The sequence below is a fragment of the Xanthomonas arboricola genome (assembly GCF_003353015.1).
Taxonomy (GTDB): domain Bacteria; phylum Pseudomonadota; class Gammaproteobacteria; order Xanthomonadales; family Xanthomonadaceae; genus Xanthomonas; species Xanthomonas arboricola_E.
The window spans coordinates 446,964-504,162 of sequence record NZ_QREM01000007.1 but is presented as its reverse complement, the minus strand read 5'-3'; the positions used below and the strand labels follow the sequence as shown (position 1 = coordinate 504,162).

Sequence of the window (57,199 nt, the reverse complement as noted above, 5' to 3'; positions counted from 1 at the left end):
CTGGTCATCGGTGCGGTCAATTCCCAGGACGTCACGCTCGACTTCCTTTTCTCCAGTGTGCAGACCACCTCCGGAATCGCGATCATCGTCGCGCTGCTGGTCGGTGTGCTGATCGGTGCCGGCATGGTGCTGGTCAGTGTGGTGATTCCCCTCTATTCCAAGCTGCGCCAGGCCAACAAGGCCGTTGCAGTCAGTCGCACCGACGCCAGGCCCATTGCGCCTGCCGCAGTCGAGCCGCGCCCCTTTGATGGACTGTAAGCGCGTATGGACTTTCTGACCGAGTGGATCTGGTTCTTCCTGTTCGTGCCGCTGGCAGCGCTGGGGGGCTGGATCGTTGGCCGCCGCGGCGGACAACGCCACGGCGACACTCAGGTCAGTCGCCTGTCCAGTACCTATTTTCGCGGTCTGAACTATCTGCTCAACGAGCAGCCGGACAAGGCTATCGAGTTGTTTCTGCACATCGCCGAACTGGACAAGGAAACCTTCGAGACCCAGGTTGCGCTGGGACATCTGTTCCGCCGTCGCGGCGAGGTCGACCGCGCGATCCGGCTGCATCAGGGCCTGGTGCAACGCGCCGACCTGACCGACCAGCAGCGCGTGCAGGCCTTGCTGGCCCTGGGCGAGGACTACATGAAGTCCGGCCTGCTGGATCGTGCCGAGACGGTGTTCACCGAGCTGGCGCAACTGGATCAGCGTGCGCCGCAGGCGCTGCGCCATCTGATCGGCATCTACCAGGCCGAGCGCGACTGGGAAAAGGCGATCGACAACGCCACCCGTTACGAAGAAGTCACCGGCGAGCCGATGGGCAAGCTGATTTCGCAGTTCGAGTGCGAGCTGGCCGATCGCTACCGCGGCCTGGGCAAGCCCGACGAAGCGCTGCAGGCAATCACGCGTGCCTATCAGGCCGACGGCACCTCGGTGCGTGCGGGCATCCTGGAGGGGCGCATCGAAGCCGAGCGCGGACACGACGAAGCGGCCGTCCGCGCGTTCGAACGGGCAGCGCGGCACGACCCGGAGTACCTGCCTGAAATCATCCCTGCGCTGATGGCGGCCTATCGCCGGGTCGGTGATATCGCAGGTGCGCGCAATTTCCTGTCGGAGATGACCGAGCACTACCGCGGCATCGCCCCGGTGCTGGCGTTGACGCAGCTGATGGAAGCGCAGGATGGGGTGGCACCGGCGCTGGCCTATCTGGGCCGCCAGCTCAAGGACCGGCCATCGGTGCGCGGCGAATCGGCGTTGATCGACCTGACCCTGGCCGAAGGCAGCGACCCGGTCGGCACCTTGCAGGATCTCAAGCACATCACCGACCAGTTGCTGGTGCGCAACCCGAGCTACCGCTGCACCCGCTGCGGCTTCGGCGCCAAGACGCACCATTGGCAATGCCCGAGCTGCAAGGAATGGGGCACGGTCAAGCCGCTGTTGAACTACGCGGTGGTCTGATGCCGCAGGCCTGGCTGTGGTGGTGTCTGTTGCACCTGGCGGTCGCGGCACTGGGAACCTGGGTGTTGCGGCGCTACGCCCTGCATCGGCGGCTGCTCGATCATCCGGGTGAACGCCGTAGCCATGTAGTCGCCACCCCGCGTGGCGGTGGCATGGCGATCGTGGCGGCGCTGCTATGCGGATGCGTGGCCGCAGGCGTGTTGTGGCCTGCCGCAGGCCCGCGCATCGCCTGGTTTGCTGCCGGGCTGATGCTGGTGGCCGGGGTGGGGTGGTGGGACGATCATCGTCCGCTGTCGGCCCGACTGCGTTTTGCCATCCATCTGTTGGCGTCGGTGATGCTGGGCTGGCTGGTCAGCCGGTACACCGGCAAGCTCTGGGACGGCGTGCTCACCGCCATGGCGTCGGTGGTGTTGATCAACGTCTGGAACTTCATGGACGGCATCAACGGCCTGGCCAGCAGCCAGGCCGCGCTGGCCGCGCTGGCGTTTGCTGCGGCCGTGCCGGGCGCCTGGGCCTGGGCCGGTCTTGCCGTGGCCGCATCCTGCCTGGGATTTTTGCCGTTCAACTTTCCGCGTGCGCGCATCTTTCTGGGCGACGGCGGCAGCGGGGCATTGGGATATGTGCTGGCCGCGTTGCTGGCGCTGACGGTGGCGTGCGCGCAGGTGAGTTGGTGGATCGGCTGGCTGCCGCTGACCGCATTTCTTGTTGACGCCGGCTTCACGCTGCTGTCTCGCATGCTCGACCGACAACGCTGGTGGGAGCCGCATGCCCAGCACCTCTATCAGCGGCTGGCGCGCAGGCTTGCGACGCACGTTCCGGTAACCGGTATTTATTTCGCTTTCAGCGTGGCTGCCGTCTGCTTGTATGTGTTAATTCGTCATGATGCAAATTGGCTGCAGGTGTTCGAAGCCCTGGTATGGGGCCTGGGTGCCACCGCGATCTGGCTTCTTCTGCGCGATGGACTGCGCAATTCCTGAGTAATGGACTCCTATGATTTCCTGGCGTGACCGTTTGACCAAAGCCCTGCCGCAAGCAGCGGTGGTGCTGCATGACCTGTTGATGGTGTGGGTATGCTGGCAGCTGTTGCACGCCGGCCGCTACTCCATGCTGCGCGACGCGCCGGATCTGCCGTTGTGGGATTGGCGCACCGGTGTCGTCCTGGTCGCGCAAGGGCTGGTGTTCTGGAAGATGGGCCTGTACCGCGGGCTGTGGCGGTTCGCCTCGGTGCCGGACCTGTGGAACATCTTCAAGTCGAGTTTTCTCGGCCTGGTCGCGATCGTGCTTGCGTTGTCCTACGACCGCCTGGATGGGGTGCCGCTGTCGGTACTGGTCGTCTATCCGTTCGCGCTGTCGGCATTGCTGGGCACGCCACGGCTGCTGTACCGGGCCTGGAAGGATTACCAGATCGCGCACTCCGGCGACGCCGCGCAGCGCGTGCTGATCCTGGGCGCAGGCCGTGCCGCCGAAGGCCTTGTCCGTGACCTGCGCCGTACCGGTGCCTTCGTGCCGGTCGGGTATCTGGACGATGCCAACAACCTGCATGGCGCCAAGATCCAGGGTCTGAACGTGCTGGGCAACCTGGACCAGGCTGCCGCCATCGCCAAGGAAACGGCGGCCAAGCTGCTGGTCATCGCGATTCCGTCGCTGGATGCGTCCGGCATGCAGCGCGTGGTGGCCATCTGCGAAAGCACCGGGCTGCCGTTCCGCATGGTGCCCAAGCTGATCAACGTGCTGGAAGGGCGTTCGCTGCCTGGCGAATTGAAGGAGGTCGCGATCGAGGACCTACTCAACCGCAAGCCGGTCACCCCGGACTGGCGCCTGATTCGCGACTGGTTGACCAACAAGACGGTGATGGTGACCGGCGCGGGCGGGTCGATCGGTTCGGAAGTCTGCCGCCAGTGCGCACGCCATGGTGCACGCCGCATCGTGCTGCTGGAGATCGACGAGCTGGCCTTGCTGACCGTCGATTCGGACCTGCGCCGTTTGTTCCCCGATATCGAAGTGGTGCGCGTGCTGGGCGATTGTGGCGACCCGGCGGTGGTCGCGCATGCATTGAACACCGCGCCGCCGGATGCGGTGTTCCATGCCGCCGCCTACAAGCAGGTGCCGTTGCTGGAAGAACAGTTGCGCGAGGCGGTACGCAACAACGTGCTGGCCACCGAAAACGTGGCGCGCGCCTGCCAGCGCGCACGCATCGAGACCTTCGTGTTCATCTCCACCGACAAGGCGGTCGAGCCGGTCAACGTGCTGGGCGCGAGCAAGCGCTACGCCGAGATGATCTGCCAGAGTCTTGATGCGCGCGATGCGCCGACGCGCTTCATCACCGTGCGCTTCGGCAACGTGCTGGATTCGGCCGGCAGCGTGGTGCCGTTGTTCCGCGAGCAGATCCGCCAGGGTGGCCCGGTCACGGTGACGCATCCGGACGTGACGCGCTACTTCATGACCATCCCGGAGGCCTGCCAGCTGGTGGTGCAGGCCGCCGCCTCCGCCTCGCATGGCGCGATCTATACGTTGGACATGGGCGAGCCGGTGCCGATCCGCCTGCTCGCCGAGCAGATGATCCGTCTTGCCGGCAAGCAGCCCGGCAAGGATGTGGCGATCCTTTACACCGGCCTGCGTCCGGGCGAGAAGCTGCACGAAACCCTGTTCTATTCCGACGAAGACTATCGCCCCACCGCGCATCCCAAGATTCTGGAAGCCGGCGTGCGCGAGTTCTCGCACGAGCAGGTGCTGCAGCTGGTGACGCGCCTGCGCGAGGCGGTTAACCGCTATGACATCAAGGCGATGGAGACGTTGCTGGGCAGCCTGATGCCGGATTTTGCGGCGGCTCGACGGAAAGTCGACGCGCGATCTGATACGGTCGTTCCATTCCCCGCACGTGAGGTCAGAAGACTTTAATGAGCAAGCGTATTCGCAAGGCCGTATTCCCCGTCGCAGGTCTTGGGACCCGCTTTCTTCCGGCAACCAAAACGGTTCCGAAAGAAATGCTGCCAATCATCGACAAACCGCTGATCCAGTACGCGGTCGACGAAGCCATCCAGGCCGGTTGCGACACGCTGATCTTCGTGACCAATCGCTACAAGCATTCGATCGCCGACTACTTCGACAAGGCTTACGAGCTGGAACAAAAGCTCGAGCGCGCCGGCAAGCTGGAGCAGCTGGAGCTGGTGCGGCACGCCTTGCCGGAAGGCGTGCGCGCCATTTTCGTGACGCAGGCCGAAGCGCTTGGCCTGGGCCATGCCGTGCTGTGTGCCAAGGCCGTGGTCGGCGATGAGCCCTTCGCGGTGTTGCTGCCGGACGACCTGATCTGGAATCGCGGCGCCGGTGCGCTGACCCAGATGGCCGATGTGGCCGAGGCCTCCGGTGGCAGCGTCATCGCCGTCGAGGACGTGCCGCATGACAAGACCGCCAGCTACGGCATCGTGGCCACCGATGCCTTCGATGGCCGCAAGGGCCGCATCAACGCCATCGTCGAAAAGCCCAAGCCGGAAGTGGCACCGAGCAATCTGGCCGTGGTCGGCCGTTATGTACTCAACCCGAAGATCTTCGAACTGCTCGAAGAGACCGGCGCCGGCGCTGGCGGCGAAATCCAGTTGACCGATGCGATTGCAGGATTGCTGCAGCAGGAAACCGTCGACGCCTATCGCTTCGAAGGCCGTCGTTTCGATTGCGGTGCGCATATCGGCCTGATCGAAGCCACCGTGCATTTCGCGCTCGAGCACGAGAAGCATGGCGGGCCGGCCAGGGAAATCCTGCGCAGCGCATTGGCCGAGGCCGACGCGCGCGGCTGATCGTCTGGCCATCGCCCGCATCCACGAACGACGCCAGCTGGCGTCGTTCGTCGTTTGGGCGCTTGCTGGGCCAGACCGCGGTGCCGTCGGTGATCGACGCGCAGTCCGAGCTGCTGGTGCTGCCTTACGACCGTGGGCGCGCATTGCAGTTGATCGCTGCCGGGGAGCCACCACAGTCGCCAAACCTTCGCGTCGGTGGTGGCATTCGGGCAGGCGCCCCCGCTCGAGTGGGGCGTGGACCAGGTCGCCGCCGTCGCCCGAGAGATCCGGCATCGCGATGCAGGTGTCGTGGCTGGTCGAGAAAACCCGGTCATGGAATGGCCGGCGCCAAGGTGCCGGCCTGAAGGGATGGAACGATCGACTCAGCCGTGCCGGCGTTGAGCGGCGGCGAAGGCTTCCAGCTGCTCGGGCGTGGCGTCTTTCTGGTGCTGCTGTTTCCAGTCGGCAAACGGCATGCCGTACACCGCTTCGCGCGCCTGCTCCTTGCTCATCGGCTGGCCCTGCGCTTCGGCGGCTTCGCGGTACCAGTCGCCCAGGCAATTGCGGCAGAAGCCGGCCAGGATCATCAGGTCGATGTTCTGCACATCCGGGCGCTGCTGGTTGAGATGCTGCAACAACCGGCGAAATGCGGCCGCTTCGATGGACGTGGTGGTGGAATCGGGTGTCGAGGTGGTGTCGGTCATGACGGAATCGGGGACAATGGACGGCCTTCGACTCTACACCTGACGCCCCATGACCGTTTCCGCGCCAGCTGCCTCTGCTCCGGCCCGCCTTCTCGATGGTCGCCGCATCGCCGAGGAACTGCTCGACGGCTTGAAGCTGCGCGTGGATGCGCGCCTGGCCGCCGGCAAGACGCGCCCCGGGCTGGCGGTGGTACTGGTCGGTGGCGATCCGGCCTCGTCGGTGTATGTGCGCAACAAGCGGCGTGCGGCGGAAAAGGTCGGCATCGAAGCCTTCGACTACGACTTGCCGCAAGGCACCAGCGAGGCCGAGCTGGCGCGGCTGATCGACCAGCTCAATGCCGATCCCAGGATCCACGGCATCCTGATCCAGTTGCCGTTGCCGGGCATCCCCGATGCCAACCGCCTGATCCAGCGCATCGATCCGCGCAAGGACGTCGATGGCTTCCATCCGCAGAATGTCGGGCACCTGGCGCTGCGCGAGTTCGGCCTGCGCCCATGCACGCCGCGCGGCATCGTGACCTTGCTGGGGCACACCGACCAACCGGTGCGCGGCCGCAATGCGACCATCGTGGGCGTGAGCAATCACGTCGGCCGGCCGATGGGGCTGGAACTGCTGATCGCCGGTTGCACGGTCACCAGCTGCCACAAGTTCACCCCGCCCGAGGTGCTGGAAGCCAGCGTGCGCAATGCCGACATCCTGGTGGTGGCGGTGGGGCGGCCGGGCCTGATTCCGGGCGAATGGGTCAAGCCGGGCGCGGTGGTGATCGATGTCGGCATCAATCGACTGGACGATGGCCGCCTGGTCGGCGATGTGGGGTTCGAGGCGGCGGTGCAACGTGCGGCCTGGATCACGCCGGTGCCGGGTGGGGTGGGGCCGATGACGGTCGCCACGCTGATGCAGAACACCATCGAGGCCGCTGATGCGGCCGGGATTCAGGATGCGGGAATCGGGATTCGCTAGAGGCGGCGGCGAAGCGCATGCATCGCTCCATCCGGATTGCATGCGGGATCGGCTGGCCATCGGCATCCTGACAGGCAGGCGAACTGTGGGGCGGTGCGAGGCGGCGCCTTTGCCAATCCCGACTCCCCAATCCCGGCCTCAATGCGTTAAAATGCCGCGCTTCCCCAAACTCGGGTCCGCCGATGCTCCGCATCCAGGCTGAAGCTCTCACCTACGACGACGTTTCCCTCGTCCCCGCTCATTCGATCGTCCTGCCCAAGGACGTCAGCCTGGAAACCCGGCTGACGCGCGATCTGCGCCTGAAACTGCCGATTCTCTCGGCCGCGATGGACACAGTGACCGAACACCGCCTGGCGGTGGCCATGGCCCAGCTGGGCGGCATCGGCATCATCCACAAGAACCTGACTCCTGCGCAGCAGGCCGGCGAAGTCGCCCGGGTCAAGAAGTTCGAATCCGGCGTGATCACCGAGCCGTTCACGGTGAGCCCGGACACCACCATCGGCGAGGTGCTCAAGCTGACCCGCGCGCGCAACATCTCCGGCGTGCCGGTGGTGGATGGCAGCGAACTGGTCGGCATCGTCACCAGCCGCGACATGCGCTTCGAGAAGAAGCTCGACGATCCGGTCCGCCACATCATGACCAAGAAGGATCGCCTGATCACCGTGCGCGAAGGCGCCAGTGACGAGGAAGTGCTGGAGCTGCTGCACCGCAACCGTATCGAAAAGATCCTGGTGGTCAACGACAGCTTCGAGCTGCGCGGCCTGATCACGGTCAAGGACATCCAGAAGAAGACCGACAACCCCAACGCGGCCAAGGACGGGTCCACGCGCCTGCTGGTCGGCGCGGCGGTCGGGGTGGGCGGCGATACCGAGCAGCGCATCGAACTGCTGGCTGCAGCGGGCGTGGACGTGGTGATCGTCGATACCGCACACGGCCATTCGCAGGGCGTGATCGATCGCGTGGCCTGGGTCAAGAAGGCGTATCCGCAGCTGCAGGTGATCGGCGGCAACATCGTCACCGGCGATGCCGCGCTGGCGCTGATGGACGCCGGCGCCGATGCAGTCAAGGTCGGCGTGGGTCCGGGCTCGATCTGCACCACGCGCGTGGTCGCCGGTGTCGGCGTGCCGCAGATCACCGCGGTGGACATGGTTGCCGAGGCGCTGCAGGACCGCATTCCGTTGATCGCCGATGGCGGCATCCGCTATTCCGGCGACATCGGCAAGGCACTGGTCGCCGGCGCCTCCACGGTGATGGTCGGCGGTCTGTTCGCCGGCACCGAGGAAGCCCCGGGCGAGGTCGAACTGTTCCAGGGCCGCAGCTACAAGAGCTATCGCGGCATGGGCAGCCTGGGCGCGATGGAGAAGGGGTCCAAGGACCGCTATTTCCAGGATTCCAGCGATGCCGACAAGCTGGTGCCGGAAGGCATCGAAGGGCGCGTGCCGTACCGCGGCCCGGTCGGTGGCATCGTCCATCAGCTGATCGGTGGCCTGCGCGCCACGATGGGCTACGTGGGCTGCGCGACCATCGAGGAAATGCGCACCAAGCCGAAGTTCGTCACCATCACCGGTGCCGGCCAGCGCGAGAGCCATGTCCACGACGTGCAGATCACCAAGGAACCGCCGAATTACCGCATGGGCTGATGCCCATCCGCGGGATTGGGGATTCGGGATTGGGGATTCGTAACAGCCCGCCGCATCTCCTTCGGCAGGGTGCATCGCTGCCATTCCGCTGTTGCAAATCCCCAATCCCGAATTCCCAATCCCGGCCCCAATGACCAACATCCATAGCGACAAGATCCTCATCCTCGATTTCGGCGCGCAGTACACCCAGCTGATTGCGCGGCGCATCCGCGAGATCGGGGTGTATTGCGAGATCTGGGCCTGGGATCACGACCCGTCGGAGATTGCCGGTTTCGGTGCCAAGGGCATCATCCTGTCCGGTGGTCCCGAGTCGACCACCTTGCCGGGTGCGCCGGCCGCGCCGCAGGAAGTATTCGACAGCGGCCTGCCGGTGTTCGGCATCTGCTATGGCATGCAGACGCTGGCGGCGCAGCTGGGCGGTGCCACCGAGGCGGCGGACCAGCGCGAGTTCGGCCATGCCGAAGTGGATGTGGTGGCGGCCGATGCCTTGTTCGCAGGGCTGACCGATCATGCCGGCGCCTCGCGTCTCAATGTGTGGATGAGCCACGGCGACCATGTGTCGCAGGTGCCGCCGGGCTTCACCGTCACGGCGGTAACCGACCGCATTCCGGTGGCGGCGATGTCAAACGAGGACAAGCGCTGGTACGGCGTGCAGTTCCACCCGGAAGTGACGCACACGCTGCAGGGCCAGACCTTGCTGCGCCGCTTCGTGGTCGATGTCTGCGGCTGCCAGACGCTGTGGACGGCGGCCAACATCATCGACGACCAGATCGCGCGCGTGCGTGAGCAGGTGGGCGACGACGAAGTCATTCTTGGCCTGTCCGGCGGCGTGGATTCGTCGGTGGTCGCCGCGCTGTTGCACAAGGCGATCGGCGACAAGCTGACCTGCGTGTTCGTCGATACCGGCCTGCTGCGTTGGCAGGAAGGCGACCAGGTGATGGCGATGTTCGCCGAGCACATGGGCGTCAAGGTGATCCGCGTCAATGCGGCCGACCGCTATTTCGCCAGGCTCGAAGGCGTCAGCGACCCGGAAGCCAAGCGCAAGATCATCGGCAACCTGTTCGTGGATATCTTCGACGAGGAATCCAGCAAGCTGGCCAATGCCAAGTGGCTGGCGCAGGGCACGATCTATCCGGACGTGATCGAGTCGGCCGGCAGCAAGACCGGCAAGGCGCACGTGATCAAGAGTCACCACAACGTCGGTGGCTTGCCGGAGCACATGAAGCTGGGCCTGGTCGAACCGCTGCGCGAGTTGTTCAAGGACGAAGTGCGCCGTCTTGGCGTCGAACTCGGCCTGCCGCGCACGATGGTGTATCGCCATCCGTTCCCGGGCCCCGGCCTGGGCGTGCGCATCCTGGGCGAAGTGAAGCGCGAATACGCCGAGCTGCTGGCCAAGGCCGATGCGATCTTCATCGACGAACTGCGCAAGGCCGACCTGTACGACACCACCAGCCAGGCGTTCGCGGTGTTCCTGCCGGTGAAATCGGTTGGCGTGGTCGGCGATGCACGCGCCTACGAATGGGTGATCGCGCTGCGCGCGGTGGAAACCATCGACTTCATGACCGCGCACTGGGCACACCTGCCGTACGACTTTCTCGGCACGGTGAGCAACCGCATCATCAATGAACTACGCGGCGTCTCGCGCGTGGTCTACGACATCTCCGGCAAGCCGCCTGCGACGATCGAGTGGGAGTGATTTAAGGCCCTTCGAGGACCGTCGCCAGCCATCGAAAAACCTGCGCTGCGCGCCCGGCGATCGCCGATTGCAGGTACGTGCCCCGGGGTTCGGGGCCCGAGAGAGCTGAGCTTCGGCGGCGACGTGAAGCAGGCCGTGCGGCAACGCGCCGGCTTGCTGGAAGAACGGGGCTGGCATAGCGGCACACGCAGCGCCTCGTTCTGGCCCGCAGACGCCGGGGAACGCGGCGCCATCTGGAACTTGAGCAGGTCGGCCAGGCATATGGGGCCCAAGCCGGCCTGCTGGGGCAGCGTCCGGTGTCCGGTTGTGTCCGATATCCGGTGGCAGTGCGTGGCCCGCAGCTGCCGTCGTTGCGTCGTGCCCGCCAGCGTGCAGGACGATGGCCGGCAGGCAATGGCAGTCGACGCACGCACCACATCCACGCCAGCGTGGTGAGGGGAGCGCAGCTCCCTGGACAACCGCGGCTATCGAACGTGAAAAGCTCGCTTGCGCTGTCGATAACCGTTTTTTTCAGGCATACGGTTGTCCAGGCGCCCGGTTGTCCAGACGCCGCGTTGGCGGGCCGGTCGCGGCGCAGCTGCTTTCCACCCAGTAGAACTTGGTACTTGACAGTATCCTAATTCCAGGATTAGGATACTTATCAGTATCGTAAGCGTGGGAGTCCAATGTATACGGGGCTCGTCGCATGACGAAGAGGCACTGGCCTGCGACACCTGGAGATGTCCATGAAACGACGATCCCTACTGAAGCTGGCCGCGCTTTCCACCGCTAGCCTAGCTTCGACGCTTTCCACTACCGGCTTCGCCCACGCACGGTCCGCCGCCAAACCCGGCCCCTTCATCGACAAAACGGAATCCATGACCATGAATGACGTCATCATCATCGGCGGCAGCTTCGCCGGCCTCGCGGCCGCGCTGCAGCTCGGTCGCGCCCGCCGCAAGGTCACCGTGCTCGATACCGGCCTGCGACGAAATCGCTTCGCCAGCCATTCGCATGGTGTGCTCGGCCACGATCACAAGCCGCCGCACGACATCATGGCCGAGGCCATGCAGCAACTTGCGCGCTATCCCTCGATCACGTTGGTGAGTGCCCGGGCCGACAGCATCTCCGGTGCCATCGACAACTTCTCCGTGCTGACGGCCGAGGGCGACACCCTTGGCGCGCGCCGCCTGATCCTGAGCTATGGCGTTGTCGACCAGATGCCTGACATCCCGGGCTTTGCCGAGAATTGGGGTTCCTCCATCGTGCCTTGTCCTTACTGCGATGGCTTCGAGGTCGCCGATCAGCGTTGGGGGCTGGTCTGGTCCGGCCCGCAGTCGATGAATCAGGTCAGGCTGTTCCACGATTGGACCGACAGGTTGACGGTGTTCGCCGACGGCCACGACATCGCCGCCGAGACCCGGGCCGAGCTGGCGCGCCGGCATGTCCCGCTCGTTGATGGCCGGATAACCGAAATCGCGCGTCGCGGAGGTGCCAATGCCACGATCAAGCTCGATAGCGCCCCCGATGTCGCGCTCGATATCCTGTTCGTGCATCCGCGCACCAGGCCGTCCGCAAGCCTGCATGAAGCGCTTGGCCTGGCCACGGTTGATACGCCAACCGGCATCGCCCTCAAGGTGGACGAGCGCCGCGAAACCAGTCTGCCAGGCATCTACGCCGCGGGCGATCTGGCGAACCCCGGCATGGCTTCCGTCACCACCGCGATATGGCAGGGCGCAACGGCCGGCATCTCCGCCCAGCAGTCCATGCTGGCTTGACTGCAAACCGCATGCGTTCGTCCGGGCTGGGTCGGGACGCCTTAGGCTCATCCGTCATCCGTCATCCGTCATCCGTCATCGGTCCTGGTCGGCCAGCGCCTGTGCAGAAGGTCGCGTTCTCCGGCACCGGCACCGGCTGACCCCGCACACATGGCCAGACTCGCGGGCGGGGAGCCCCGCCCAGCAGGCGACGCTGGCGTCGGGGCGCAGTGTGGAGGATGAGCATGGCGGTTGAAGCGGACAGTGCGAGCGTGCGATTGCCTCCGCCACTCGTCTATCTGGGAGCGCTGCTGTTGGGGCTGGCGGCGGAGCGGTTCATGCCCCCACGCACGTTCGGCATCGGCTGGCGGTTGCTGGTCGCGACGGGCGCGCCGCTGTGCGTGGCTGGCGCGGCAGTCATGCTGGCGGCAGCGGGGCTGTTCTGGCGGCTCGGCACCAATATTCCGCCGTCGCGGCCGACGACCCTCATCGCAACGACCGGCCTCTATCGGTGGACGCGCAATCCCATGTACCTCGGCATGGCGCTCAGCTATGCCGGCCTTGCGATCGGCTTTGACGGACCGATCGCCTTGGCCTTGCTCCCGCTGGTGCTGGTCGCGATCCAGGCGCAGGTGATCGCGCGCGAGGAGCGCTACCTCGAGGCGAAGTTCGGCGAGGAATATCGTCGCTACAAGGCAAGGGTTCGCCGCTGGCTGTGACGACACTGCGCGGCTGCCTGCGACGCTTTCCGAGGCACGCATCGGGTGCATCGCAAGGGTCGGGCGGTGATGCCCCGAAACAGACCGTGCACCGTGCTGCCTTGCAAGCTGTTTTCCGTCAGCGCAGCCTGGCCAGCGCAACACGGGCGTCGGCGATGAACTTCTGGGTTTCCTGCGGGGTGGAAAGGTTGGCGCCCAACTGGGCGAGCACCTGCTCGATGTCGCTGGAGGCATCCCAGGCTTCGTCGCAGAGCATGCCGGCGATCGGGCCGAGATAGTTCAGGGCGACCTTCTCCAACGCATCGCGGACGCGCTCGTCGGGTGCGGAGCCGCTGCCCGAGGATGCAGGTGCTGCGCTCGGTGCGGCGACTGGTATTGCAGCGGTCGGCGCCTGCGGCGGCGTAACTGGTGCGCGTGGCGGTGGCGGCGCACCACCCAGGTCCTGCTCGAAGCCGCCCATCAACCACTGCCGCGCGTCGTCGCTCAGCAGCGAGGGCTTGCCCATGCCAGCGCCGGGATCGACCTGGAAGCGGGCCTTGGCCGCATTGACCATGGTGAGGCGCTGCACCGCCTCGTCATTGCGCAACATGCGGAACACCACTTCTTCGATCTGCCCGGCGTTGAGGCGGACGATGCAGGAGTGGTTCTCCTCGGTGACGACGAACAGAAAGCCGGACGCCTTCTTCAATGCCAGCGCCTTGAGCTCGCGCAGCACGTCGATCAGCGGACGGAATTCAGTGGACATGGCGTCTTCCTTGCATCATCTGGTACGGGGTAGGTGCGCGCAGTTCAGCGCTTGCTGAGCCGCTCCATGGCCAGCCGCACGCTGTTGGACAGGCGGGAGATGGCGCGCGCCAGGGTACCAATTTCATCCTTGAGGCTGACCTCGTCGATGGTGTGGTTCCACTTGCCCAGGCTCAGCTCTTCGGCCACGGTGGTCAGGTGCTGGATCGGGCGCAGCACGCGGCTCCAGATCAACGCCCATTGCAGGCCGAGCAGCAAGATGCAGACCAGCAGGCCGATGCCGGCAATCCACAGCGACTGGCGCACGATCACGTCATTGACGTCGCTCCTGGGGTAGGCCGAAACCAGGGTGAAGCCCCAGTCCGGCACGTCCTGCTTGGTCACCACCCAGTCGTCCGGCGTGTCCTTGACGATCCGCTCGATGGTGGCGGTGTCGGTGGTGGCGCCGGTGCTGGACTGGAAGCGCAGCGTGTTCTTGCTGTCGAACACGGCGATGAAGCCGGAGTCGAGCACGCGACGGCTGCTGACCACGTTTTCCAGCGCCTGGGTGTCGGCCTTGTAGCCGACGTACCAGGCACCGATCACACGCTTGTCGTTGCCGGCGAAGATCGGCTCGTAGCCGGTGACGTACGGGTTGCCGAGGATGTCGACCACGCCGTAGAAGCTTTCGCCGTTGCGCAGCTTGGCGGCGGCCTAGCCGTCGGGATCGAGCACGGTGCCGATGGCGCGGCTGCCGTCGTCCTTCTTGACATTGGTGGAGATGCGCACGAAGTCATCGCCGGTCCGCGAGAACAGCGTGGCGGTGCCTTCGTGGATGGCGGTGACATCGTCGAGCATGTCGAAGACATTGGCCTGCGCCTTCTGGCCCAGCAGCAGGTCGTTGGCGTTGCGGTCGCCCACGCGCACTTGGCTGCCCACGCTTGCGGCGCCGTGTGCGTTGGCTTCCTTGCGCAGCTGGCGCATGGAGGAATTGACGCGGTCGAGCATCATCGCGCGGGTGACCGAGAACAAGGTCTGCAAGGACACCGACTGGCGCTCGATCGCGTCGCCGGTCTCGGACTTGACCCGGTTTGCTTCGGTAATGGCCAGGATGACCGTCAGTGCCACCACCACGACCAGCACCAAGGCCAGCACCGGCAACAGCAGGCGCACCCGCAAAGAGTGACGAAGCATCGCAATTCCCCTGAACGCGTTGAATGATTGGATCGAGTGCCGTCGCAGCCCCCCGCGGCGGTCGGACCTAGCCGTTATCGGCTATCGCACCCGATGCTGAAGCGGCCCCCATGCCGCCGGCGATGCATACGATAGCCGAAGTCGATCGCTCCGGCAGTGCGGCAGGCGCGCCATATGGCCTGAGGTTAAGCACGGGGGCGAGGACACCGCCGCCCGGTCGTCGTCGGCATGCAGCACCAGGGCGGCCGGTCGCCGGGATGTATCACTGCAGCGCGGTATCCCACAGCAGCTTCAGGTTCAAGCCGACGATCACCGCCGCAATGCCCCAGGCGATGCGCACCAGCCACGGTGGTGCCACCAGCGCGCCCATCAACGCACGGTCCGACACGAAGCGCACCAGCGGGATCACCGCAAACGGCAGCTGCATCGACAGCACCACCTGGCTCAGCACCAGCAGCCGCGCGGTACCGGCCTCGCCATACAGCCAGGTCACGATCACCACCGGCACGATGGCGATGCCGCGCGTCAGCAGACGGCGCAGCCACGGCGGCAGGCGCAGTTGCAGGAAGCCCTCCATCACGATCTGTCCGGCCAGCGTGGCGGTAACGGTGGAGTTCACGCCGGAGGCCAGCAGCGCGATCGCAAACAGCGTCGAGGCCAGGCCCACGCCCAGCATCGGCGCGAGCAGGGCGTGGGCCTGCTCGATTTCCTGCACATCGGTGCGGCCCTGCGCATGGAACACCGCCGCCGCCAGGATCAGGATCGAGGCGTTGATGAACAGCGCGAACATCAACGCCACGGTGCTGTCGGTCACCGCCCAGCGCAGCGCCGACCTGCGGCCAACATCGGTGCGCGGATACGCACGTGTCTGCACGATCGACGAATGCAGGTACAGGTTATGCGGCATCACCGTCGCACCGATGATGCCGATCGCCAGATACAGCGCATGCGGGTCGGTGACCACTTGCGCACGCGGAACAAAACCGCCCAGCACGGCGGCGATCGGTGGTGCCGCCAGCGCGATCTGGATGCCGAAGCACACGAAGATGATCAACAGCAGCGCGATCACGAACGCTTCCAGTGCGCGGAAACCGCGGTTCATCAGCAACAGCACCAGCACCACGTCCACCGCGGTGATGATGGCGCCCATGGTCAGCGGAATGCCGAACAACAGCTTCAACGCAATCGCGGTGCCGATCACTTCGGCCAGGTCGCAGGCAATCATCGCCAGTTCGCAGATGCCCCACAGCGCCAGGTTCACCCCGCGCGGGTACCGCGCCCGGCAGGCCTGTGCCAGATCCAGCCCGGTGGCGATGCCCAGCCGTGCCGACAGGCCCTGCAGCACGATCGCCATCAGGTTGGACAGCAGGATCACCGACAGCAGCAGATAGCCGAACTGCGAGCCGCCAGCCAGGTCGGTGGCCCAGTTGCCCGGGTCCATGTACCCGACCGACACCATGTAGCCGGGCCCCAGGAACGCCAGCAGCCGGAACCACCAGTGTCCGCCTCCGGGCACGGCGACGCTGGCGTGGTGATCGCCCAGCCCGCCATTGACCACTGCCGGCGAGGGGAGGGGCAGGGCTGCGTTGGGACGGAGATTGGCGGACATGCAGGGCAGGCTGGCGGAGAGTGTGCCGATGATATAGCAACTGCTATGCTGTTGAGCATTGGCAATTTAAATCGTCATGATCGGCTGAGTGCTTCACACTACGCATCCCGGCACTGGCGCCGGACGTGATGACGGGGATGAGGGTGGGCAAGAGCGAAAAGCTGGAAGCAGCCGCGCCGGCGCTGATCGACGCGCAGGTGCACATGGAGAGCTTCCGTCAGGTGCGCGAGGCACGCCGCGCCGAGCTGGTCGAGGACTACGTGGAACTGATCTCCGATCTGCTGGTCGACGGCGGCGAGGCGCGCCAGGTCGATATCGCCGCGCGCCTGGGCGTGGCACAGCCGACCGTGGCCAAGATGCTCAAGCGGCTGGTGCGCGATGGCTGGGTGGTGCAGCGCCCGTACCGCGGGGTGTTCCTGACCCCGGCCGGCGAGGCGCTGGCCGCGTCCAGCCGGCAGCGCCATCAGATCGTCGAACGCTTCCTGCTCGCGCTGGGCATCGACGAGGCCACCGCGCGCCGCGACGCCGAAGGCATCGAGCACCATGTCAGCGAGGCCACCGTGGCGGCGTTCGCCGCCTTCCTGGTTCGCCAGGGCGGCAGCGCCGCGTGAGCATGCAGGTGGAGACGGCGGTCGATGCGGCGCAGGCGCTTGTCGACCAACAGTGGATGCAGCGCGCGCTGCACCTGGCCGAGCGCGCCGAACGTGACTTTGACGAGATCCCGGTCGGCGCGCTGCTGATCGATGCGCAGGGCAATGTGCTGGGCGAAGGCTGGAACTTCAACATCGCCAGTCACGATCCCAGCGCGCATGCCGAGATCATGGCCATGCGCGAAGGCGGCCGCCGGCTGGCCAACCACCGGCTGGTCGGCTGCACGCTGTATGTCACGCTGGAGCCGTGCGCGATGTGCGCAATGGCGATGATCCATGCGCGTATCGCACGGGTGGTGTTTGCCGCCAGCGACCCCAAGACCGGCGCCTGCGGCAGCGTGTTCGACCTGCTCGCCGATCCGCGCCACAACCACCGCGTGCAGGTCAGCGGTGGCGTCCTGGCCGCCGAGGCGGGTCTGCGGCTGACCAATTACTTCAGGGCCAAGCGTGGCAAGCCGCCCCTCGCGCCCTGAGCGGCGCGGCCGCGGTATGATGCGCGCCCTTCAGCATCTGGCCGGCGACGGCCCTCCACAGGACGGCGACATGGCAGACACCCTTGCAGGCAACGACCGACTGATCTGGATCGATCTGGAAATGACCGGCCTGGATACCGATCGCGATTCCATCATCGAGATCGCCACCATCGTGACCGATGCGCAGTTGAACGTGCTTGCCGAAGGGCCGGAACTGGCCATCGCCCATCCGCTGGCAACGCTGGAAGCCATGGACGAATGGAACCGCAACCAGCACCGCCGTTCGGGCCTGTGGCAGCGCGTGCTCGACAGCCAGGTCACCCATGCCCAGGCCGAAGCGCAGACGGTGGCCTTCCTGAGCGAGTGGATCCGCGCCGGCGCCTCGCCGATGTGCGGCAACTCGATCTGCCAGGACCGCCGTTTCCTGCACCGCCAGATGTCGCGCCTGGAGCGCTACTTCCATTACCGCAACCTGGACGTGTCCACCATCAAGGAGCTGGCACGGCGTTGGGCGCCGACGGTGGCCAATGGTTTTGCCAAGAGCTCGGCCCACACCGCGTTGAGCGATGTGCGCGATTCGATCGACGAGCTGCGCCACTACCGCCAGTTCATGGGCGCGCTGGGCGGCGATTTGCAGGCCGGCGCGCAGGGCTGAGCGCTGGCCGCGGTGGTGTTGCACGCGGTGGGCGTGTTGACGGAGTCCGGTTGCCAACCGCGCGCGGCGTGCGCCGCGTAGCGTTCACCGCCGACCGCATCGCCAGACGCACGCGGTGCCAGCGCATCCAGTAAAAAGGCCGCATCCTTCGATGCGGCCTTTTGCTTTTGCATCACGCCATCCAGCGCATCAGCGCGCCAGCGACGGTCCCTTGCTCAGATCGCCATCGTCGGCGATGCCCTTCAGCAACAGATCGGAGATCGGCTTGCCGTCGGCATCGTGGTGATACACGTGCAGGTCGCGCTGCGGATACGGGATATTGAGCCCGTTCTCCAGCAGCTGGTTGCGGATCTGTTCCAGCGTGGTGCTCTTGGCCGCGCCGAAATTGCCGTTGGTCGCATAGGCGAACAACATCAGGTCCACCGTGCTTTCGCCCAGATTGGTGACCTGCACGAACGGTGCCGGCGACTCCAGGAGGTTCGGGTTGTCCCTGGCAATCTGCAGCAACAGCTGCTGGGCCTTCTTCAGATCGTCGCCGTAGCCCACGCCCACCGTCACTTCCAGGCGCCGGTTGGGCAGGGTGCTGTAGTTGACGATCGGCGAGGTGGTGATGGTGCTGTTGGGCAGGGTGATCATGCGCTCGTCGAACGAGCGGATCCGGGTCTGGAAGATCCGGATCTCGTCGACGATGCCTTCCTGCCCGGCAATCACCACGTGGTCGCCATCGCGCATCGGCCGCAGCACGATCAGCATCACGCCTGCAGCGATGTTGGACAGCGAATCCTTCAACGCCAGGCCAACCGCCAGGCCGGCCGCGCCCAGCACCGCGATCAGCGAGGTCGGCGGCACGCCGATCTTGCTCAACGCAGTGACGAAGACCAGCACCAGCAACAACGCATACAGCACGTTGCGCAGGAAGTTGGTCAGCGTGATCTCCACGCGCGCGCGGGTCAGCGCACGGTGCAGCCACTGGCTGAGCTGCTTGGCCAGCCACATGCCGACCACCACGATCAACAGGGCCAGCCCCCAGTTGAGCACGTACTGCGCCCACGGGATGGTGGCCCAATCGAATGCCCGCTCCGGGGCCGTTGCCGGTTTGGCGGCAGCCGCTCCCGCGGCTCCCGCCGGCCTGGCGGCGACTGCTGCTGCAGTCGCCAGTACCGCGCCCAGCAGTCCCATCAGCTCTCGCTCTTCAACTTGGCCAGACGCAGCCAGGTATCGACCACGGTGTCAGGATTCAGCGACACCGACTCGATGCCTTCCTGCATCAGCCACTCGGCCAGTTCCGGGTGATCCGACGGCCCCTGGCCGCAGATGCCGACGTACTTGCCCTTGGCGCGCGCCGACTTGATCGCCATCGACAGCAGCTTCTTGACCGCCGGATTCCGCTCGTCGAACAGGTGCGCCACGATCGACGAATCGCGGTCCAGGCCCAGGGTGAGCTGGGTCAGGTCGTTGGAGCCGATCGAGAAACCGTCGAAGATTTCGAGGAATTCGTCGGCCAGCAACGCGTTGGACGGCAGCTCGCACATCATGATGATCTTCAGGCCGTTCTCGCCCTGCTTGAGCCCGTTCTGTTCCAGCACCTCGATCACCTTGCGGCCTTCTTCCAGCGTGCGCACGAACGGGATCATCACCCAGAGGTTGTCCAGGCCCATCTCGTTGCGCACCTTCAGCACCGCCTTGCATTCCAGCGCGAAGGCCTTGGTGAAGGACGGATCGACGTAACGGCTGGCGCCGCGGAAGCCGATCATCGGATTCTCTTCGTGCGGTTCGTAGCGCGAGCCGCCGATCAGGTTGGCGTACTCGTTGGACTTGAAGTCCGACAGGCGCACGATCACCGTGTTGGGCGCCACCGAGGCGGTCAACGTCGCGATGCCCTCGGCCAGGCGGTTGACGTAGAAGCTGACCGGATCGCCGTAGCCGGCGGTCTTGGCGTCGATCTTCTTGCGGACGTCGGCGTCCTGCTTGTCGTATTCCAGCAGCGCATTCGGGTGGATGCCGATATGCGCGGCGATGATCATTTCCAGGCGCGCCAGGCCGATGCCGGCGTTGGGAAGCTGGCCGAAGTCGAACGCGCGCTCCGGGTTGGCCACGTTCATCATGATCTTGAGCGGGGCAGGCGGCATGTTGCCCAGGTCGGTGGTGGTGCGCTCGAACGGCAGCAGGCCGTCGTAGATGAAGCCGGTATCGCCTTCGGCGCAGCTGACCGTCACTTCCTGGCCGTCGCTGATCACGTCGGTGGCGTTGCCCGAGCCGACCACGGCCGGCACACCGAGCTCGCGCGCGATGATCGCCGCGTGGCAGGTACGGCCGCCACGGTTGGTGACGATCGCCGAGGCACGCTTCATCACCGGCTCCCAATCCGGATCGGTCATGTCGGCGATCAACACGTCGCCGGCCTGCACGCGATTCATGTCGTCCAGCGAGCGCACCACGCGGGCCACGCCGCTGCCGATCTTGGCGCCCACCGCACGGCCTTCGACCAGGACCTTGGCGTCCTTGGCTTCCAGCGAGAAGCGCTCGATCTGGGTGGCATGGCTGCGCGATTTCACGGTCTCCGGGCGCGCCTGCACGATGAACAACTTGCCGCTGACACCGTCCTTGGCCCACTCGATATCCATCGGGCGGCCATAATGCTTTTCGATCACCAGCGCCTGCTTTGAGAGCTCCTGCACGTCTTCGTCGCTGATCGAGAAGGTGCTGCGCAGTTCCACTGGCGTGTCTTCGGTGCGCACACGTTCGCCGGGCACGTCCGAATAGACCATGCGGACCGCCTTGCTGCCGAGCGAGCGGCGCAGGATCGCCGGCTTGCCCGCGGTCAGCGTGGGTTTGTAGACATAGAACTCGTCCGGGTTGACCGCGCCCTGCACGACCATCTCGCCCAGGCCGAAGCTGGAGGTGACGAACACCACGTCGCGGAAACCCGATTCGGTGTCCAGCGTGAACAGCACGCCGGCCGCACCCACGCCCGAGCGCACCATCAACTGCACGCCGGCCGACAGGAACACGTCTTCGTGCTTGAAGCCATGATGCACGCGATAGGCGATCGCGCGATCGTTGTAGAGGCTTGCGAACACTTCCTTGACCTTGTGCACCACATCGTCGGCGCCGGTGACATTGAGGAAGGTTTCCTGCTGACCGGCGAACGAGGCATCGGGCAGGTCTTCGGCGGTGGCCGACGAACGCACCGCCACGGCCACTTCGCCACCGCCGTTTTCCGCGCACAGCTGTGCATAGGCGGTACGGATATCGCGGTCCAGTTCCGGTTGCAGCGGCGCATCGATCACCCAGCCGCGGATTTCCTTGCCGGCAACGGTGAGGGCAGACACGTCTTCAACATCCAGCGTTGCCAGCTTGTCGAAGATGCGCTTGGACAGATCGTTATGCGCGATGAAGTCCTTGAACGCCTCGGCAGTGGTCGCATATCCACCGGGAACCGAAACGCCAAGCCCGGCCAGGTTGCCGATCATCTCGCCGAGCGAGGAATTCTTACCACCTACGCGGGCCAGGTCGGCCAGGCGTAGCTCATGCAACCACAGGATATTCTCGTTCAAGCGCGATGCTCCGTATGGCCATCGCCCGAGCGGGCTGGATGGCCGCGTCCGTAGGAAGAAGCCGCTATGATGCAGTGCACAGCGGAATCTGCACAAGCATGAACCCGTAAGTTTTGGACACCAGTTCAAAGAGGTGGTCTTGATGTCAACAATTCGGCCGGTGTTCTACGTCTCCGATGGAACCGGTATCACCGCTGAAACGATTGGGCATAGCCTGCTCACGCAGTTCAGCGGATTCAACTTCGTCACCGACCGCATGTCGTTCATTGATGATGCAGAAAAAGCGCGTGATGCGGCCTTGCGCGTGCGCGCGGCAGGCGAGCGGTACCAGGTGCGCCCGGTGGTGGTCAATTCCTGCGTCGACCCCCAGCTGAGCATGATCCTTGCCGAAAGCGGCGCCCTGATGCTGGACGTATTCGCGCCCTTCATCGAACCGCTGGAGCGCGAGCTCAATGCGCCGCGGCATTCGCGGGTGGGGCGTGCGCACGGCATGGTGGATTTCGAGACCTATCACCGCCGCATCAACGCGATGAACTTTGCACTGAGCCACGACGACGGCATCGCCCTCAATTACGACGAGGCCGACGTGATCCTGGTGGCGGTGTCGCGTGCCGGCAAGACGCCGACCTGCATCTACCTGGCATTGCATTACGGCATCCGCGCCGCCAACTACCCGTTGACCGAGGAAGATCTGGAGAGCGAGCGCCTGCCGCCGCGCCTGCGCAACTACCGCAGCAAGCTGTTCGGCCTGACCATCGACCCGGAGCGGCTGCAGCAGATCCGCCAGGAGCGGCGCGCCAATTCGCGCTACAGCGCGGCGGAGACCTGCCGGCGCGAGGTGGCCACCGCCGAGCGCATGTTCCAGATGGAGCGCATCCCGACGCTGAGCACCACCAATACCTCGATCGAGGAGATTTCCAGCAAGGTGCTGTCCACGCTGGGGCTGCAGCGCGAGATGTTTTGAGGCGGGGATTGGTGTGGCGGGATTCGGGATGGGGAAGGCGCGTTGCATCTTCACAACCCGGTCCTGCCGCGACGTATTACGGTCTGTTGGCAAGCGTCAAGGAAACACAGCGGGCGGGGCAGTGCTCCGCCAAGGTAGGCCTGCCGGTGGCCGGTCGTCAATGCTGCCCGTACGGCAGCGCAGCGTGTAGGATCGGTCCATGGCGCAAGCACTGAGTAAACTCGAACGCATCCCCAAGTTGAGCCGGTTCGGCTGGCTGATGGGCTTGTACGCAGAAAACTTCCAGCACCTGACCAGGTTGTTCGCACCGGCCGACCTCGCTCCGGGCTCCTACGTGTCGTCGATCGGCGATGGCCTGGACCTGCGTCTGGACGTGATCGAATGCCATCGCTACACGGTCGAGCTGCGACTGACCTACGACCTGTGCGACCCGGTGACGGGCGAGCCGGACCCGTCGGCCTATGTGCGGCTGTACCGCGATGCCCGCCAGGCCGAGACCACCCATTGCTACGTCGGCCGCCGCTGGCAGGACGTAATGGGCATGTTCCCGCCGCCGGCCGAGTTGATCAGCCACCGCATGCGCATGAACACCTTCCTGGGCAAGTGGCTGGACTATCTGGCCGAGCGCGGCCATGGCGTGGCCACCTTGCGCCTGGATACCGACTACGTCGCGCCACCGCGCCCCGGCGCGCAGGCCGCGGTCGGCTGAGTCCGCGCCACGCCGCTTGCGCGGCATCGGTCATACTGGTGCGCTCGCTGTCAGATCGCCGCCCCATGCCCTATACCCCCATCGTCGCCACGCTCGGTTACCTGCTGTCGCCCGACGGCACCCAGGTCCTGATGATCCATCGCAACGCCCGCCCCGGCGATCAGCACCTGGGCAAGTACAACGGGCTCGGCGGCAAGGTGGAGCCGGATGAGGACGTGTTGGCCGGCATGCGCCGCGAGATCCGCGAAGAGGCCGGTGTGGAGTGCGGCGACATGCAACTGCGCGGCACCATCAGCTGGCCGGGCTTCGGCAAGCACGGCGAGGACTGGCTGGGCTTCGTGTTCCTGATCCGCAGCTTCGAAGGCCAGCCGCAAGCCTCCAACCCGGAAGGCACGCTGGAATGGGTGGCGATCGACCGCATGGACCGGGTGCCGATGTGGGAGGGCGACCGCCATTTCCTGCCGCTGGTGTTCGATGGCGACCCGCGCCCGTTTCATGGCGTGATGCCGTATCGCGACGGGCGCATGCAGGCATGGACGTATTCGCGCGTCTGAGCGGCGATCGAGCAGGCCGTAGCCGCGTCAGGCGAGCGCGGCCGTGCTGTCCGGCGGACACTCGCCGGTGTCCCGCAATACCTGCGGGCTGCTTCTTGCTGCTTCGTTAGCGCGTACGCCGGTCCAGCGACGGCACGCGATGCAGGACGCTAGCGCAAGCGCGGGCCTGCGCTGCACGATGTGGCGGTACGCCAGCGGCATTGCGCTTGCACGCACTTCTCCACACCCGCTGTGGATGAATCCTGCGCAAGTCTGTGGACAACTCTGCGCGCGCCTTACGCCGCAGGGCGCGCGCGATGGCTGGTGAAATTTTCGCCAGCCGCGCTCACTGCGCCGTCCAGCCGCCATCGATGGCGATCGCCTGCCCGCTGATGTTGCGCGCGGCATGCGACATCAGGAATGCGATGGTGCCGGCGATTTCGTCGTAGTCGATAAAGGCGCCCTTGGGCATCGGCTTGAGCATCACATCGCGGATCACCGCGTCTTCGGCGATGCCGCGCGTGCGCGCCTGGTCGGCGATCTGACGCTCCACCAGCGGGGTGCGCACATAGCTCGGGCACAGCGTGTTGACGGTGATGTCGCAGTCGGCGGTTTCCAGGGCGATGACCTTGGCCAGGCCGACCAGGCCGTGCTTGGCGGCGACATACGCACTCTTGTAAGGGCTGGCGACCAGCGAGTGGATGCTGCCGATGTTGACGATGCGCCCATAGCCGGCCGCGCGCATGCCGGGCAGGACCGCGCGGCCGAGCCGGGCGGCGCCGGTCAGCATCACATCCACCAGCAAGGCCCAGCGCTGCATCGGGAAGTCTTCCAGCGCCGATACCTGCTGCAGCCCGGCGTTGTTGACCAGCACCTGCGGCGCACGCGTTGCGCCCGCCAGTGCCTGCGCGATGCCGTGCTCGTCGGTGACGTCCAGCGCCAGCGCTTCGGCCGAGCCGCCGCTCTGACGCAGGCCCTGCGCCGTACGTTCGGCCGCCGCCAGGTCCATGTCGCTGACGATCAGATGGTGGCCGGCGGCGGCCAGCTCGGTAGCGATGCCGGCGCCGATGCCACTGCCTGCGCCGGTGATCAGGATGCTGCGCTTCATGCCGTCCCCTCGTCATCGATCGTGCCCGGCCGAAGCGGCCATGCTGATCGCCAGCCTAGCCGATCGCGCGAAACGGTCGCCTGCATGGCGTACGCGCGTTACCCTTTGCGCCTTGCACTTCTCAGGTTCCGCATGAAACGCCATTTCTCGATGCTGCGCGATTTCCAACTGGCGGACTGGTTCACCCTGGCCAACGCCTTCTGCGGTACCGGCGCGGTGTTCGCGTCGATGCGCTTCCTGCAGGAAGGCCACCGCGGCGACCTGCTGCTGGGCATGGCGCTGATCCCGCTGGCGTTCGTGTTCGATGCGCTGGACGGGCACGTGGCGCGCTGGCGCAAGGCGTCCTCGACCCTGGGCCGCGAGCTGGATTCACTGGCCGACGTGATCTCGTTCGGGGTGGCGCCGGCGGCATTGGGCTATGCCTGCGGCATGCGCGGCGGCTGGGACTGGCTGGTGCTGAGCTATTTCGTCTGCTGCGGCGTGAGCCGCCTGGCGCGCTACAACGTGACCGCCGAAGAGATCGCCGGCGAGTCCGACAAGGTGCCGTACTTCGAAGGCACCCCGATTCCCACCAGCCTGCTGCTGGTGATCCTGCTGGCGGTGGCCGCCAGCAGCGGCCATATCGGCCAGAGCTTGTGGTGGGGCCAGTGGCAGCTCGGGCCGTGGCAGTTCCACCCGCTGGTGCTGCTGTTTGCGGTGTCCGGCTCGCTGATGATCAGCAAGACGCTGCGGATCCCCAAACCCTGACCGGCACAGCCGGGCGCACGCGGTAGGATGGCTGGTGGACAGTCACGGGAAGGAATCATGGCAACCAGCGGTTCGGACAACGGCAACTTCGAAGACAAGGCGCGCCAGTACTGGAGTGCCTGGGGAGATGCCATGCGCCACGGCCAGGCCGGTGCCGCTGCGCAGCCCGGCGCGGTTCCCGGCATGGGACCGGGCACCGAGCCACCGCAGGATTGGCGCAAGGCGATGGACTGGTGGTCGCAGCTGCTGCCCACCCAGGCCGCACCGCAGGCGCAGGAGGCGATCGACCGCTTCCGCCACCAGGCCGGCGACTGGTTCGGCACCATGCAGCAGGTGGCCGCGCAGTTTGCCGGGCGCGACACCTCGGCCAACGAGGTCGCCGATGCCTGGCGACGCGCCGTGCAGGGGCAGGGCGAGCAACTGATGCAGTGGACGCTGGGCTCGCTGCGTGGCGGCAGCCCGGGCGGCTTCGATCCGTGGCTGCAGGATGCCGCGCAGGCCCTGGCCAAGTGGCGGGAGGAAAACGCGCCGTGGCTGGACATGCCGGCGTTCGGCCTGAGCCGCAATCACCAGGCGCGCCTGCAGACGCTGGCCCGTGCGCAGCAGGAGTACCAGGCGCAGTCGCAGGCCTATGGCGAACAACTCAAGTCGGCCATCGAACAGGCGTTCGGGCGGTTTGCCGCCAAGCTGGGCGAGCACGAAACCAGCGGCAGTCAGCTGACCAGTGCGCGTGCCTTGTTCGATCTGTGGATCGAGGCCGCCGAAGAGTCGTATGCCGACGTCGCGCTGTCCGACCAGTTTCGCCAGGTGTACGGCGGCTTTGCCAATGCGCATATGCGCTTGCGCGCCGCACTGCAGGAAGAGGTGGAGCAGGTGAGCGAGCGCTTCGGGATGCCCACGCGTTCGGAGATGGACGCCGCGCACCGCCGCATCGCCGAGCTGGAACGTGCGGTGCGGCGCCTGCTGCGCACCGCGACCAGCCCGGCCGGCAAGCCCGCTGCAGCGGCGGCTGATCCGGTCGCGCCGGCCACGGCCAAGCGCGCCCCGGCAGCCGGGGCGGACACTGCGCCCAAACCGGCAGCCGCGACCAGCTCAGCCAAGAAACCGCCAGCAAAAACCGCTCCAGCCAAAAACACGAAGGCGTCGAAAAACGCCTCCAAGTCAGCCGGTACATCCCCCGGCACGCCAGCCGCACGCAAGTCACCGGGAGCGCAGGCATGAAAGGCCCGTTGGGATTCAGCGCCGAAGACCTGATGCAGGAAACCCTGTCGATGCAGCGCAAGCTGCGCGAGGGGCTCAAGTTGCTGCCCGGCGTGGACGACGTGGATTACGGGGTGACCGAGCGCGAGGAAATCTGGCGCGACGGCAAGGTGGTGTTGTACCGCTTTGTCGGCGAGCAGGCACCGGTGGCCAGGACGCCGCTGCTGATCGTCTACGCGCTGGTCAACCGCCCGTACATGGTCGACCTGCAGGCCGACCGCTCGCTGGTCAAGGGCCTGTTGGGCCACGGCCAGGACGTCTACGTGCTGGACTGGGGCTACCCGGACCGCTCCGAGCGGTACCTCACGCTGGAAGACTATTTGCTGCGTTACATCGATGGCGCGGTGGACCACCTGCGTGCGCAGTCGGGGCTGGCGGCGGTCGATGTGCTCGGCATCTGCCAGGGCGGCACGTTCGCGCTGTGCTATGCAGCGCTGCGGCAGCCGAAGGTGCGCAACCTGATCACCATGGTCACGCCGGTGGATTTCCACACCCCCGACAACATGCTCTCCAACTGGGCACGCATGGTCGATGTGGACCTGTTCGTGGACACCATGGGCAACGTGCCGGCGGATCTGATGAACGCCAGCTACCTGATGCTCAAGCCGTTCCGGCTGAACCTGCAGAAGTACGTCGGCCTGCTCGACATCCTCGACGACAAGCAGGCGCTGGAAGACTTCCTGCGCATGGAGAAATGGATCTTCGATTCGCCCGACCTGGCTGGCGAGGCCTTCCGCGAGTTCGTCACCCAGTTCTATCAGCGCAATGGCCTGGTGACCGGGCAGGTGCACATCGGCGGGGAGGCGGTCGATCTGCAGGCGGTGGACATGCCGGTGCTCAACATCTACGCCGAGCACGATCATCTGGTGCCACCCGATGCCTCGCGGGCGTTGCGCGGCCTGGTCGGCAGCGACGACTACACCGAGCTGAGTTTCCGCGGCGGGCATATCGGCATCTACGTCTCCGGACGTGCGCAGCGCGAGGTGCCGGTGGCGATCCACCGCTGGTTGCAGGAGCGGGGCGGCGACGCGTGAGGCGACCGGCGTTGCGCTGCACGTGAGACCAGGCACTGCAGCCATCACGAGGCGCTGTCGCCGGGCTTTTTAGACTGGCCATCACGTTCGAAGGAGTCTTCCATGGCCACGACCACCGCATTGTCCCGTTCCCTCAACGATCGCATGATCGCCGGCGTCGTCGGCGGCATCGCACGCCGGTTCGGCTGGAGTTCCACGCTGCTGCGCGTGCTGTTCGTGATCGTGTCGATCGCCTCGGCCGCGTTTCCCGGCATCCTGGTCTATCTGATCCTGTGGCTGCTGATCCCCAACCAGGCCGATTGACGCCCGACCGGCGCGGCTGGTCCGCGCTGCATGTGCTGGGCGCGATGTGGACGCTACCCAACACCGTGCTCGGGCTTGCGATCGGTGCGGCCGGAAGTTGTTTCGGTGCACGTCCGCGCTGGTCCCGGCAGGAGCTTGCCGTGGTGTTCCATGCCTGGCCGTGGGGGCCGGGCGGGGCGATGACGCTGGGCAACGTGATCCTGCTCAAGGGCGCCTCGCTCGATCTGCAATGCAGCACCTATGCGCATGCTGCCGGCCGCTGCCAGCAGCCGCCGGTACGCCTGGGCGATCATGAGCGGGCGCACGTCTATCAATACATGCTGCTCGGCCCGCTGTTCTTGCCGGTGTACTTCCTGTGCGGCGGCATCCATGTCCGCAATCCGCTGGAACGGGCCGCCGACACCTATGCGCTGCATGGCCACGGCTGGTGGCCATGGGCGGCTCAGCGCAAGCGCGAGAAACCGAACAGGTCCGACAACGGGTGAGGCCTGCCTTCCAGTTGCGCGCGCAGTAGCCCTGCACCGATCGCGCTATAGGTGATGCCGTTGCCGCCATAGGCCATGGCGAACGACACCCGCGGCCCGTGTTCGGGATGCGCGCCGAAGAACGGCAGTCCATCGGCGGTTTCGGCGAAGGTGCCGCCCCAGGCGAACACCGGCCGCAGGCTCACATCCGGCATCGTCTGGTGGATCTTCTTCAGCAGCGTCTCCAGCTTGCGCATGACACGCGCATCGCGCCGTGCAGGCAGATCGATGTTGTCGTCCTCGCCGCCGGCCACTACGCGTCCATCCGGCGTACTGCGCAGGTAAAGATAGGGACGCGCGGTTTCCCACATCATGGTGTGCTTGAGCGCGCCCATGTCGCTGTCGTGCAGGGGATCGGTCACGAATGCATAGCTGCTGCGGTTGCGTGCCACGCGCTGCGACAGCCACTGCTGGTTTCCGTAGCCTGCGGCCAGGATGACGTGCCGGGCGCGCAGCATGACTCCGTCCTCGGTACGCAACTCGACATGCCGGTGGTGGGGCGTGATGGTGGCAACCCGGGTGCGGTCGTAGATGCGCGCGCCGTATTGCTCGCCTTCTGCAAACAGGCGGTAGCACAGCCGGTACGGGTCGACGCCGGCGGCCAGGCGGCTGAGGATGGCGCCGTCGGAGCGCACCCCGTAGTTGTGCCACAAGGGCGCGCGCTCGATCCATTCCACCGGCAGCGCGTGGCGTTTTCGCACCTCCAGTTCGCTGCGCAGGTCGTTGAGATCCCGCGACCGACTGGCGTAGTACAGGCTGTCCTGACGGCTGAAGTCGCAGCCGCCCAGCGTGTTGCACAGGCCTTGCAGTTCGAGGATGGCCTGCGCGCATGCACCGTATGCCAGCGCAGCGGCCGCCAGACCATAGTGGTTGGCCAGCGCGATCATCGGTGTGTCGATTTCGTACTGCAGCAGGGCGGTGCTGGCCGAGGTACTGCCCCAGCCGATCTCGCGCTGTTCGATCACCACCACTTCGTGCCCGTGCTTGAGCAGTTCGTGTGCGATCAAGGCGGCGGTGACACCGCCCCCGACGATGGCGACTTCGCACTGGGTGTCCTGTTCCAGACGCGGGTAGGCGCGCATCAGCCCGTTGCGGATCGACCAGAACGGGTAGCCACTTTTGAGGTCCATCTGGTGTCACAGGTGCGGGCGGAGCGCAATTGGACGGGCAGGCGGGGTGAAGCGCCCGTGCAGAACGGTGCCAGGGTGCGGCCGTCACCAAACCGCAAACAGCCGCCGTTAACGTGCGTGGAAAGCTCCTCACGGCACGGTCGTTATGCTCGCGCCACTAACGTAGTCACAGTTGTTAACGAGGGTGTGGGCATGTCGATCGTTCTGTACGTCGGTGGCAGCAAAGATGGCGACAAGGGTGTCGTGCCGTACGGGTTCAGCAAGTCCCGCGCGATGACCGATGCCGGCCCGGAGATCTATGTCGAGCGCATGGTGCCGCTGAAGGACGTGGGCAAGATCCGGGTGATGGCGCTGGAGTCGCTGCACGAGAGCATCCTGGTCGAGCGCGCCGCCACCCATTACGCCGGTCGCGCCAGCTAGGCGCGGCCAACCGGGCGCCGCCGCGCACAGGCTGGCGGCTTGCTGGGCCCGGTATCAGCGGGTATCGCTGCGGATTGCAGCGCGTGGCCATACCCGCCTGGAGACGTCGTTACGTCCAGTTAGCGCCTTTGAGCCTGGGCAGCCACTCCTGGTGTGCGCCGGCACAGGTTTACCGCGATCCTGTCAACGGGTTCCCGCAGCGGGCCAGCACTGCGAAAATGCTTTTTTCAGTGAAGCGGCTCCGGCCGCGCCGCCATGCACGACAGCCAGCTTGCCCAGCAGATCGCTCGCACCATCGCCGACGAGATCGGTGCCCAACCCGCCCAGGCGCGCGCCGCCATCGCCCTTCTCGACGAAGGCGCCAGCGTTCCGTTCATCGCCCGCTACCGCAAGGAAGTCACCGGTGGGCTGGACGATACGCAGCTACGCAATCTGGAAACCCGCCTGACCTATCTGCGCGAGCTTGAAGAGCGGCGCGCGGCGATCCTGGCCAGCATCGGCGAGCAGGGCAAGCTCAGCGACGAATTGCGCGGTGAGATCGTGGCGGCTGACACCAAGTCGCGGCTGGAAGATCTGTACCTGCCCTACAAGCCCAAGCGCCGCACCCGCGCGCAGATCGCGCGCGAAGCCGGCCTGGAACCCCTGGCCGACGGCCTGCTGGCCGACCCGAACCAGGCGCCGGAAGTCGCTGCCGCGCCATACATCGATGCAGAGAAGGGCGTGGCCGATATCAAGGCAGCGCTGGAAGGCGCGCGCGCCATCCTGATGGAGCGCTGGGGCGAGGATGCCGCCCTGGTGGGCGAGTTGCGCAGCTGGTTGAACGACAACGGCGTGATCCGCGCGCGTGTTGCCGAGGGCAAGGAAGAGGCCGGCGCCAAGTACCGCGATTACTTCGATCACGCCGAAGCGCTGTCCAGGATTCCCTCGCACCGCCTGTTGGCGCTGTTTCGTGCGCGCCGCGAGGAGTTCCTGTACCTGGACCTGGAGCCGGGCAACGATGCCGAGGCCGGCCATCAGTACGCCGAAGGGCGTGTGGCGCGCAACGCCGGCATTTCCAACCAGGGCCGCCCGGCCGACCGCTGGCTGCTGGATGCCTGCCGGCTGACCTGGCGCGCCAAGCTGCACATGCATCTGCTGCTGGACCTGTTCAACCAGGCGCGCGAAAAGGCCGAGGCCGAGGCAATCGCCGTGTTCGGCGACAATCTCAAGGACCTGATGCTGGCTGCGCCGGCAGGCCCGCGCGTGGTGCTGGGGCTGGACCCCGGTATCCGCACCGGTTGCAAGATCGCCGTGGTCGATGCCACCGGCAAGCTGGTGGCCACCGAGACGATCTATCCGCATGAGCCCAAACGGCAATGGGACCAGTCGCTGCAGACGATCAAGACGCTGTGCCTGCGGCACCACGTGGAGCTGATCGCGATCGGCAACGGCACGGCCAGCCGCGAAACCGACAAGCTCGCCGGTGAGGCGATCGCGCTGTGCGGGGCGGGCAAGCTGCAGAAGATCGTGGTCAGCGAAGCGGGGGCGTCGGTGTATTCGGCGTCCGAATTCGCGGCCAAGGAGTTCCCCACCCTGGACGTGTCGCTGCGCGGCGCGGTGTCGATCGCGCGGCGCCTGCAGGATCCGCTGGCCGAGCTGGTCAAGATCGAGCCCAAGGCGATCGGCGTGGGCCAGTACCAGCACGACGTGGACCAGTATCGCTTGGCCAAGGCGCTGGAAGCGCGCGTGGAAGACTGCGTCAATGCGGTCGGCGTGTACGTCAACACCGCGTCGGCGGCGTTGCTGTCGCGGGTGTCCGGGCTGTCGAGCACGGTGGCGGAGAACATCGTGCGCCATCGCGACGACAACGGCCCGTTCAAGCGCCGCAAGGACCTGCTCAAGGTGCCGCGGCTGGGCGAGAAGACCTTCGAACAATGCGCCGGTTTCCTGCGCATCGCCGATGGCGACGAGCCGCTGGACGTGTCGGCAGTGCATCCGGAAGCCTATCCGGTGGTCGAGCGCATCGTCGGCAGCACCGGCAAGCCGATCAAGGCCTTGCTGGGCGATGGCAGCTTCCTGCGTGGACTCAAGCCGGAGCTGTTCACCGACGAGCAGTTCGGTGTACCGACCGTGCGCGACATCCTCAAGGAGCTGGAAAAACCCGGCCGCGATCCGCGTCCCGAGTTCAAGGCCGCGCAGTTCGCCGAAGGCATCGAGGACATCAAGCACCTCAAGCCCGGCATGGTGCTCGAAGGGGTGGTCAGCAACGTGGCCGCCTTCGGTGCGTTCGTCGATATCGGCGTGCACCAGGATGGCCTGGTGCACATCTCCGCGTTGTCGGACACCTTCGTCAAGGATCCGCGCGATGTGGTCAAGGCCGGCGACATCGTCAAGGTCAAGGTGCTGGAAGTGGACGTGGCGCGCAAGCGCATCGCACTGACCTGCCGCCTGTCCGACACGCCGCCGCCGGCCGATGGCGCAGCCCAATCGCGCGATCAGCGCGGCAGCGGCGGCCCGGGGCAGGGCAGGCGCGATGGCGGCGGTGGACGCGGCCCGGCACAGGGCAACAACAAGCCACGCATCACTGCACCGCCGGCCGACAACGCGCTGGCCGCCGCATTCGCACGCGCCAAGCGCAGCTGATCCGGCTTGCCCGGTTGCGCCGGTGCGGCCGGGCAGTGCAGGTGGAGCCGTTCGCAAGGCGGCGGGTCTGCTGCTGCGATTGGATCGTGCTTGGGCAGGCTGATCTGCAACTGGCTGCTGGGTCCGTGCCCTCCGAGCACCGCGGTGCGCCTATGCAGATACGATCAGTCGTAAAGCGGCTGATCCGAGGCCTTGCTGCAGGGCCCTTGCCCGCCCACCATCGCAGGACACGCCGCAAGTACGTCCGTGTAGCTCTTACGCGGCATCCATGCCGCTCTGGGTCCCGCGACGGTAGGCGCACAAGGATCGGTCAAGATGGTCGGTGTGTGCGTTGCAAGCAGGGCATGGTTGACGACGTTGTTTTACTTGCCGCTCCCGCGCGCTGTCACGCCTCGCTGCGGACTGCGCGTGTCGGCAGTACCAGGCGTTCGATCAGGTCGACCAGGCCGGGTGGGTCCACCGGCTTGCCCATATGCGCATCGAATCCGGCGACTACGGCGCGGTCGCGGTCTTCCTGGCGGACATAGGCAGTGAGCGCGATCGCGGGGATATGTCGCGGCAGGTCGGCGCGACCGGAGCGGACCGTGCGGATCAAGTCGTAGCCATCGCGCACCGGCATGGCGATATCGCTGACCAGCACGTCGAAGGTTGCCTCCGCCAGGCACTGTTCGGCCGCTTCCGCCGAGCCGGCTGCCTGCACCTGCGCGCCGGCAAGCATCAGGAACTGCACCACCGCCTCGCGCGAATCCTGGTCGTCGTCGACCAGCAACAGCCGCACGCCATCCAGGCGCCCGAGGCAATCGCTCGGCAGCGGACCGACCTGCAGCGACTCGGTCGACGCCGGGCGCAGGTCGCTGACCCCGTGCTGGAACGGCAGCACGATGGTGAAGGTCGCCCCCTTGCCTTCGCCCGCACTGGATGCCCCCAGGCTGCCGCCATGCAGATCGACCAACTGACGCGAGATCGACAGACCCAATCCCAGCCCACCCACACGGCGCGTGGTGCCGGCATCGGCCTGCCGAAAGCGGTCGAACACGTGCGGCAGGAACTCGGCCGCGATCCCGATGCCGGTGTCGTGCACGCATAGGCGCAGCCGCTCGTCCTCGATGTCCAGCGCCACCCGCACCGTGCCACCCGGGGAGGTGAATTTGAGTGCGTTGCTGAGCAGGTTGGACAGCACCTGCTGCAGGCGCCCGGCATCGCCGAAGAACCACAGCTCGCCTTCGCCGAGCGCATCCAGTTGCAGCGCGATGTCGCGCGCCAGTGCAGGCGGCTGCATCAGCTCTACCGTGCTGCGCATCATCCCCGCGATATCGAAGTGCTCTGCCTGCAGGCGGATCTTGCCGGACAGGATCGCGCTCATGTCGAGCAGGTCGTCGATGATTTGCGTCTGTGCCCGCGCACTGCGTTCGATGATGACCAGCCCCTTGCCCAGATTGGCCGGCTCGAACACCTCCGACTGCATCAACCGCGACCAGCCCAGGATGGCATTGAGCGGCGTACGCAATTCGTGGCTGAGTGTGGCCAGGAACTCGTCCTTGACCCGGCTGGCATGCTCGGCCTGGCTGCGTGCAGCGGTTTCGGCCTGCAGCGATTGCTTGAGCTTGGCATCCACGCGCGTGCGCTCGATGACGATGCCGGCCAGATGCGATGCAGAGCGTGCCATCGCCTGTTCGCGCAGCGAGGGCAGGTGGGTGCGGTCGTAGTAGATGTTGAGCGTGCCCAGCACCTGGCCGTTGCTGTCCAGGATGGGCGTCACGCAGCAGCCGACGATGCCCAGTGCCGCCGACACCGCATGGTGGTCGCTGAAGCTGGGGTCGGCCTGGATGTCCTCGCAGATCACCTGCCGCCCGAGGTAGGCCGAACGCGCGCAGGGCGGCCCGTTCGGCCCGATCGGCGAGGCGTTGAAATGCCCGCGGTACTCGATCGGAAAATGCGGTGCCGAGCCGAAGCTCAGCGTTTTTCGCACCTCATCGAGCACCATCACCGCGCAGTACAACGTCGTCTCGCCACGCGCTTCCACGCTCGATGCGATGGCGTCCAGCACCACCGGCAGCGGTGCGCCGGTGGTGATCAGGCTCAGGATGGCGCGGTCGGAGGCGGTCGCATCTTCGATGTGCTTGCGTTCGGAGATATCGGTCAGCGAACCGATATGGCCGAGAAAACGTCCGTCGCTGGCGAAGTGCGGCGATGCGGTATCGATGCACCAACGGTACTGCCCGTCGTGACGACGCACGCGGTATTCGGCCAGGAACTCGCCACGCTGCGCCAGCGCCTGCCCGAACGCGTGGCGCACGCGTTCGGCATCGTCCGGATGCATCACATCCCACCAGCCCTGGTCCATCGCCTGGTCTTCGGCCTGCCCGGTAAAGTGGTACCAGCGCGGATTCCAGTACACGCAGTCGCCCTGCGCATCGGCCATCCAGATCATCGCCGGCACCGTCTCGCACAAGGCGCGGAAGCGTCCTTCGCTTTCGCGCAGCTGTTGCTCGAACGCACGGCGGTCATGGATGTCGGTGTAGGTGCCGATCCACTCGCTGATGCTGCCATCGTCGCCGCGCACGGGCAGGGCGCGTGCCAGATGCCAGCGCGTCCGGCCATCGTGGCGTTGCAGTTCGCATTCCATTTCGTAGGCGCGCTCGCCCTCGATGGCCTGCGCCCAGGCCTGCGCCGACACCTGCAGGCCATCGGCGGTGTGCGCCTGATGCCACGCAGCGCTCTGGTTGTCGACAGGATCCAGTCCGGTGTACTCGTACCAGCGCCGATTGAAGTAATGCGGCCGACCGTCCGGGTCGGCGATGAAGATGATCTGCGGCAGCGTGTCGGCCAGTCGGCGCAGTCGCGCCTCGTTGGCGGCCAGTTGCTGCTGCGCCTTGGCGCGTTGCATGGATTCCCAGCAGCGCGCCGCAACCAGGCGGACCAGTTCGATCTCGGTGGACAACCAGCGCCGCGGTGCGCGCTGATGCACGCCGATGGCCGCGACCAGGCGGCCGTGCTTGTGCAGCGGAATCGCCAGCGACGCGCGCAGGCCGGAGCGGCGGTACTGCTGCGCCACGTAGTCCGGTGCACCGGGCGCCATCGCATCGGTGGTGAACCAGGGGCGGTTTTCCAGCAAGGCGTCGCGCAAGCCCTGTGCCACTTCCAGCGGAAAATCGCCCTGCAGGCTCGGCATGTCCTGCACATGGTCGCTGATCACGTGCATGGTCCTGCCATCGGCGGCCGCCAGGCCAAACGCGCAGCGATTGACCTGCAGATGTTCGCCGAGCAATCGCACGCTGGTATCGATGATCTGGCGCGGATCGGAGACGTTCTGCAACGCGTCTTCGAGCATCAGCAGGAAGCTGTCGCGACTTGCCACGCTGCGTTGCTGGGTGACATCGAATCCGTGCACCAGGATCGCGTCGATGCGGCCATCGCGCTCGCGCATCGGCTGATACAGGAAATCCACGAAGGTCTGGTCGAGCGCATTGCCGGGCGTGCGCTGCAGATAGGCGCCCATCGACTCGCCGATGAAGGGACGGCCGCTGCGTCGCACCTCATCGAGCAGTTCGAGATGGCACTGGTCGGCGATTTCCGGCATCGCCTCGAGCAGGGGACGGCCAAGCAACGGGCGCGGGCCGACCAGTTCGTGGAAGCGTTGATTCGCGCTTTCAATGATGTAGTCGGGGCCACGCAGCACCGCCATGAAGGCTGGCGACTGATCGAGCGCGGCGGGCACCGCCTCGCGACGGCGCGGCGGTGCAGCGGCGGGCGGTGTACTGGCGACATACAACATGCCCAGAGGTTTGCCGGCGTGCAGGATCGGGCTGCAGGACCATGCCGACAACGTCAGTCCTGCATGCGTGTAGCCGGCAACATGATTGGTGTCGATGCCGTCTGCAAGGTCCGCCAGTGGCTGGCCGAACGCTGCCGGGTGATGTTCACCCAGCAGTGCGATGCACGCATCGTTGTAGATGCAGCACGACCGGCTGCCCCAGACCAGCAGCATCGGAACCTGCGCATGCAGGCATACGGAAAGCGTCGTACGCAGCGCCTGGTTGTCGCGCAGTAGCGGATCGGCGGCGCACGCAGACGACGCCAGCAACAATCCGGCTGTCTCGCACGTCTCCGGCAACAGGCCGGCAAACGGCGACACGGCGATATCCATGGGGTGACCTGCCCATCATGCCTGGATGCACGATTCTAGTGCCAAGCGGGCCGTGATCGAGCGGGGATGGCGACCGGCACGGCCGCGCGAACGGTCTACGTTAAGCGCGGCGGGCGGGCGGTGAGCAGGCGTGACTGGCGATGGAGGGGCGCGCGCATCGTCCGCACGCTGGCGGGTCCGGTCAGGCTGTCGGTCTCAGCTGGCGGCCCCGCTCAACTGCCGCGCCCTGGTCAGCGCGCTGATCAGTTCGTCCGACAAATAGGGCTTGGTCAGGATCACGCCTCGTTCGAAGCCGCTGGGGATGGTGCCACTGGCAACACCGGTGGCCAGCACGAACGGAATCGCGAGCTCCGACAGCAATCGGGCGACCGGCTCGCTGGTCTCGCCGTTGCCGAGCCGGTAGTCGAGCACCGCGATCTCCGGCGCGTCGGCCTTGATCAGCGTCAGTGCGTGTGCAACTTCTCCGACCGGGCCTAGCACCACCGCACCGGCCTGGACGAGCTGCAGGTCGAGCAGCATGGCATTCATCTGGTCGTTCTCGACCACCAGCACCCGAACTCCACGCAACACCGACATTGCTTGCTCCTTCACCTAAGTCGGCCAGTATATCGACACTGCTTCGCTGCGGCGCTGATGACTCCGCTTGCACCTGAATTCGTCAGGCGCGTTCTGACACTGTTCGTTTCATACGCAAGTCGCTATACTACGCGGCCGCGCCGAAGTGGCGGAATCGGTAGACGCAGCGGATTCAAAATCCGCCGCCCTTAAAAGCGTGTGGGTTCGAGTCCCACCTTCGGCACCAGGATGTAGCAGCACAAGCAGAGCCCTTCTGACGACGGTCGGAGGGGCTTTTCTTTTGCGCATTCGGCGATGGCCTCGAACGGGCAAGTCGGGCAGCCACCGCGCCGCCGCGTGCGGGTACTGCGGTCAGCGATGCAGTGGCACGGTATCGCCGTGTTGCGGCGGCTGACGCGAGATCGTCTCGTTGTCGCATGGCCGCGTGCTCGGCCGGCTTGCATGGCGGCTGCGTTGCTGCCAAAGAAGTCCCGCGAGCTCAGGTCAGCTTGCCGCCTTGCGCCTGCAGGCACGCAACCATCACGCGCGGTGCGTACCTTGAACAGCTCTTTCTAGCAGGTGGCTTCCATGGATTTTGATTCTTCGCAGCAGCTGCGCATCTTGCGCGACATCCACGACACCAAGCCGGTTGCCGACGAGGAGGCCAACTGGGCGGTGCGCGCCGGCTATGCGAGCCAGGCCGAAGACGGCGATATCGATCTCACCCACGAAGGCCGCAAGGCGCTGGATGCCGGCCAGGCCTGATCTGTCGCTGCGCGGCGTTGTTGGCCTTGCAAGCGGGTCAGCGCATCATCGAATACGCGCGTTCCACACCCGATCGGCGTGCGTGCGGATGTAGATGCAGCGATCCGCTGGGCGCATGCCGCGCCGCCGCCCATTGCATGCTGCGAAGCAGGGCGCCGCCAGATAACTAGCCAAAAAAAACCTCGGCAATGCCGAGGTTTTCAGATGATTGGCGTCCCCACGGGGATTCGAACCCCGGTGTCCACCGTGAAAGGGTGGTGTCCTAGGCCTCTAGACGATGGGGACGCGTATCAAAACNAGATGATTGGCGTCCCCACGGGGATTCGAACCCCGGTGTCCACCGTGAAAGGGTGGTGTCCTAGGCCTCTAGACGATGGGGACGCGTATCAAAACCTGGTTGTAGATTCCAGACGGCCTATGTCGGGAATTGTGGTGGAGCCAGGCGGGATCGAACCGCCGACCTCCTGCATGCCATGCAGGCGCTCTCCCAGCTGAGCTATGGCCCCACGATGCTGCGAGCCGGCAATCATAGCGACTGAAAACAACTTTGGGAAGCGGTCTGCGCAAAAAAGATGCGCTGCCATCGCTGCGTGTCGATGACGGTGTGGCCACGCGCGCGAAAGTGCCTGCTGCTTGCTTCGCTCTATGTGGGCGTGCCATCTGTGGTGCATTCGCATTCTGGGCGCCTCGTCGTTCGTGGCACGGCGCACTGCATCATGCGTCGACGCGCTTGCTGACGTTACGCAGTGCCCACTGCAATGCCGTGCTTGCCGCCAGATCGTTCGAGGCAAGCTGACGCTGGACGCCTGGCGCAGGAAACGAACATCGATCTGCACAGGTGAGGCATCGGCGCGTTCGCCCGCGCTGAGGTTACTTGCGCGCAGCAGTGGGGGTCATCAGTTCACAAGCACGCGAGGGCGAAGCGGCGCTGAAGCGGAATGCACGTCATGGCGCGGGACGGCTGCAGCGCGCAGCCCCGCGGTCCGGCGCGTGCGCAAAACGCATAAAAAAAGCCCCGGCGGTGCCGGGGCTTTCAGATGATTGGCGTCCCCACGGGGATTCGAACCCCGGTGTCCACCGTGAAAGGGTGGTGTCCTAGGCCTCTAGACGATGGGGACGCGTATCAAAACNAGATGATTGGCGTCCCCACGGGGATTCGAACCCCGGTGTCCACCGTGAAAGGGTGGTGTCCTAGGCCTCTAGACGATGGGGACGCGTATCAAAACCTGAGTTGTCATTTCAGACGGCCTAATGTCTGAAGTGGTGGAGCCAGGCGGGATCGAACCGCCGACCTCCTGCATGCCATGCAGGCGCTCTCCCAGCTGAGCTATGGCCCCACGAAACTGAGAACGAAATGATAGCGGCCGGTTAATCTTCGCGCAAGTGGTTTTTCATTCCGAATGAGACGCGACGTGCGCAGTGCACGCGACGCGTCCGCAGCTCAGTTGACGCCGTGCAGGTCGCGCAGCTGCGTCTGCCGTGCGCCGAAGTAGGCGGCCAGGTCTGCGATGTCCTGATCGCTCAGCGCGGTGGCCTGTGGCGTCATCAATGGATGCTGGCGATCGCCGCTGCGGTACGCCTGCAAGGCGTGCGCAAGATAGTCGCCGTACTGGCCGCCGAGCTTGGGATAGCTGGGGTCGATGGGAGCATTGCCGTCGGCGCCATGGCAATCGATGCAGCTCTGGCCGGTGGCCTTGCCCTTTGCGTGCGCCAGCGTGTCGCCGGCCTCGGCGCGCCCGCTTGGCAGCCCGGCAGACGAGCCGGAGCCATGTTCGCCGCTGGCGTGGCCGGCATCGTCGGCGGAACGATCGGTGGACTCCACCTGGGATTGGGAGCAGGCCGCCACCATCAGGGCAGCGACCAGGGCGATGGCTAGACGCGGAGCGTGCAGGGCGTTCGGCATGTGGGCGCTTATTTGAGGGTGGACAGGTAGGCGGAGATGTCGGCGATGTCCTGCTCGGAAAAGCTCTGCGCCTGCGCTTGCATGGTGGGATGCTTGCGTTTGCCCTGCCGGTACTCGGTCAGCGCCTGGGTCAGATACTGGCTGGACTGGCCACCGATCTTGGGCACGCGATAACTGGGGTAGGCGTTCTTGTAGCCGGTGACGCCGTGGCAGCCCTGGCAGGTATAGGCCAGCAAGCGGCCGTTGGACGGGTTGCCGGTAGGCGCTGCGGGTGCGGCCACTGCCGCGGCGGGCGCAGGCGTGGCGGATGCGGCTGGCGGGACTGACGGTGTCGCTGATGCGCCCCCAAACGGCAGGAAGACGACCAGAGCGAGACAAGCGGCGAGCGGCTGCGGGCGCATGGTTTCGTATCCGGAAGACTGATTGAACGTCCGCACGTGGGGGCGTGACGGAACCGGTCCGAGTATGCCTGCGATTTGGCCCCGCGCAAACGGGGTGAATAGGCGAACTTGAACAGACCATGACCTTTGGCGCATTGGCGGCATCATCGCCGGGTGGTTTACTTGCCTACAACACCTGTTCACGCATCCACTAGGACACGACGATGTCGCCACTCTCCTTTCTGCCCGGTCGCAGCGGAACCTGCGCCGCTGCATTGTTGATCACCACAAGCCTGTTGCTGGGCGGTTGCAAGACGGGAGATGGCGAGGCCAAGGCCGCCGAGGAAAACAAGAGCGTCGACGCGGTGCCGGTGGAAATTGCCACGGCGGCGCGCCGTGCGGTGGCGGCCAGCTATACCGGCACCGCCGCCCTGGAGCCGCGTGCCGAAGCGCAGGTGGTGGCCAAGACCTCCGGCGTGGCGCTGGCGGTGATGGTGGAAGAGGGGCAGCAGGTGTCCGCGGGCCAGGCCCTGGTCCGGCTGGATCCGGACCGCGCGCATCTGGCGGTAGCGCAAAGCGAGGCGCAACTGCGCAAGCTGGAGAACAGTTATCGCCGTTCCACCCAGCTGGTGGGGCAGCAGTTGGTCAGCGCCGCCGATGTCGACCAGCTCAAGTTCGATGTCGAAAACAGCCGCGCGCAACACCGCCTGGCATCGCTGGAGCTGTCCTACACCACGGTGCAGGCGCCGATTTCCGGGGTGATCGCCTCGCGCTCGATCAAGACCGGCAACTTCGTGCAGATCAATACGCCGATCTTCCGCATCGTCGACGACTCGCAACTGGAGGCCACGCTCAACGTGCCCGAGCGCGAACTGGCCACGCTCAAATCCGGCCAGCCGGTGACCTTGCTGGCCGATGCCTTGCCCGGGCAGCAGTTCATCGGCAAGGTCGACCGCATTGCGCCGGTGGTGGATTCGGGCAGCGGTACGTTCCGGGTGATCTGTGCGTTCGGCAAGGGCGCCCAAGCGCTGCAGCCGGGCATGTTCGGGCGCATCCGCATCGACTACGACCAGCGCAAGGATGCACTGGTGATTCCGCGCCTGGCACTGCTGGACGATGGCGAGCCGGCGGTGTTCGTGGTGCGCAACGGCAAGGCCAGCCGGGTGCCGGTGAAACTCGGCTATGCCGAAGGTCCGTGGCTGGAAGTGCGGCAGGGCCTGAAGGAAGGCGACCAGGTAGTCACCGCCGGCAAGGTGGCGCTGCGCGATGGCACTGCGGTGCAGGTGATCGGCCAGCCCGACCGCAAGCCGGTTGCGGCTGCGGCGCCGGCAACCGACAGCGACGGAAAGCGCTCATGAGCGATCACGGCAACCCGCACGGACCCGTGCACGACCCGCATGCGCCCTTGCCCGGCGGCGGCGGTCTGGTGGCCTTCGCCACGCGGCGGCGGGTGACCATCGCGATGATCACCGTGACCATGCTGCTGTTCGGGCTGATCGCCCTGCGCAGTCTCAAGGTCAACCTGCTGCCGGACCTGAGCTATCCCACGCTGACCGTGCGCACCGAATACACCGGCGCGGCGCCGGCGGAAATCGAGACGCTGGTGACCGAGCCGGTGGAAGAAGCGGTCGGCGTGGTCAAGAACCTGCGCAAGCTCAAGTCGATCTCGCGCACCGGGCAGAGCGATGTGGTGCTGGAATTCGCCTGGGGCACCAACATGGACCAGGCCAGCCTGGAGGTACGCGACAAGATGGAAGCCCTGTCGCTGCCGCTGGAAACCAAGCCGCCGGTGTTGCTGCGCTTCAATCCGTCGACCGAGCCGATCATGCGGCTGGCGTTGTCGCCGAAGCAGGCGCCGTCTTCCGACAGCGATGCGATCCGCCAGCTCACCGGCCTGCGTCGCTATGCCGACGAGGATCTGAAAAAGAAGCTCGAACCGGTGGCCGGCGTGGCCGCGGTCAAGGTCGGCGGCGGGCTGGAGGACGAGATCCAGGTCGATATCGATCAGCAGAAGCTGGCCCAGCTCAACCTGCCGATCGACAACGTGATCACCCGGCTGAAGGAGGAGAACGTCAACATCTCCGGCGGCCGGCTGGAAGAAGGCTCGCAGCGGTACCTGGTGCGCACGGTCAACCAGTTCGTGGATCTGGACGAGATCCGCAACATGCTGGTGACCACGCAGAGCAGCAGCGGCAGCGCCGCGGAAGCGGCGATGCAGCAGATGTACGCGATCGCCGCGTCCACCGGCTCGCAGGCGGCGCTGGCGGCGGCGGCCGAGGTGCAGAGCACGTCCTCGTCGTCGACCAGCAGTATTGCCGGTGGCATGCCGGTGCGGCTGAAGGATGTGGCCGACGTGCGCCAGGGCTACAAGGAGCGCGAGGCGATCATCCGCCTGGGCGGCAAGGAGGCGGTGGAGCTGGCGATCTACAAGGAAGGCGACGCCAACACCGTCTCCACCGCCGCTGCGCTGCGCAAGCGGCTGGAGCAGTTGAAGGCGACCGTGCCGGGCGATGTGGAGATCACCACCATCGAGGACCAGTCGCACTTCATCGAGCACGCGATCAGCGACGTCAAGAAGGATGCGGTGATCGGCGGCGTGCTGGCGATCCTGATCATCTTCCTGTTCCTGCGCGATGGCTGGAGCACCTTCGTGATCAGCCTGTCGCTGCCGGTGTCGATCATCACCACGTTCTTCTTCATGGGCCAGCTGGGCCTGAGCCTCAACGTGATGTCGCTGGGCGGTCTGGCGCTGGCCACCGGGCTGGTGGTGGACGATTCGATCGTGGTGCTGGAAAGCATCGCCAAGGCGCGCGAGCGCGGCCTGAGCGTGCTGGATGCCGCAATCGCCGGCACCCGTGAAGTGAGCATGGCGGTGATGGCCTCCACGCTGACCACGATCGCGGTGTTCCTGCCGCTGGTGTTCGTCGACGGCATCGCCGGGCAGCTGTTCCGCGACCAGGCGATGACCGTGGCGATCGCGATCGCGATCTCGCTGGTGGTGTCGATGACGCTGATCCCGATGCTGAGTTCGCTCAAGGGCGCGCCGCCGATGGCGTTCCCGGACGAGCCGAGCCACCCGCAGTGGCGGCCGCAGCAGCGCTGGCTCAAGCCGGTGGCTGCCGGGCGGCGCGGTGCCGGTGCGAGCGTGCGTTATGCGTTCCTCGGTGTGGCGTGGGCGGTAGTCAAGCTGTGGCGTGGCGTTGCGCGGGTGGTCTCGCCGGTGATGCGCAAGGCCAGCGACCTGGCGATGGCGCCGTATGGCCGCGCCGAGCGTGGCTATCTGGCGATGTTGCCGGCCGCCTTGCGTCGGCCCGGCCTGGTGCTGGGATTGGCGGCGGCCGCGTTTATCGGCACGGTGTTTCTGGTGCCGATGCTGGGTGCGGACCTGATTCCGCAGCTGGCGCAGGACCGTTTCGAAATGACGGTGAAGCTGCCTTCCGGCACGCCGCTGGCGCAGACCGACGCGCTGGTGCGCGAGTTGCAGCTGGCGCACGACAAGGAGCCGGGCATCGCCTCGTTGTACGGCGTCAGCGGCAGCGGCACGCGGCTGGACGCCAATCCCACCGAAAGCGGCGAGAACATCGGCAAGCTCACCGTGGTGATGGCCGGCGGCGGCAGTCCTGCAGTGGAAGCGGCGGCCACCGCGCGGCTGCGCAACAGCATGGTCGGGCACCCGGGCGCGCAGGTGGATTTTGCACGGCCGGCGTTGTTCAGTTTTTCCACGCCGCTGGAAGTGGAACTGCGTGGGCAGGACCTGGGCGAGCTGGAACGTGCCGGGCAGAAGCTGGCGGCGATGCTGCGCGCCAATGGCCACTACGCCGACGTCAAGTCGACGGTGGAAGAGGGCTTTCCGGAAATCCAGATCCGTTTCGACCAGGAGCGCGCCGGTGCGCTGGGCTTGACCACGCGCCAGATCGCCGATGTCATCGTCAAGAAGGTGCGCGGCGACGTGGCCACGCGTTACAGCTTTCGCGATCGCAAGATCGACGTGCTGGTGCGCGCGCAGCACAGCGACCGCGCCAGCGTGGATGCGATCCGGCAGCTGATCGTCAACCTCGGCAGCAGCCGGCCGGTGCGTCTGGCGGCGGTGGCCGAGGTGGTGGCCACGACCGGGCCGAGCGAAATCCATCGCGCCGACCAGACCCGCGTGGCGATCGTGTCCGCCAGCCTGCATGACATGGATCTGGGCGGTGCGGTGCGCGAGGTCGAGTCGATGGTGCGCAACGATCCGCTGGCCGCCGGCGTGGGCATGCATATCGGCGGGCAGGGCGAGGAGCTGGCGCAATCGGTGAAGTCGCTGTTGTTTGCGTTCGGCCTGGCTATCTTCCTGGTCTACCTGGTGATGGCCTCGCAGTTCGAATCGCTGCTGCATCCGTTCGTCATCCTGTTCACCATCCCGCTGGCGATGGTCGGCGCGGTGCTGGCCTTGCTGATGACCGGCAAGCCGGTGTCGGTGGTGGTGTTCATCGGCTTGATCCTGCTGGTGGGGCTGGTGACCAAGAACGCGATCATCCTGATCGACAAGGTCAACCAGTTGCGCGAGGAGGGCGTGCCCAAGCGCGAGGCCTTGATCGAAGGTGCGCGTTCGCGCTTGCGGCCGATCGTGATGACCACGCTGTGCACCCTGTTCGGTTTCCTGCCGCTGGCGGTGGCGATGGGCGAGGGCGCGGAGGTGCGCGCACCGATGGCGATCACCGTGATCGGCGGCTTGCTGGTGTCCACGCTGCTGACCCTGCTGGTGATCCCGGTGGTGTACGACCTGCTGGATCGTCGCGCCGATGCGTACTACCTGGAGCGTGGCCGGCGCATGGCCGGGCAGCGTGCACAGGCACCCGGGAACTCCGACGGACTGGAGGCGCTGTGAGCGTTGCCGCCTTCAGTATCCGTCGCCCGGTCACCACCATCATGTGCTTCGTCTCGCTGGTGGTGGTGGGGCTGATTGCCGCGTTCCGGCTGCCGCTGGAGGCGCTGCCGGACATTTCCGCACCGTTCCTGTTCGTGCAACTGCCGTACACCGGCTCTACGCCGGACGAGGTGGAACGCAACCTGGTGCGGCCGGCCGAAGAGGCGCTGGCGACGATGACCGGCATCAAGCGCATGCGCTCGACCGCCACCGCCGATGGCGCCAACATCTTCATCGAGTTCTCCGACTGGGATCGCGACATCGCCATCGCCGCCTCGGATGCGCGCGAGCGGCTGGATGCCATCCGCGACGACTTTCCGGACGATCTGCAGCGTTTCCACATTTACAAATGGTCCAGCAGCGACGAGCCGGTGCTCAAGGTGCGCCTGGCCAGCCAGACCGACCTGACCGGCGCGTACGACATGCTCGACCGCGAGTTCAAGCGGCGCATCGAACGCATTCCCGGCGTGGCCAAGGTGGAGATTTCCGGCGCCCCGCCGAACGAGGTGGAGATCGCGATCGCGCCGGACCGGCTCACCGCGCACGACCTCAGCCTCAATGACCTGAGCGAGCGCCTTGGCAAGCTCAACTTCTCGGTGTCCGCCGGCCAGATCGATGACAACGGCCAGCGCATTCGGGTCCAGCCGATCGGCGAATTGCGCGACCTGCAGGAGTTGCGCGACCTGGTGCTCAATGCCAGGGGCCTGCGCCTGGGCGATATTGCGCAGGTGCGGCTGAAGCCGACGCGGATGAATTACGGACGCCGCCTGGATGGACGGCCGGCGATCGGGCTGGATATCTACAAGGAGCGCAGCGCCAACCTGGTGGATGTGTCCAGCGCGGCGTTGAAGGAGGTCGAGGACATTCGCGCCGAACCTGCGATGCGCGATGTGCAGATCAAGGTGATCGACAACCAGGGCAAGGCGGTGACCTCGTCGCTGGCGGAGCTGGCAGAAGCCGGCGCGGTGGGCTTGCTGTTGTCGATCACGGTGCTGTTCTTCTTCCTGCGCCACTGGCCATCGACGCTGATGGTGACGCTGGCGATTCCGATCTGCTTTGCGATCACGCTGGGCTTCATGTATTTCGTCGGCGTCACGCTCAACATCCTGACCATGATGGGCCTGTTGCTGGCGGTCGGCATGCTGGTCGACAACGCGGTGGTGGTGGTGGAAAGCATCTACCAGGAGCGCGAGCGCATGCCCGGCCAACCGCAGCTGGCGGCGCTGCTCGGCACGCGCAGCGTGGCGATCGCGCTCAGCGCCGGCACCCTGTGCCATTGCATCGTCTTCGTGCCGAACCTGTTCGGTGAGACCAACAACATCTCCATCTTCATGGCGCAGATCGCGATCACCATTTCGGTGTCGCTGTTGGCGTCGTGGCTGGTGGCGATCAGCCTGATCCCGATGCTGTCCGCGCGCATGAAGACGCCGCCCTTGGTGACTTCCGACCATGGCGTGATCGCCAGACTGCAACGCCGCTATGCGCGGGTACTGGCGTGGACGCTGGCCCATCGCGGCTGGAGCGTGACTGGCATCATCCTGGTGAGCGCCATCAGCCTGGTGCCGATGAAGCTGACCAAGGTGGACATGTTCGGCGGCGATGGGGGCAACGAGGCCTTCATCCAGTATCAGTGGAAAGGCTCGTACACGCATGAGCAGATGGGCGAGGAGGTCGGGCGGATCGAGCACTACCTGCAGGCCCATCGCGACAAGTACCACATCACCCAGATCTATTCGTGGTTCAGCGAGGCCGAAGGCAGCAGCACCACCGTGACCTTCGATGCGGGCAAGGTCAAGGACCTGCCGTCGCTGCTGGAACAGATCCGCAAGGCATTGCCGCGCTCGGCGCGTGCGGACTACAGCATCGGCAACCAGGGCGATGGCGGCAGCGGCAATCAAGGGGTGCAGGTGCAGCTGGTCGGCGACTCGACCCAGGCCCTGCAGGCCCTGGCCGACGAGGTGGTGCCGCTGCTGGCGCAGCGCAAGGAGTTGCGCGATGTGCATGTGGATACCGGCGATCGCACCAGCGAGTTGGCGATCCGGGTGGATCGCGAGCGCGCGGCGGCCTTCGGCTTCAGTGCCGAGCAGGTGGCGAGTTTCGTGGGCCTGGCCTTGCGCGGCACGCCGTTGCGCGAGTTCCGCCGCGGCGACAACGAGGTGCCGGTATGGGTGCGCTTTGCCGGCGCCGAACAGAGCAAGCCGGAAGACCTGGCCAGCTTCACGGTGCGCACCAAGGATGGCCGCAGCGTGCCGTTGCTCAGCCTGGTGGATGTGCAGATTCGCCCGGCTGCCACCCAGATCGGCCGCACCAATCGCCAGACCACGCTGACCATCAAGGCCAACCTGGCCAGCAAGGTCACCGTCCCGGAAGCACGCGCGGCAATGGAAAAGCCGCTCAAGGCAATGAGCTTTCCGGCCGGTTACAGCTACACCTTCGACGGCGGCGATTACCAGGACGACGGCGAGGCGATGGGGCAGATGCTGTTCAACCTGGTGATCGCGCTGGTGATGATCTACGTGGTGATGGCCGCGGTGTTCGAGTCGCTGCTGTTTCCCGCGGCGATCATGAGCGGTGTGGTGTTTTCGATCTTCGGGGTGTTCTGGCTGTTCTGGATCACCGGCACTTCGTTCGGGATCATGTCCTTCATCGGCATCCTGGTGTTGATGGGCGTGGTGGTGAACAACGGCATCGTGATGATCGAGCACATCAACAACCTGCGCCGCCGCGGCATGGGCCGCACCCAGGCGCTGATCGAAGGTTCCCGCGAGCGCCTGCGGCCGATCATGATGACGATGGGCACCGCCATCCTGGCGATGGTGCCGATCTCGCTGACCAGCACCACGATGTTCAGCGACGGCCCGCCGTATTTCCCGATGGCCCGCGCGATCGCCGGTGGCCTGGCATTTTCGACGGTGGTGAGCCTGCTGTTCCTGCCGACGATCTACGCGATTCTCGACGACATGAGCAACGGCGCAGCCGCGCTGGTGCGGCGCGCGCGCGGTGTGCCGAAAACGCCGCCGACAAGCGTTGCGCTGGAGTCTTGATCGGTCAACCTGGCTGAAGGTTGTCACGGTGCGCCGAAGACGCCACTGCTGCTTAGCGTTCTAGTCCTGAACGTCACGCGCCGCCTGAAGCCCCTCTCCCACCGGGAGAGGGGTTGGGGTGAGGGTACGGTTTCTCCAGGCACTGCCACGCATGCCGACAGTCGCTGGCATCGGTTGGGGCGACAGCGCGTCCGCGGACTGGCTCCTCGGCTCGGTCAGACATCCTGTCTGACTCGCCGCGCGGCACCTCCCTGTGCCGCTCTCCGCCACTCCCCGGCCACGCTGCCGCCTTGGCGAGTCGTTTCCGCGAGGTTAGGCGACGAAAAACGGCAGCCGGTTCAGTGCTCGATCTTGATGCGTGCCAATCATCCGCAAAGTTCGCTGCACGTTTTCTGGACCTTGGACTTCCTCGCTCCCAGACAAACCGCCCGGATGCCAACGACTTAGAAGTGCACGCTTTCCACCGCTCTCAATCCGCCGCCTCCAAGAAGGATGCGATGAGGCCTCTGCGGCATTAGGCGGGGGCAACGACCAAAGCTAGGTCGGGCATGCCATGCGGCAATGGCTGCTCTCCGTTCCGCCAACACAGGAACATTCGAGAGTGGTCCGCGGGCGGCGGGGCAGGACCTTACACGACAGGGATGTCGTGTAAGAGCCCCATGGATGGGTTCACGGCGTGTCCTGCCCCGGCGCCCGCGGGCAGGACACGCATGGAATCAAGGCGCCAGCCAATCAGGCTCTCCTCGACCAAAACCAAACCGCAAACGACGGTACTTTTCTTCAAAAAAACTATAAGGCGCCAGTCAACCACGCTTTTCTCGGCAACCAGCTTTCTTTTACGCAGAAGCCCAGTCTTCCGGGCCACTGGCTGCGGTGCCCCGTCAATCAGCCAGCCCGCACCTGCCGCACGATCGCCGCAGCCTTGGCCGAGCTTTCCTTGACCTTGTCCCACTGGCCCTGGGCCAGCCAGTCCTTGGGCACCATCCACGAGCCGCCGATGCACAGCACGTTCGGCTGCGACAGGAACTCGGCCGCGTTGGCCTCGCTGATGCCGCCGGTGGGGCACAACTTGAGTTCGGACAGCGGGCCGGCCAGGCCCTTGAGCATCTGCAATCCCCCCACGGCGGTGGCCGGGAACAGCTTGCAGACGCGGAAGCCCAGGCCCATCAGGGTCAGCAGCTCGGTCGGCGTGGCCGCGCCGGGCACGGCCGGGATCGGCGCATCGGCGAGCAGGCGCGCCAACGGGGCGGGCGTGCCGGGGGTGACCAGGAAATCCGCACCGGCATCCACCGACTGACGCAGCTGCAGCTCGCTCAGCACGGTGCCGGCGCCGATCACGATGTCGGGCAGCTCGCGCTTGAGCATGGCCAGTGCTTCGACCGCGATGGGGGTGCGCAGGGTCAGTTCGATCGCGGGCAGGCCGCCTTCGAGCAGCGCATCGGCGACGCGGCGCGCCTGGTCCAGCGTGTCCACGGTGACCACCGGCAGGATGCCGGCATCGCGCAGCAGCCGTTCGGCGGTGTTCTGGGTCTGGGCAATCGTCATTGCAACTCCGTTAGACGGCGACCGCCGGGCGGTCGCGCAGAGGGAAGGGGAATCAGGCGTCCTTGGACTCGTGCGGTGCGGCTGCGGCTGCGGCATCGGCACCGAGTTCGTACTCGGCGTCGTAGCTCCACAGCGCGCCGTCCGGACGGGTCGGGCCGCAGGAAATCGAGATGGCACCCTGGTCGGCGGGGCCGACCACCTGGCGGTTGATCGCGAACAGGTTGCGTCCCAGGTCGTTGCCGGCCACCGAGGTGTTCGGCGCGACCTCGCGCGAGGCCCACTCTTCAGCCGACACCAGCACTTCCAGCGTGCCGGCTTCGCCGTCCAGGCGCACGATGTCGCCTTCGCGTACGCGCCCGATCGGACCGCCGCGTGCGGCTTCCGGGGTCATGTGGATCGCCGCCGGGAACTTGCCAGAAGCACCGGACAGACGGCCGTCGGTGACCAGCGCCACGCGCCGGCCCTGGTTCTGCAGCAGGCCCAGCAGCGGCGCCATCGAGTGCAGTTCCGGCATGCCGTTGGCACGCGGACCCTGGTAGCGCAGCACCACCACGAAATCGTGCGGCAACACGCCGGCAGCATGCAGTTTGTTGAGCACCTGCGGGGTATCGATCACCACCGCCGGCGCCTCGATCGTGCGGTGCTGCGGCTTGACCGCCGACAGCTTGATCAGCGAACGGCCGAGGTTGCCGCGCAGCAGGCGCAGGCCGCCCTGCGCCTCGAAGGCGGCGCTGACCGGGCGCGCCACGCTGTCGTCGGCAGTGGTCGCCGTGCCGGGAACGTAGACGACCTTGCCGTCCTGCAGGCGCGGCTCGTTGGCGTAGGCGCGCATGCCGCCCTCGACCACGGTGGGCAGGTCGTCGTGCATCAGCCCGGCATCCATCAGCTCGCGGAACACGAAGGCGGTGCCGCCCGCGGCCTGGAAGCGGTTCACGTCGGCTTCGCCGTTGGGGTAGATACGGGTCAGCAGCGGCACGGTCTGCGAGATCAGGTCCATGTCGTCCCAGGTCAGCACGATGCCGGCCGCGCGCGCCACCGCAATCCAGTGGATGGTGTGGTTGGTCGAGCCGCCGGTGGCCATCAGCGCGACCACGGCGTTGACGATGGCGCGCTCGTCGATCAGGCGACCGAACGGACGGAAGTCCTGGCCCAGCGCAGAGATCGCCAGCGCACGCGCGGTGCCCTCGCGGGTCAGCGCATCGCGCAACTGCAGTTCCGGGTTGACGAACGAGGCGCCGGGCAGCTGCACGCCCATCGCTTCGAGCAACACCTGGTTGGAGTTGGCGGTGCCGTAGAAGGTGCAGGTGCCGGGCGAGTGATACGAGGACGATTCGGCTTCCAGCAATTCGGCGCGGGTGGCTTCGCCAGCGGCGTAGCGCTCGCGCACTTCGGCCTTCTGCTTGTTCGGAATGCCCGGCGTCATCGGCCCGGCCGGCATGAACAGCGCCGGCAGATGCCCGAACGCCAGCGCGCCGATCAACAGGCCCGGCACGATCTTGTCGCACACGCCCAGGTACACCACGCTGTCGAACATGTCGTGGCTCAGGCCGATCGCCGTGGCCTGGGCGATGTTGTCGCGCGAGAACAGCGACAGCTCCATGCCGGCGCGGCCCTGGGTGACGCCGTCGCACATCGCCGGCACGCCGCCGGCAACCTGCGCGGTGGCGCCGAGCGTGCGCGCGGTCTCGCGGATCAGCTGCGGGTAGTGCTCGAACGGCTGATGCGCCGACAGCATGTCGTTGTAGGCGGTGATGATGCCCAGGTTGGGCGTGGCCGCACCGCGCAGGCGCGACTTGTCGGTCGGCTCGGACGCAGCGAACCCATGCGCAAGATTGCCGCAGCTCAAGCGGCTGCGGAACGGACCCTCGCGCAGGGCGGCATCGAGACCGGCCAGGTACGCCGCGCGCGACGGCGCGCTGCGCTTGCGGATACGGTCGGTGACAGCTTGGATGTTCGGATGCAGGCTCATTGGCTACCGGCTATGAGAAACGGGGAAGAAAGTAATCACGCTTTTTTTAGATACCCGCACAAGGATGTGCGGGCTGTTGCGAGGGACTCGCACAAAATCGGCTGTTGCGAAGGACTCGCACCAAATCGGCTGTTGCGAGGGACTCGCACTCAAGCACACCAGTGGACCCGCAATTTCGGGCCTGGCTGCTGCAGCGCCACCCGGATCGGATACTCGCTGACATCATCGCCTGACAAGGCGGCCTGCAGCACGTCAAGCTTCTGCTTGCCGCGCAGCAACAGCAGACGGGTCGGGATCGGTGCGAGCCCGGCCGGAGTCAGCGTGATGCGCAGCGGCCACTGGTTGGAACCCGGGCAGCCGGTGGCATCCAGCGATGCGTAGGGCTGCGGGCTGGACAGTGCCTTGCTCAGATCGGTCGAGCCCGGAAACAGCGAGGCAGTGTGGCCGTCGCCGCCCATGCCCAGCACCGCCAGGCACGCGGGTTCGGCATGCCTGGCCTGCAGGTTGGCGGTGTGCACGCACTCGGGCAACTGCTTGCCCGGACGCACCAGCGGGATGAAGGTCGCCGCCGGTGCATGGGTCAGGAAGCTGTGCTTCACCAGCCAGGCGTTGCTGTCCTGATCCTGCGGCGACAACCAGCGTTCGTCGACCAGGCCGACTTCCACCCGCGACCAGTCCAGCGAACGATGGGCGAGGGATTCGTACACCGGCGCCGGCGTGGTGCCGCCGGACAGCAGCATGCGCGCCTGGCCGCGGCGCGAAATTTCCTGTTCCAGCAGGTCGGCCATCTCGCTGGCGACCGCTTCGGTCCACTCGGCCGGGTCTTCGTAGCGCACCAGTGTGATGCGCGGATTGTCCTGCAGGTTCATCGCTGCTCCCCTGGATGCTGGCGCTGCGCATCCACCGCATAGGCGGCGGCACCGAGCAGGCCGGCATGCGGATGCATGACCGCCAGCGACGGCACCCGCGACATGATCGCGGAAAAGCGTCCCTTGTGTTCGAAGCGCTGGCGGAAGCCGGAATGCTGCAGCGAATCCAGCACCTTGGGCACCAGCCCGCCGGTGAGGAACACGCCGTCCCAGGCGCCCTGCATCAGCACCATGTCGCCGGCGATCGCCCCGAAGATGGCGCAGAACAGATCGATGGTGCGCGACGAGCGCGGGTCGCCGGCCGCCGCACGCGCGGTGATGTCCTTGGGCTGCAACGGGCCCGGGTCGACCCCGGCGATCTCGCTGAGCGCGCGGTGGATGTTGACCAGGCCGGGGCCGCAGATCAGCCGCTCGTTGGAGACCCGGCCGAACTGCTCGGACAGGATCTCCAGGATGCGGATCTCCTCCGGCGTGCCGGGCGGGAAGCTGACATGGCCGCCTTCGGTCTCCAGCGGGAAACAGCGCCCGTTGCGGATGATCAGCCCGCCCACGCCCAGTCCGGTGCCCGGGCCGATCACGCCGTAGTTGCGGGCCTGATCGATCGGTGCGGGCCGCCAGCTGGCGCCGCCGACCTGCACCACGTCCTGCGGGCGCAGCAGGCTGATCGCCATGGCCTGCGCGGCGAAGTCGTTGATCAGGTGCAGGGTGCTGAAGCCCAGCATCGCGGCGGTGCGCGAGCGCGAGATCACCCACGGATGGTTGGTGATGCGTGCCTCGTCGCCATCCACGCGCCCGGCCACGGCGAACACGCCCTGGGTGGCCTGCACGCCGATCTGGTCGAGGTAGTAACGCGCGGCTTCGCCGAGCGAGCCGAAATCGACCACCGCAAATTCGCGCGAGGTGTCATCCAGCAACGGTACCGAGGCGTCGACGTCGGCCAGCGCGAAGCGCGCATTGGTTCCGCCGATATCGGCGACCAGCACCGGCTTGGAAGGAGCGGTCATGCAGTGTGTCCCTGTGCGTCGGTGGCGGGGGGCAGGAAGGGCGCCGCGGTATCGGGGCCCCAGCTGCCGGCCGGGTAGGGCTGCAGTGGCAACTGCGCGTCTTTCCAGGCATCGCTGACGCTGTCGATCCACGCCCAGGCGGCCTTGACCTCGTCGTCGCGCACGAACAGCGCCGGGTTGCCATTGAAGGCATCCACGAACAGGCGCTCGTAGGCGATGCGGCGATGCAGGCCGGTCGGCACCGACAGTTCCAGTTCCAGCGGCTGCAGCTCGATCGCGCCCCATTCCGGGCCGGCCAGGCTGCTCATCAGGCCGAGCTCGATGTTTTCCTGCGGCTGCAGCTGGAAGGTCAGGCGGTTGGGCACCGCGTTCTGCCGGTCCGGGCGCTCGAACAGCCAATGCGTCACCGGCTTGAGCGTGACCACGATGCGGGTGGAGCGCTCGGCCAGACGCTTGCCGGTGCACAGATGGAACGGCACCCCGGCCCAGCGCCAGTTGTCGATGTGGGCGGTCACCGCGACGAAGGTTTCCACGTCGCTGCCTTCCGGCGGGTGATAGGCCTGCGCCGGCTGGCCGTTGATGCTGCCGGCGGTGTAGCGGCCGCGCACGCTGTCGTGGGCGGCATGCTCGGCGGTCATCGGGCGCAGCGCGCGCAGCACCTTGACCTTCTCGTCGCGGATGCGGTCGGCTTCCAGCGCGGCCGGCGGCTCCATCGCCACCAGGCACAGCAGCTGCAGGATATGGCTCTGCACCATGTCGCGCAGCGCGCCGGAGCGGGCGTAATAGGCATCGCGCCCGTCCACGCCTTCGCTCTCGGCCACCAGGATCTGCACCGACTCGATGTAGGTACGGTTCCACACCGCTTCCAGCAGCGTATTGCCGAAGCGCAGTGCGATCAGGTTTTGCACCGCCGCCTTGCCCAGGTAATGGTCCAGGCGGAATACGCGGTCTTCGTCGATCAGCGCGCCGATCGACTGCAGGATCTCGCGGGCGCTGTCCGAGTCGTGGCCGATCGGCTTTTCCAGCATCAGCCGGTGCGGCGCGGCCAGTGCGCCGCCCAGGGCCAGGCCCTGGCAGGTGCTGATGTACAGGCCCGGCGGAATCGCCAGGTAGCTCACGCACTGGCGGCTGGCCAGCTCGCGCACGGCGTTGGCCACCGACTCGGCATCGCGCAGATCCACCGAGCGATAGTCGACCCGCTGCAGCAGCGTCTGGATCTGCTCGGGCGTGGCGATCGGCAGGGCGGCGGCCAGGCGCGGGCGCAGGACCTCGCGGAAGGCCTCGGTGTCGTGCGGCGACAAGGCCAGCGCACGGATACGGAAATCCTCCGGCAGCAGGCCATCGACGAACAGTCGCAGCAGGGACGGGAAGAGATAGCGCTGGGCGAGATCGCCGGTGGCGCCGAACAGGATCAGGGTGTTGTGCATGGACCGAATTTCAGATTCTGGAGACATCGTGATCAGCAGCTGGTCGGAAAGGCGCCGGACAGCCGGCGGTCGGTACGTCTGTTCCTGAGCGACACTGGCGTGCGCGCAGCGGAGGATGGACGCGCACGTCCAATCCCCGATTGTTGCAGCAAGTGGCCGTCAGCGGTTAGCGCCGCGGCGGTATATCTGCCCATGCGTGGCGGAATGCCGGGACTTGCACGGTAGGCTGCACCGCTTGAAACAGCGGCTTGGGTCGGTGGCGGCATGGTCCCTCCCGAGATCGATGTTGCCATGTGAAAACGATTACATGTCAGAATAAACCAATGCATTCGTTTGCAGGAGATTTCCTTGCAGGCGCATGTGGCGTCACCGCCGTCGGGAGGGCCGAAGGCAGGGCGCACAACTTACGTTGAGGCCGAAGATGGCGAAAGTGCAGTTGGAAGGTGTCCGCAAGGTCTACGAGAACGGCCAGGTCGCGGTGCAGGGGGCGAGCTTCGAGGTCGCCGATGGCGAATTGATGGTGCTGGTCGGTCCGTCCGGCTGCGGCAAGTCGACCCTGTTGCGCATGATCGCCGGGCTCGAGGACATCAGCGCCGGCACGCTGAAGATCGGCGAGCGCGTGGTCAACGACGTGGCCCCCAAGGACCGCGACATCGCCATGGTGTTCCAGAGCTATGCGCTCTATCCGCACATGACCGTGGCCGAGAACCTGGCCTTCGGACTGAAGCTGCGCGGCCACCCCAAGCAGGTCATCGCCGAGCGGGTCAACAACGCCGCCGAGCTGCTGGGGCTGACCCCGATGCTCGACAAGCTGCCCAAGGCGATGTCCGGCGGCCAGCGCCAGCGCGTGGCGCTGGGACGGGCGATGGTGCGCGAGTCGTCGGTGTTCCTGCTCGACGAGCCGCTGTCCAATCTGGATGCCAAGCTGCGCCATAGCGTGCGCACCGAGATCGCCCAGCTGCATCGCAAGCTGGGTACCACCATGATCTACGTCACCCATGACCAGGTCGAGGCGATGACGCTGGGCCAGCGCATCGTGGTGCTCAAGGATGGAGTGATCCAGCAGATCGACAGCCCGATGGCGCTGTACGACCGCCCGGCCAACCTGTTCGTGGCCGGATTTCTCGGCAGCCCGGCGATGAATGTGCTGCAGGGGCGCCTGGATGAGCAGGACGGCCTGCACCTGGTCGTGGCCGATGGCTGGCGTGTGCCGCTGGGTGCGGCCCGCATCGATCGCAGCTGGTTCGGTCGCGAGGTGATCGTCGGCGTGCGCCCCGAGCACCTGCAGCCATCGAGCGATGCCGCGCTGGGCTTCGACGCGCGCATCGATGTGATCGAGCCGGTCGGCAACGAGATCTTCCTCAACCTCGACCGCGGCGGCCAGCCACTGGTGATCCGCGTCGCGCCGCAGGCCTTGCCGGCGGTGGGGGAGCCGCTGCGCCTGGCGCTGCGCAGCGATGCGCTGCATTTCTTCGACCCGGCCAGCGGCGAGCGGCTGGCGCCGGCCTAACGCGCCAACCCCTGCACGAACGCCAGCGGGCGGGCAGCATGCCCGCCTGCCTGCAGCACGGCGTCGGCCTCCAGGGTCAGCTCCAGCGGCACCACCGCCAGCGCGAGATCGCCGGCCACGCTGACCAGCGTGCCGACGGTGGCATCGCCCAGCAGCACGGCCTGGCCCGCCTCGACCACCGCAGCGCTGCCGCCGGCCTCGACCTGCAGCAGCTGCAGCGCACGCTTGGCCTTGCCCAGGAAGTGCGTCCGCGCAACGATCTCCTGGCCCGGGTAGCAGCCTTTCTTGACGCTG

General features: G+C 66.2%; 44 protein-coding genes, 7 tRNA genes and 3 pseudogenes (2 of these 54 only partly in view). 29 read left to right on the top strand and 25 right to left on the bottom strand.

The features are described from left to right. The 5 genes in view from C0541_RS05640 to galU are tightly spaced (at most 13 nt apart) and all read left to right on the top strand, a layout consistent with a single transcriptional unit that may run on beyond the window. Positions 1-258 carry the 3' portion of a lipopolysaccharide assembly protein LapA domain-containing protein gene (locus tag C0541_RS05640; protein WP_115046505.1) on the top strand. The gene continues 48 nt to the left of window position 1, outside the view, so the window shows 258 of its 306 coding nt (coding positions 49-306); its start codon lies off the left edge, out of view; it ends in the stop codon at positions 256-258. Positions 259-264: 6 nt separating this feature from the next. After that, positions 265-1,443 (top strand): lipopolysaccharide assembly protein LapB, encoded by a 1,179-nt coding sequence (lapB, locus tag C0541_RS05635; protein WP_115046504.1) that lies wholly within the window; start codon positions 265-267, stop codon positions 1,441-1,443. Beyond that, complete coding sequence (locus C0541_RS05630; protein ID WP_115046503.1) at positions 1,443-2,420, top strand: MraY family glycosyltransferase; 978 nt, start codon at positions 1,443-1,445, stop codon at positions 2,418-2,420. Before lapB ends, C0541_RS05630 begins: the two co-directional genes overlap by 1 nt. Before the next feature lie 13 nt (positions 2,421-2,433). Beyond that, on the top strand, positions 2,434-4,341 hold the full coding sequence (locus tag C0541_RS05625; protein WP_161959899.1) for a polysaccharide biosynthesis protein: 1,908 nt from the start codon (positions 2,434-2,436) through the stop codon (positions 4,339-4,341). Then, positions 4,341-5,234 (top strand): UTP--glucose-1-phosphate uridylyltransferase GalU, encoded by an 894-nt coding sequence (galU, locus tag C0541_RS05620; RefSeq protein ID WP_115046502.1) that lies wholly within the window; start codon positions 4,341-4,343, stop codon positions 5,232-5,234. The genes C0541_RS05625 and galU overlap by 1 nt, the downstream gene beginning before the upstream one ends. 362 nt (positions 5,235-5,596) lie before the next feature. Here the strand turns inward: galU and C0541_RS05615 are convergent, their stop codons facing one another. After that, entirely contained in the window at positions 5,597-5,917 is a 321-nt protein-coding gene (locus C0541_RS05615) for a DUF1244 domain-containing protein (RefSeq protein ID WP_115046501.1), read from the bottom strand. A 49-nt stretch (positions 5,918-5,966) separates the two neighbouring features. On the opposite strand from C0541_RS05615, the gene folD reads away from it, so the two are divergent. From folD to C0541_RS05590, 5 genes are all read left to right on the top strand, one after another. Further along, complete coding sequence (folD, locus tag C0541_RS05610) at positions 5,967-6,878, top strand: bifunctional methylenetetrahydrofolate dehydrogenase/methenyltetrahydrofolate cyclohydrolase FolD (protein WP_115046500.1); 912 nt, start codon at positions 5,967-5,969, stop codon at positions 6,876-6,878. Between the two features lie 182 nt (positions 6,879-7,060). After that, the gene (gene guaB, locus C0541_RS05605; RefSeq protein WP_016903541.1) at positions 7,061-8,518 is read left to right on the top strand and encodes an IMP dehydrogenase; all 1,458 of its coding nucleotides are present in this window, start codon (positions 7,061-7,063) and stop codon (positions 8,516-8,518) included. A gap of 130 nt (positions 8,519-8,648) precedes the next feature. Beyond that, positions 8,649-10,214, top strand: coding sequence for a glutamine-hydrolyzing GMP synthase (gene guaA, locus C0541_RS05600; RefSeq protein WP_115046499.1), 1,566 nt, complete (start codon positions 8,649-8,651; stop codon positions 10,212-10,214). Between the two features lie 725 nt (positions 10,215-10,939). Continuing rightward, a complete protein-coding gene (locus C0541_RS05595) occupies positions 10,940-11,971 on the top strand; it encodes an NAD(P)/FAD-dependent oxidoreductase (protein ID WP_115047312.1) in 1,032 nt (343 codons plus the stop codon). A gap of 224 nt (positions 11,972-12,195) precedes the next feature. Then, positions 12,196-12,669, top strand: coding sequence for a methyltransferase family protein (locus C0541_RS05590; protein WP_115047310.1), 474 nt, complete (start codon positions 12,196-12,198; stop codon positions 12,667-12,669). A gap of 118 nt (positions 12,670-12,787) precedes the next feature. Here C0541_RS05590 and C0541_RS05585 read toward each other — a convergent pair whose 3' ends face one another. From C0541_RS05585 to C0541_RS05575, 3 genes and pseudogenes are all read right to left on the bottom strand, one after another. Continuing rightward, entirely contained in the window at positions 12,788-13,414 is a 627-nt protein-coding gene (locus tag C0541_RS05585; RefSeq protein ID WP_115046498.1) for a hypothetical protein, read from the bottom strand. 44 nt (positions 13,415-13,458) lie between these two features. Beyond that, positions 13,459-14,586: pseudogene (locus C0541_RS05580) on the bottom strand (Cache 3/Cache 2 fusion domain-containing protein). A gap of 262 nt (positions 14,587-14,848) precedes the next feature. Then, the gene (locus tag C0541_RS05575; RefSeq protein ID WP_115046497.1) at positions 14,849-16,195 is read right to left on the bottom strand and encodes an Nramp family divalent metal transporter; all 1,347 of its coding nucleotides are present in this window, start codon (positions 16,193-16,195) and stop codon (positions 14,849-14,851) included. A gap of 143 nt (positions 16,196-16,338) precedes the next feature. Between C0541_RS05575 and mntR the strand changes: the two genes are divergently transcribed. The 3 genes from mntR (at position 16,339) to orn (ending at position 17,973) form a co-directional block, all read left to right on the top strand. Beyond that, complete coding sequence (mntR, locus tag C0541_RS05570) at positions 16,339-16,806, top strand: manganese-binding transcriptional regulator MntR (RefSeq protein WP_115047308.1); 468 nt, start codon at positions 16,339-16,341, stop codon at positions 16,804-16,806. A 2-nt stretch (positions 16,807-16,808) separates the two neighbouring features. Further along, complete coding sequence (gene tadA, locus C0541_RS05565) at positions 16,809-17,318, top strand: tRNA adenosine(34) deaminase TadA (RefSeq protein ID WP_115046496.1); 510 nt, start codon at positions 16,809-16,811, stop codon at positions 17,316-17,318. A 70-nt stretch (positions 17,319-17,388) separates the two neighbouring features. Next, positions 17,389-17,973, top strand: coding sequence for an oligoribonuclease (orn, locus tag C0541_RS05560; protein WP_115047307.1), 585 nt, complete (start codon positions 17,389-17,391; stop codon positions 17,971-17,973). A gap of 189 nt (positions 17,974-18,162) precedes the next feature. Here the strand turns inward: orn and C0541_RS05550 are convergent, their stop codons facing one another. After that, positions 18,163-19,152 carry a mechanosensitive ion channel family protein gene (locus C0541_RS05550; protein WP_115046494.1) on the bottom strand — a complete coding sequence of 330 codons (990 nt, stop codon included), beginning with the start codon at positions 19,150-19,152 and terminating at the stop codon, positions 18,163-18,165. Then, on the bottom strand, positions 19,152-21,530 hold the full coding sequence (ppsA, locus tag C0541_RS05545) for a phosphoenolpyruvate synthase (RefSeq protein ID WP_115046493.1): 2,379 nt from the start codon (positions 21,528-21,530) through the stop codon (positions 19,152-19,154). Before ppsA ends, C0541_RS05550 begins: the two co-directional genes overlap by 1 nt. A gap of 142 nt (positions 21,531-21,672) precedes the next feature. Between ppsA and ppsR the strand changes: the two genes are divergently transcribed. From ppsR to C0541_RS05530, 3 genes are all read left to right on the top strand, one after another. Next, on the top strand, positions 21,673-22,494 hold the full coding sequence (gene ppsR / locus C0541_RS05540; RefSeq protein ID WP_115046492.1) for a posphoenolpyruvate synthetase regulatory kinase/phosphorylase PpsR: 822 nt from the start codon (positions 21,673-21,675) through the stop codon (positions 22,492-22,494). A gap of 199 nt (positions 22,495-22,693) precedes the next feature. After that, positions 22,694-23,203 carry a DUF1249 domain-containing protein gene (locus C0541_RS05535; protein ID WP_115046491.1) on the top strand — a complete coding sequence of 170 codons (510 nt, stop codon included), beginning with the start codon at positions 22,694-22,696 and terminating at the stop codon, positions 23,201-23,203. 65 nt (positions 23,204-23,268) lie between these two features. After that, positions 23,269-23,757, top strand: a complete 489-nt coding sequence (locus tag C0541_RS05530; protein ID WP_115046488.1) for an NUDIX hydrolase — start codon at positions 23,269-23,271, stop codon at positions 23,755-23,757. 325 nt (positions 23,758-24,082) lie between these two features. Here the strand turns inward: C0541_RS05530 and C0541_RS05525 are convergent, their stop codons facing one another. Beyond that, the gene (locus tag C0541_RS05525; RefSeq protein WP_115046486.1) at positions 24,083-24,844 is read right to left on the bottom strand and encodes a 3-hydroxybutyrate dehydrogenase; all 762 of its coding nucleotides are present in this window, start codon (positions 24,842-24,844) and stop codon (positions 24,083-24,085) included. Positions 24,845-24,928: 84 nt separating this feature from the next. Between C0541_RS05525 and C0541_RS05520 the strand changes: the two genes are divergently transcribed. The 5 genes from C0541_RS05520 to C0541_RS05500 all read left to right on the top strand — a co-directional run bounded on the left by C0541_RS05520 (position 24,929) and on the right by C0541_RS05500 (position 28,673). After that, positions 24,929-25,591 (top strand): CDP-alcohol phosphatidyltransferase family protein, encoded by a 663-nt coding sequence (locus C0541_RS05520; protein WP_193725868.1) that lies wholly within the window; start codon positions 24,929-24,931, stop codon positions 25,589-25,591. Positions 25,592-25,645: 54 nt separating this feature from the next. Continuing rightward, positions 25,646-26,812 carry a class III poly(R)-hydroxyalkanoic acid synthase subunit PhaE gene (phaE, locus tag C0541_RS05515; RefSeq protein WP_115047305.1) on the top strand — a complete coding sequence of 389 codons (1,167 nt, stop codon included), beginning with the start codon at positions 25,646-25,648 and terminating at the stop codon, positions 26,810-26,812. Continuing rightward, positions 26,809-27,885 (top strand): class III poly(R)-hydroxyalkanoic acid synthase subunit PhaC, encoded by a 1,077-nt coding sequence (locus C0541_RS05510; protein ID WP_115046484.1) that lies wholly within the window; start codon positions 26,809-26,811, stop codon positions 27,883-27,885. Before phaE ends, C0541_RS05510 begins: the two co-directional genes overlap by 4 nt. A 102-nt stretch (positions 27,886-27,987) precedes the next feature. Beyond that, on the top strand, positions 27,988-28,188 hold the full coding sequence (locus C0541_RS05505; protein ID WP_016904409.1) for a PspC domain-containing protein: 201 nt from the start codon (positions 27,988-27,990) through the stop codon (positions 28,186-28,188). A gap of 44 nt (positions 28,189-28,232) precedes the next feature. Then, positions 28,233-28,673: a hypothetical protein gene (locus C0541_RS05500; RefSeq protein WP_161959953.1), complete on the top strand. Its 441-nt coding sequence runs from the start codon at positions 28,233-28,235 to the stop codon at positions 28,671-28,673. On the opposite strand, the gene C0541_RS05495 is transcribed toward C0541_RS05500, so the two are convergent. Then, positions 28,631-29,842, bottom strand: coding sequence for an NAD(P)/FAD-dependent oxidoreductase (locus C0541_RS05495; protein ID WP_115046480.1), 1,212 nt, complete (start codon positions 29,840-29,842; stop codon positions 28,631-28,633). The two genes, C0541_RS05500 and C0541_RS05495, sit on opposite strands and share 43 nt — an antisense overlap. Before the next feature lie 192 nt (positions 29,843-30,034). Between C0541_RS05495 and C0541_RS05490 the strand changes: the two genes are divergently transcribed. Together C0541_RS05490 and C0541_RS05485 are read left to right on the top strand one after the other, a co-directional pair. Beyond that, the gene (locus C0541_RS05490; protein WP_016904406.1) at positions 30,035-30,262 is read left to right on the top strand and encodes a hypothetical protein; all 228 of its coding nucleotides are present in this window, start codon (positions 30,035-30,037) and stop codon (positions 30,260-30,262) included. A gap of 255 nt (positions 30,263-30,517) precedes the next feature. Next, positions 30,518-32,884: a Tex family protein gene (locus C0541_RS05485; protein WP_115046478.1), complete on the top strand. Its 2,367-nt coding sequence runs from the start codon at positions 30,518-30,520 to the stop codon at positions 32,882-32,884. 385 nt (positions 32,885-33,269) lie between these two features. Here the strand turns inward: C0541_RS05485 and C0541_RS05480 are convergent. The 3 genes and pseudogenes from C0541_RS05480 to C0541_RS05475 all read right to left on the bottom strand — a co-directional run. Then, positions 33,270-36,251: pseudogene (locus C0541_RS05480) on the bottom strand (PAS domain S-box protein); the annotation flags it as partial. A gap of 6 nt (positions 36,252-36,257) precedes the next feature. Next, positions 36,258-36,659: pseudogene (locus C0541_RS21655) on the bottom strand (PAS domain-containing protein); the annotation flags it as partial. 567 nt (positions 36,660-37,226) lie between these two features. Further along, entirely contained in the window at positions 37,227-37,607 is a 381-nt protein-coding gene (locus tag C0541_RS05475; RefSeq protein ID WP_161959897.1) for a response regulator, read from the bottom strand. 139 nt (positions 37,608-37,746) lie between these two features. On the opposite strand from C0541_RS05475, the gene C0541_RS05470 reads away from it, so the two are divergent. Beyond that, a tRNA-Leu gene (locus C0541_RS05470) sits at positions 37,747-37,833 on the top strand. Positions 37,834-38,174: 341 nt separating this feature from the next. Next, positions 38,175-38,351 carry a hypothetical protein gene (locus C0541_RS21000; RefSeq protein ID WP_115046473.1) on the top strand — a complete coding sequence of 59 codons (177 nt, stop codon included), beginning with the start codon at positions 38,175-38,177 and terminating at the stop codon, positions 38,349-38,351. A gap of 209 nt (positions 38,352-38,560) precedes the next feature. On the opposite strand, the gene C0541_RS05460 is transcribed toward C0541_RS21000, so the two are convergent. The 8 genes from C0541_RS05460 to C0541_RS05425 form a co-directional block, all read right to left on the bottom strand. Next, positions 38,561-38,636, bottom strand: a tRNA-Glu gene (locus C0541_RS05460). A gap of 20 nt (positions 38,637-38,656) precedes the next feature. Continuing rightward, positions 38,657-38,732, bottom strand: a tRNA-Glu gene (locus C0541_RS05455). A gap of 49 nt (positions 38,733-38,781) precedes the next feature. Continuing rightward, positions 38,782-38,857, bottom strand: a tRNA-Ala gene (locus tag C0541_RS05450). Between the two features lie 536 nt (positions 38,858-39,393). After that, positions 39,394-39,469 (bottom strand) — tRNA-Glu (locus C0541_RS05445). A 20-nt stretch (positions 39,470-39,489) separates the two neighbouring features. Beyond that, positions 39,490-39,565: transfer RNA gene (locus C0541_RS05440), tRNA-Glu, on the bottom strand. A gap of 47 nt (positions 39,566-39,612) precedes the next feature. After that, positions 39,613-39,688: transfer RNA gene (locus C0541_RS05435), tRNA-Ala, on the bottom strand. Positions 39,689-39,792: 104 nt separating this feature from the next. Then, positions 39,793-40,254: a c-type cytochrome gene (locus C0541_RS05430; protein WP_115046471.1), complete on the bottom strand. Its 462-nt coding sequence runs from the start codon at positions 40,252-40,254 to the stop codon at positions 39,793-39,795. An 8-nt stretch (positions 40,255-40,262) separates the two neighbouring features. Beyond that, complete coding sequence (locus C0541_RS05425; RefSeq protein ID WP_115046469.1) at positions 40,263-40,655, bottom strand: c-type cytochrome; 393 nt, start codon at positions 40,653-40,655, stop codon at positions 40,263-40,265. Between the two features lie 203 nt (positions 40,656-40,858). Here C0541_RS05425 and C0541_RS05420 point away from each other — a divergent pair, with 203 nt between their 5' ends. The 3 genes from C0541_RS05420 to C0541_RS05410 are packed head-to-tail and all read left to right on the top strand — an operon-like array spanning position 40,859 to position 48,581. Further along, positions 40,859-41,992, top strand: coding sequence for an efflux RND transporter periplasmic adaptor subunit (locus C0541_RS05420; protein WP_161959896.1), 1,134 nt, complete (start codon positions 40,859-40,861; stop codon positions 41,990-41,992). Then, a complete protein-coding gene (locus C0541_RS05415) occupies positions 41,989-45,498 on the top strand; it encodes an efflux RND transporter permease subunit (protein ID WP_115046464.1) in 3,510 nt (1,169 codons plus the stop codon). Before C0541_RS05420 ends, C0541_RS05415 begins: the two co-directional genes overlap by 4 nt. Beyond that, positions 45,495-48,581 carry an efflux RND transporter permease subunit gene (locus tag C0541_RS05410; RefSeq protein WP_115046462.1) on the top strand — a complete coding sequence of 1,029 codons (3,087 nt, stop codon included), beginning with the start codon at positions 45,495-45,497 and terminating at the stop codon, positions 48,579-48,581. The genes C0541_RS05415 and C0541_RS05410 overlap by 4 nt, the downstream gene beginning before the upstream one ends. Before the next feature lie 885 nt (positions 48,582-49,466). Here the strand turns inward: C0541_RS05410 and C0541_RS05400 are convergent. The 5 genes from C0541_RS05400 to zwf form a co-directional block, all read right to left on the bottom strand. Beyond that, positions 49,467-50,126: a bifunctional 4-hydroxy-2-oxoglutarate aldolase/2-dehydro-3-deoxy-phosphogluconate aldolase gene (locus C0541_RS05400; RefSeq protein ID WP_115046458.1), complete on the bottom strand. Its 660-nt coding sequence runs from the start codon at positions 50,124-50,126 to the stop codon at positions 49,467-49,469. Positions 50,127-50,178: 52 nt separating this feature from the next. Next, positions 50,179-52,095, bottom strand: a complete 1,917-nt coding sequence (gene edd / locus C0541_RS05395) for a phosphogluconate dehydratase (protein ID WP_115046456.1) — start codon at positions 52,093-52,095, stop codon at positions 50,179-50,181. 149 nt (positions 52,096-52,244) lie between these two features. After that, positions 52,245-52,964, bottom strand: a complete 720-nt coding sequence (gene pgl / locus C0541_RS05390) for a 6-phosphogluconolactonase (RefSeq protein WP_115046454.1) — start codon at positions 52,962-52,964, stop codon at positions 52,245-52,247. Next, positions 52,961-53,968 carry a glucokinase gene (gene glk / locus C0541_RS05385; RefSeq protein WP_104533472.1) on the bottom strand — a complete coding sequence of 336 codons (1,008 nt, stop codon included), beginning with the start codon at positions 53,966-53,968 and terminating at the stop codon, positions 52,961-52,963. Before glk ends, pgl begins: the two co-directional genes overlap by 4 nt. Next, positions 53,965-55,395: a glucose-6-phosphate dehydrogenase gene (gene zwf / locus C0541_RS05380; protein WP_115046452.1), complete on the bottom strand. Its 1,431-nt coding sequence runs from the start codon at positions 55,393-55,395 to the stop codon at positions 53,965-53,967. The genes glk and zwf overlap by 4 nt, the downstream gene beginning before the upstream one ends. A 421-nt stretch (positions 55,396-55,816) precedes the next feature. Between zwf and C0541_RS05375 the strand changes: the two genes are divergently transcribed. After that, the gene (locus C0541_RS05375) at positions 55,817-56,905 is read left to right on the top strand and encodes an ABC transporter ATP-binding protein (protein ID WP_115046450.1); all 1,089 of its coding nucleotides are present in this window, start codon (positions 55,817-55,819) and stop codon (positions 56,903-56,905) included. On the opposite strand, the gene C0541_RS05370 is transcribed toward C0541_RS05375, so the two are convergent. Beyond that, positions 56,902-57,199, bottom strand: the 3' end of a protein-coding gene (locus tag C0541_RS05370) for a YgfZ/GcvT domain-containing protein (protein WP_115046448.1). The gene runs 593 nt beyond the window's last position; 298 of the gene's 891 nt are visible here — the last part of the coding sequence; the start codon falls outside the window, past its right edge; it ends in the stop codon at positions 56,902-56,904. The genes C0541_RS05375 and C0541_RS05370 overlap by 4 nt on opposite strands.

What these genes read in the sequence shown, in the direction of transcription:
- C0541_RS05615 (WP_115046501.1), bottom strand. Translation starts at nt 5,917, where the DNA reads ATGACCGACACCACCTCGACACCCGATTCCACCACCACGTCCATCGAA.
- glk (WP_104533472.1), bottom strand. Translation starts at nt 53,968, where the DNA reads ATGACCGCTCCTTCCAAGCCGGTGCTGGTCGCCGATATCGGCGGAACC.
- C0541_RS05505 (WP_016904409.1), top strand. Translation starts at nt 27,988, where the DNA reads ATGGCCACGACCACCGCATTGTCCCGTTCCCTCAACGATCGCATGATC.
- C0541_RS05425 (WP_115046469.1), bottom strand. Translation starts at nt 40,655, where the DNA reads ATGCGCCCGCAGCCGCTCGCCGCTTGTCTCGCTCTGGTCGTCTTCCTG.
- C0541_RS05500 (WP_161959953.1), top strand. Translation starts at nt 28,233, where the DNA reads ATGTGGACGCTACCCAACACCGTGCTCGGGCTTGCGATCGGTGCGGCC.
- C0541_RS05490 (WP_016904406.1), top strand. Translation starts at nt 30,035, where the DNA reads ATGTCGATCGTTCTGTACGTCGGTGGCAGCAAAGATGGCGACAAGGGT.
- C0541_RS05575 (WP_115046497.1), bottom strand. Translation starts at nt 16,195, where the DNA reads ATGTCCGCCAATCTCCGTCCCAACGCAGCCCTGCCCCTCCCCTCGCCG.
- C0541_RS05630 (WP_115046503.1), top strand. Translation starts at nt 1,443, where the DNA reads ATGCCGCAGGCCTGGCTGTGGTGGTGTCTGTTGCACCTGGCGGTCGCG.
- C0541_RS05475 (WP_161959897.1), bottom strand. Translation starts at nt 37,607, where the DNA reads ATGTCGGTGTTGCGTGGAGTTCGGGTGCTGGTGGTCGAGAACGACCAG.
- orn (WP_115047307.1), top strand. Translation starts at nt 17,389, where the DNA reads ATGGCAGACACCCTTGCAGGCAACGACCGACTGATCTGGATCGATCTG.
- C0541_RS05375 (WP_115046450.1), top strand. Translation starts at nt 55,817, where the DNA reads ATGGCGAAAGTGCAGTTGGAAGGTGTCCGCAAGGTCTACGAGAACGGC.
- C0541_RS05585 (WP_115046498.1), bottom strand. Translation starts at nt 13,414, where the DNA reads ATGTCCACTGAATTCCGTCCGCTGATCGACGTGCTGCGCGAGCTCAAG.
- pgl (WP_115046454.1), bottom strand. Translation starts at nt 52,964, where the DNA reads ATGAACCTGCAGGACAATCCGCGCATCACACTGGTGCGCTACGAAGAC.
- C0541_RS21000 (WP_115046473.1), top strand. Translation starts at nt 38,175, where the DNA reads ATGGATTTTGATTCTTCGCAGCAGCTGCGCATCTTGCGCGACATCCAC.
- C0541_RS05485 (WP_115046478.1), top strand. Translation starts at nt 30,518, where the DNA reads ATGCACGACAGCCAGCTTGCCCAGCAGATCGCTCGCACCATCGCCGAC.
- guaB (WP_016903541.1), top strand. Translation starts at nt 7,061, where the DNA reads ATGCTCCGCATCCAGGCTGAAGCTCTCACCTACGACGACGTTTCCCTC.
- C0541_RS05400 (WP_115046458.1), bottom strand. Translation starts at nt 50,126, where the DNA reads ATGACGATTGCCCAGACCCAGAACACCGCCGAACGGCTGCTGCGCGAT.
- galU (WP_115046502.1), top strand. Translation starts at nt 4,341, where the DNA reads ATGAGCAAGCGTATTCGCAAGGCCGTATTCCCCGTCGCAGGTCTTGGG.
- tadA (WP_115046496.1), top strand. Translation starts at nt 16,809, where the DNA reads ATGCAGGTGGAGACGGCGGTCGATGCGGCGCAGGCGCTTGTCGACCAA.
- folD (WP_115046500.1), top strand. Translation starts at nt 5,967, where the DNA reads ATGACCGTTTCCGCGCCAGCTGCCTCTGCTCCGGCCCGCCTTCTCGAT.
- guaA (WP_115046499.1), top strand. Translation starts at nt 8,649, where the DNA reads ATGACCAACATCCATAGCGACAAGATCCTCATCCTCGATTTCGGCGCG.
- C0541_RS05535 (WP_115046491.1), top strand. Translation starts at nt 22,694, where the DNA reads ATGGCGCAAGCACTGAGTAAACTCGAACGCATCCCCAAGTTGAGCCGG.
- C0541_RS05510 (WP_115046484.1), top strand. Translation starts at nt 26,809, where the DNA reads ATGAAAGGCCCGTTGGGATTCAGCGCCGAAGACCTGATGCAGGAAACC.
- zwf (WP_115046452.1), bottom strand. Translation starts at nt 55,395, where the DNA reads ATGCACAACACCCTGATCCTGTTCGGCGCCACCGGCGATCTCGCCCAG.
- edd (WP_115046456.1), bottom strand. Translation starts at nt 52,095, where the DNA reads ATGAGCCTGCATCCGAACATCCAAGCTGTCACCGACCGTATCCGCAAG.
- ppsR (WP_115046492.1), top strand. Translation starts at nt 21,673, where the DNA reads ATGTCAACAATTCGGCCGGTGTTCTACGTCTCCGATGGAACCGGTATC.
- lapB (WP_115046504.1), top strand. Translation starts at nt 265, where the DNA reads ATGGACTTTCTGACCGAGTGGATCTGGTTCTTCCTGTTCGTGCCGCTG.
- C0541_RS05595 (WP_115047312.1), top strand. Translation starts at nt 10,940, where the DNA reads ATGAAACGACGATCCCTACTGAAGCTGGCCGCGCTTTCCACCGCTAGC.
- C0541_RS05530 (WP_115046488.1), top strand. Translation starts at nt 23,269, where the DNA reads ATGCCCTATACCCCCATCGTCGCCACGCTCGGTTACCTGCTGTCGCCC.
- C0541_RS05520 (WP_193725868.1), top strand. Translation starts at nt 24,929, where the DNA reads ATGGCGTACGCGCGTTACCCTTTGCGCCTTGCACTTCTCAGGTTCCGC.
- C0541_RS05415 (WP_115046464.1), top strand. Translation starts at nt 41,989, where the DNA reads ATGAGCGATCACGGCAACCCGCACGGACCCGTGCACGACCCGCATGCG.
- C0541_RS05625 (WP_161959899.1), top strand. Translation starts at nt 2,434, where the DNA reads ATGATTTCCTGGCGTGACCGTTTGACCAAAGCCCTGCCGCAAGCAGCG.
- C0541_RS05495 (WP_115046480.1), bottom strand. Translation starts at nt 29,842, where the DNA reads ATGGACCTCAAAAGTGGCTACCCGTTCTGGTCGATCCGCAACGGGCTG.
- C0541_RS05550 (WP_115046494.1), bottom strand. Translation starts at nt 19,152, where the DNA reads ATGGGACTGCTGGGCGCGGTACTGGCGACTGCAGCAGCAGTCGCCGCC.
- C0541_RS05590 (WP_115047310.1), top strand. Translation starts at nt 12,196, where the DNA reads ATGGCGGTTGAAGCGGACAGTGCGAGCGTGCGATTGCCTCCGCCACTC.
- C0541_RS05420 (WP_161959896.1), top strand. Translation starts at nt 40,859, where the DNA reads ATGTCGCCACTCTCCTTTCTGCCCGGTCGCAGCGGAACCTGCGCCGCT.
- C0541_RS05430 (WP_115046471.1), bottom strand. Translation starts at nt 40,254, where the DNA reads ATGCCGAACGCCCTGCACGCTCCGCGTCTAGCCATCGCCCTGGTCGCT.
- C0541_RS05525 (WP_115046486.1), bottom strand. Translation starts at nt 24,844, where the DNA reads ATGAAGCGCAGCATCCTGATCACCGGCGCAGGCAGTGGCATCGGCGCC.